The 57,671-nt window shown below is 67.0% G+C and carries 40 protein-coding genes, 1 tRNA gene, 1 pseudogene and 2 riboswitches (2 of these 44 only partly in view); of the genes and pseudogenes, 18 read left to right on the forward strand and 24 right to left on the reverse strand.

Annotated features, from left to right (window positions below):
• Positions 1–840, reverse strand: partial view of a TonB-dependent receptor gene (locus tag G5B46_RS06295; protein WP_165257059.1) — the start only. The gene continues 2,424 nt to the left of window position 1, outside the view; 840 of the gene's 3,264 nt are visible here — the first part of the coding sequence; its start codon is at positions 838–840; its stop codon lies beyond the left edge, outside the window.
• Positions 841–1,148: 308 nt separating this feature from the next.
• Here G5B46_RS06295 and G5B46_RS06300 point away from each other — a divergent pair, with 308 nt between their 5' ends.
• Positions 1,149–2,666, forward strand: coding sequence for a tryptophan halogenase family protein (locus tag G5B46_RS06300; protein WP_165257061.1), 1,518 nt, complete (start codon positions 1,149–1,151; stop codon positions 2,664–2,666).
• Positions 2,663–4,177 carry a tryptophan halogenase family protein gene (locus G5B46_RS06305; RefSeq protein ID WP_165257063.1) on the forward strand — a complete coding sequence of 505 codons (1,515 nt, stop codon included), beginning with the start codon at positions 2,663–2,665 and terminating at the stop codon, positions 4,175–4,177. Before G5B46_RS06300 ends, G5B46_RS06305 begins: the two co-directional genes overlap by 4 nt.
• A gap of 238 nt (positions 4,178–4,415) precedes the next feature.
• Here G5B46_RS06305 and G5B46_RS06310 read toward each other — a convergent pair whose 3' ends face one another.
• On the reverse strand, positions 4,416–5,174 hold the full coding sequence (locus G5B46_RS06310) for a helix-turn-helix transcriptional regulator (RefSeq protein WP_165257064.1): 759 nt from the start codon (positions 5,172–5,174) through the stop codon (positions 4,416–4,418).
• Positions 5,175–5,357: 183 nt separating this feature from the next.
• On the opposite strand from G5B46_RS06310, the gene G5B46_RS06315 reads away from it, so the two are divergent.
• The 7 genes from G5B46_RS06315 (at position 5,358) to G5B46_RS24670 (ending at position 13,164) form a co-directional block, all read left to right on the forward strand.
• Positions 5,358–7,478, forward strand: a complete 2,121-nt coding sequence (locus tag G5B46_RS06315; RefSeq protein WP_165257066.1) for a marine proteobacterial sortase target protein — start codon at positions 5,358–5,360, stop codon at positions 7,476–7,478.
• The gene (locus G5B46_RS06320; RefSeq protein ID WP_346764878.1) at positions 7,475–8,137 is read left to right on the forward strand and encodes a class GN sortase; all 663 of its coding nucleotides are present in this window, start codon (positions 7,475–7,477) and stop codon (positions 8,135–8,137) included. Before G5B46_RS06315 ends, G5B46_RS06320 begins: the two co-directional genes overlap by 4 nt.
• Positions 8,138–8,255: 118 nt before the next feature.
• On the forward strand, positions 8,256–11,168 hold the full coding sequence (locus tag G5B46_RS06325; protein ID WP_165257068.1) for a TonB-dependent receptor: 2,913 nt from the start codon (positions 8,256–8,258) through the stop codon (positions 11,166–11,168).
• 118 nt (positions 11,169–11,286) lie between these two features.
• On the forward strand, positions 11,287–11,898 hold the full coding sequence (locus G5B46_RS06330; protein WP_165257070.1) for a TetR/AcrR family transcriptional regulator: 612 nt from the start codon (positions 11,287–11,289) through the stop codon (positions 11,896–11,898).
• A gap of 233 nt (positions 11,899–12,131) precedes the next feature.
• Positions 12,132–12,479 (forward strand): multidrug efflux SMR transporter, encoded by a 348-nt coding sequence (locus tag G5B46_RS06335; RefSeq protein WP_346764879.1) that lies wholly within the window; start codon positions 12,132–12,134, stop codon positions 12,477–12,479.
• Positions 12,476–13,033 carry a TetR/AcrR family transcriptional regulator gene (locus tag G5B46_RS06340; RefSeq protein WP_165257071.1) on the forward strand — a complete coding sequence of 186 codons (558 nt, stop codon included), beginning with the start codon at positions 12,476–12,478 and terminating at the stop codon, positions 13,031–13,033. Before G5B46_RS06335 ends, G5B46_RS06340 begins: the two co-directional genes overlap by 4 nt.
• Before the next feature lie 2 nt (positions 13,034–13,035).
• Positions 13,036–13,164, forward strand: coding sequence for a hypothetical protein (locus tag G5B46_RS24670; RefSeq protein WP_276611510.1), 129 nt, complete (start codon positions 13,036–13,038; stop codon positions 13,162–13,164).
• 3 nt (positions 13,165–13,167) lie between these two features.
• Here the strand turns inward: G5B46_RS24670 and G5B46_RS06345 are convergent, their stop codons facing one another.
• On the reverse strand, positions 13,168–15,177 hold the full coding sequence (locus G5B46_RS06345) for an EAL domain-containing protein (protein ID WP_240903389.1): 2,010 nt from the start codon (positions 15,175–15,177) through the stop codon (positions 13,168–13,170).
• A 341-nt stretch (positions 15,178–15,518) separates the two neighbouring features.
• Between G5B46_RS06345 and fdxA the strand changes: the two genes are divergently transcribed.
• Entirely contained in the window at positions 15,519–15,860 is a 342-nt protein-coding gene (gene fdxA / locus G5B46_RS06350; protein ID WP_058349269.1) for a ferredoxin FdxA, read from the forward strand.
• A gap of 316 nt (positions 15,861–16,176) precedes the next feature.
• The gene (locus tag G5B46_RS06355) at positions 16,177–16,680 is read left to right on the forward strand and encodes a CarD family transcriptional regulator (RefSeq protein WP_165257075.1); all 504 of its coding nucleotides are present in this window, start codon (positions 16,177–16,179) and stop codon (positions 16,678–16,680) included.
• 184 nt (positions 16,681–16,864) lie between these two features.
• Here the strand turns inward: G5B46_RS06355 and G5B46_RS06360 are convergent, their stop codons facing one another.
• Positions 16,865–17,932 carry a helix-turn-helix domain-containing protein gene (locus G5B46_RS06360; protein ID WP_165257076.1) on the reverse strand — a complete coding sequence of 356 codons (1,068 nt, stop codon included), beginning with the start codon at positions 17,930–17,932 and terminating at the stop codon, positions 16,865–16,867.
• A 151-nt stretch (positions 17,933–18,083) separates the two neighbouring features.
• Here G5B46_RS06360 and G5B46_RS06365 point away from each other — a divergent pair, with 151 nt between their 5' ends.
• Both G5B46_RS06365 and G5B46_RS06370 read left to right on the forward strand, forming a co-directional pair.
• Positions 18,084–18,500, forward strand: coding sequence for a DUF1801 domain-containing protein (locus tag G5B46_RS06365; RefSeq protein WP_165257078.1), 417 nt, complete (start codon positions 18,084–18,086; stop codon positions 18,498–18,500).
• 67 nt (positions 18,501–18,567) lie between these two features.
• Complete coding sequence (locus tag G5B46_RS06370) at positions 18,568–20,055, forward strand: S41 family peptidase (RefSeq protein WP_165257080.1); 1,488 nt, start codon at positions 18,568–18,570, stop codon at positions 20,053–20,055.
• Here the strand turns inward: G5B46_RS06370 and G5B46_RS06375 are convergent.
• From G5B46_RS06375 to G5B46_RS06400, 6 genes are all read right to left on the reverse strand, one after another.
• Positions 20,003–21,325, reverse strand: a complete 1,323-nt coding sequence (locus G5B46_RS06375) for a PepSY-associated TM helix domain-containing protein (protein WP_165257081.1) — start codon at positions 21,323–21,325, stop codon at positions 20,003–20,005. The genes G5B46_RS06370 and G5B46_RS06375 overlap by 53 nt on opposite strands.
• Positions 21,326–21,410: 85 nt before the next feature.
• Entirely contained in the window at positions 21,411–23,513 is a 2,103-nt protein-coding gene (locus tag G5B46_RS06380) for a TonB-dependent siderophore receptor (RefSeq protein ID WP_165257083.1), read from the reverse strand.
• Between the two features lie 263 nt (positions 23,514–23,776).
• Entirely contained in the window at positions 23,777–24,139 is a 363-nt protein-coding gene (locus G5B46_RS06385; RefSeq protein ID WP_165257084.1) for a DoxX family protein, read from the reverse strand.
• Positions 24,140–24,243: 104 nt separating this feature from the next.
• A complete protein-coding gene (locus tag G5B46_RS06390) occupies positions 24,244–25,167 on the reverse strand; it encodes an alpha/beta hydrolase (RefSeq protein ID WP_346764880.1) in 924 nt (307 codons plus the stop codon).
• A 69-nt stretch (positions 25,168–25,236) separates the two neighbouring features.
• Complete coding sequence (locus tag G5B46_RS06395) at positions 25,237–25,596, reverse strand: response regulator (protein ID WP_101714972.1); 360 nt, start codon at positions 25,594–25,596, stop codon at positions 25,237–25,239.
• Positions 25,593–26,744, reverse strand: coding sequence for an HWE histidine kinase domain-containing protein (locus G5B46_RS06400; protein ID WP_165257086.1), 1,152 nt, complete (start codon positions 26,742–26,744; stop codon positions 25,593–25,595). The genes G5B46_RS06395 and G5B46_RS06400 overlap by 4 nt, the downstream gene beginning before the upstream one ends.
• Before the next feature lie 274 nt (positions 26,745–27,018).
• Between G5B46_RS06400 and G5B46_RS06405 the strand changes: the two genes are divergently transcribed.
• Positions 27,019–27,095, forward strand: a tRNA-Arg gene (locus tag G5B46_RS06405).
• A 65-nt stretch (positions 27,096–27,160) separates the two neighbouring features.
• Here the strand turns inward: G5B46_RS06405 and G5B46_RS06410 are convergent.
• Both G5B46_RS06410 and G5B46_RS06415 read right to left on the reverse strand, forming a co-directional pair.
• Complete coding sequence (locus tag G5B46_RS06410; protein WP_165257087.1) at positions 27,161–28,189, reverse strand: tyrosine-type recombinase/integrase; 1,029 nt, start codon at positions 28,187–28,189, stop codon at positions 27,161–27,163.
• A 501-nt stretch (positions 28,190–28,690) separates the two neighbouring features.
• Positions 28,691–29,242: a helicase gene (locus G5B46_RS06415; protein ID WP_165257088.1), complete on the reverse strand. Its 552-nt coding sequence runs from the start codon at positions 29,240–29,242 to the stop codon at positions 28,691–28,693.
• 153 nt (positions 29,243–29,395) lie between these two features.
• Here G5B46_RS06415 and G5B46_RS06420 point away from each other — a divergent pair, with 153 nt between their 5' ends.
• Positions 29,396–29,608 carry a helix-turn-helix transcriptional regulator gene (locus tag G5B46_RS06420; RefSeq protein WP_165257577.1) on the forward strand — a complete coding sequence of 71 codons (213 nt, stop codon included), beginning with the start codon at positions 29,396–29,398 and terminating at the stop codon, positions 29,606–29,608.
• 59 nt (positions 29,609–29,667) lie between these two features.
• Here the strand turns inward: G5B46_RS06420 and G5B46_RS06425 are convergent, their stop codons facing one another.
• The 7 genes and pseudogenes from G5B46_RS06425 to G5B46_RS06450 all read right to left on the reverse strand — a co-directional run bounded on the left by G5B46_RS06425 (position 29,668) and on the right by G5B46_RS06450 (position 44,856).
• A complete protein-coding gene (locus G5B46_RS06425; RefSeq protein ID WP_240903391.1) occupies positions 29,668–31,554 on the reverse strand; it encodes a hypothetical protein in 1,887 nt (628 codons plus the stop codon).
• A gap of 584 nt (positions 31,555–32,138) precedes the next feature.
• Positions 32,139–32,918, reverse strand: coding sequence for a hypothetical protein (locus G5B46_RS06430; RefSeq protein ID WP_165257091.1), 780 nt, complete (start codon positions 32,916–32,918; stop codon positions 32,139–32,141).
• On the reverse strand, positions 32,893–34,128 hold the full coding sequence (locus G5B46_RS06435) for a DNA cytosine methyltransferase (RefSeq protein WP_165257093.1): 1,236 nt from the start codon (positions 34,126–34,128) through the stop codon (positions 32,893–32,895). Before G5B46_RS06435 ends, G5B46_RS06430 begins: the two co-directional genes overlap by 26 nt.
• Before the next feature lie 443 nt (positions 34,129–34,571).
• A pseudogene (locus G5B46_RS24295) lies at positions 34,572–34,670 on the reverse strand (transposase); the annotation flags it as partial.
• Positions 34,671–34,773: 103 nt separating this feature from the next.
• Positions 34,774–36,282: a hypothetical protein gene (locus G5B46_RS06440; protein ID WP_165257094.1), complete on the reverse strand. Its 1,509-nt coding sequence runs from the start codon at positions 36,280–36,282 to the stop codon at positions 34,774–34,776.
• 1 nt (position 36,283) lies between these two features.
• The gene (locus G5B46_RS06445; RefSeq protein ID WP_165257096.1) at positions 36,284–41,275 is read right to left on the reverse strand and encodes an AAA domain-containing protein; all 4,992 of its coding nucleotides are present in this window, start codon (positions 41,273–41,275) and stop codon (positions 36,284–36,286) included.
• Between the two features lie 245 nt (positions 41,276–41,520).
• Positions 41,521–44,856 (reverse strand): TM0106 family RecB-like putative nuclease, encoded by a 3,336-nt coding sequence (locus G5B46_RS06450; protein ID WP_205691509.1) that lies wholly within the window; start codon positions 44,854–44,856, stop codon positions 41,521–41,523.
• Positions 44,857–44,933: 77 nt separating this feature from the next.
• On the opposite strand from G5B46_RS06450, the gene G5B46_RS06455 reads away from it, so the two are divergent.
• Entirely contained in the window at positions 44,934–45,926 is a 993-nt protein-coding gene (locus tag G5B46_RS06455; protein WP_165257097.1) for a WYL domain-containing protein, read from the forward strand.
• Positions 45,927–45,983: 57 nt separating this feature from the next.
• On the opposite strand, the gene G5B46_RS06460 is transcribed toward G5B46_RS06455, so the two are convergent.
• The 5 genes from G5B46_RS06460 to G5B46_RS06480 form a co-directional block, all read right to left on the reverse strand.
• Complete coding sequence (locus G5B46_RS06460) at positions 45,984–46,247, reverse strand: DUF3892 domain-containing protein (protein WP_125158179.1); 264 nt, start codon at positions 46,245–46,247, stop codon at positions 45,984–45,986.
• 636 nt (positions 46,248–46,883) lie between these two features.
• Complete coding sequence (locus G5B46_RS06465; RefSeq protein ID WP_165257098.1) at positions 46,884–49,787, reverse strand: TonB-dependent receptor; 2,904 nt, start codon at positions 49,785–49,787, stop codon at positions 46,884–46,886.
• A gap of 196 nt (positions 49,788–49,983) precedes the next feature.
• A complete protein-coding gene (locus G5B46_RS06470; protein WP_165257100.1) occupies positions 49,984–51,945 on the reverse strand; it encodes a prolyl oligopeptidase family serine peptidase in 1,962 nt (653 codons plus the stop codon).
• 158 nt (positions 51,946–52,103) lie between these two features.
• Complete coding sequence (locus tag G5B46_RS06475) at positions 52,104–54,812, reverse strand: TonB-dependent receptor (RefSeq protein WP_165257101.1); 2,709 nt, start codon at positions 54,810–54,812, stop codon at positions 52,104–52,106.
• A 136-nt stretch (positions 54,813–54,948) separates the two neighbouring features.
• A riboswitch (glycine riboswitch) is annotated at positions 54,949–55,040 on the reverse strand.
• Positions 55,041–55,043: 3 nt separating this feature from the next.
• A riboswitch (glycine riboswitch) is annotated at positions 55,044–55,132 on the reverse strand.
• Between the two features lie 266 nt (positions 55,133–55,398).
• Positions 55,399–56,475, reverse strand: a complete 1,077-nt coding sequence (locus tag G5B46_RS06480; protein WP_165257102.1) for an ABC transporter substrate-binding protein — start codon at positions 56,473–56,475, stop codon at positions 55,399–55,401.
• 54 nt (positions 56,476–56,529) lie between these two features.
• Between G5B46_RS06480 and G5B46_RS06485 the strand changes: the two genes are divergently transcribed.
• Positions 56,530–57,192, forward strand: a complete 663-nt coding sequence (locus G5B46_RS06485) for a response regulator transcription factor (RefSeq protein WP_165257104.1) — start codon at positions 56,530–56,532, stop codon at positions 57,190–57,192.
• Positions 57,189–57,671, forward strand: the start of a protein-coding gene (locus tag G5B46_RS06490) for a sensor histidine kinase (RefSeq protein ID WP_165257105.1). 882 nt of this gene lie beyond the right edge of the window; only the first 483 of its 1,365 coding nucleotides appear in the window; the start codon lies at positions 57,189–57,191; its stop codon lies off the right edge, out of view. The genes G5B46_RS06485 and G5B46_RS06490 overlap by 4 nt, the downstream gene beginning before the upstream one ends.

Consider the following 57,671-nt stretch of genomic DNA (forward strand, 5'->3'; position numbering starts at 1 on the left):
CACGCCCTTCGAGCCATTGCCGCAGTCGGCGCTCGAGACGCCCAGGTTGGTGCGGCAGCCGAAGTTCGACACCTGGATGGCGTCGCTGCGGCTGGCCAGCTGCGAGTTCACGAAGCTGGCCAGGATGCCGACCTCGCCGAAATTGGTGTCGAAGCGGTCGCTGTAGAGGAACGAATAGGTCGGCTTCCATTCCTTGACCATGTCGCCGTAGCTGGCCTCGGCCGACATCGACAGGATGCGCTTGTTGCTGTCGAACGGCAGGCGGGTGCGCAGGTTCACCGTGCCCGAGATGCCGCCCTCGATCATGTCGGCCGAGGGGCTCTTGAACACGTCGACGCCGCCCATCAGCTCGGACGGAACGTCGGCGAAGCTGAGGATGCGGCCGTTGTTGGCGGTGAAGGTGTCGCGGCCGTTCAGTTCCGAACGCACGAAGTTCAGGCCGCGGACCACCACGCCCGAGCCTTCGGTCGAGAAGTGGTCGGGGTCGACGCCGGCGGCGAAGCGGTTGATCGACACGCCGGGCACGCGCTGCAGGGCTTCGGTCACCGAACGGTCCGGCAGGGCCCCGATGTCCTCGGCGGTGATCGAGTCGCCGATGATCTCGGACGACTGCTTCAGCTGCTGGCTGCTCTTGAGGCTCTGGCGGATGCTGGTGACGACCACCTCGTCGACCGTGTCCTCGGTGGTCTTGCCGCTGGCCGCGGCGGTCTGGGCCAGGGCCGACGCCCCGAACACCAGGCTGATCGCCAGGGCCGACGCCCCGCACTTCAGGCCGAATTTCAGGTTGTCGCCGAGAGTCTGGCGCCCACGCGTCGCGGACGCTCCGTTGACGGAGCTCATTCTGTTATTCCTCCCCAGTCTCGGTAACGCGGTAGCGCTACCATTGGTCATATGTCGAGACCATTATTGGTCTGATGATATGGCAAAGGTCGACCACGTCAAGGGCGTTGAAATAACCCCGTAACGCCAGTCGCGACACCATTCATCACTTTGTTTTTGAACGACTTTTCTAGAAAGAAAGACGCCCGGACGATTTTTCGTCCGCGGAAAACGTGACAAAGACGGACAGCGCAGTCAATTTACAACCCGCTTGAAACGGCGCTCAAAGCCGTGCGGACATAAGATCTTCTGGGGCGGGAAAGCGTATCATGTCAGACCAACGCGTAAGGTCCGTCGTCGTCGTGGGCGGCGGCACGGCCGGCTGGATGACGGCGGCGGCGCTCGCCAAGACGCTCAGCGCCCAGGGCCTGAAGATCACCCTCGTCGAATCCGAGGCCATCGGCACGGTCGGCGTCGGCGAGGCCACCATCCCGCCGATCCTGACCTTCAACACCATGCTCGGCCTGGACGAGCGCGAGTTCATGCGCGCCACCAAGGCCAGCTTCAAGCTGGGCATCGAGTTCGTCGACTGGGGCGCGATCGGCGAGATGTACCACCACCCGTTCGGGACCTTCGGCCTCGACCTGGAGGGCATCAAGTTCCACCAGGTGTGGCGCAAGTTCGCCGCCTCGGCCGGTCCGATCGGCGACTACAACCTCACCGAGGCGGCCGCCCGCCGCTGGCGCTTCGCCCTGCCCGACCCCGACCCGTCCAAGGTGATGTCGAGCCTGCGCTACGCCTATCACTTCGACGCCGGCCTCTACGCCCGCTTCCTGCGCGGCTTTTCCGAGCAGCGCGGCGTCGTCCGTATCGAAGGCCGCATCGGCCAGGTCGCCCAGAACGCCGAGACCGGCTTCGTCGAGGCCGTGGTGCTGGAGGACGGCCGCCGCGTCGAGGGCGACTTCTTCGTCGACTGCACGGGCTTTCGCGGCCTCGTCATCGGCCAGGCCCTCAAGGTCCCCTACCAGGACTGGAGCCGCTGGCTGCCCAACAACCGCGCCGTGGCCATCGGCTGCGAACTGGGCGGCGACGGCCTCACCCCGTTCACCCGCGCCACCGCCCGCGAAGGCGGCTGGCAGTGGCGCATCCCGCTGCAGCACCGCATCGGCAACGGCTACGTCTATTCCAGCCATCACGTCGACGACGACCGCGCGCTGGACACCCTGCTGGCCAACCTCGACGGGGCCCCGACCGACGAGCCGAACTTCCTGCGCTTCACGCCCGGCCGCCGCGAACGCGCCTGGGAGAAGAACGTCTGCTCCATCGGCCTGTCGGCGGGCTTCATCGAACCGCTGGAAAGCACCAGCATCCACATGATCCAGGCCGGCATCACCAAGCTGCTGGCCCTGTTCCCGGGCGGCGGCGTCGATCCGCTGGAGATCGACGAATACAACCGCCTGACCGCCGAGCAGGTCGACCGCATCCGCGACTTCGTGATCCTGCACTTCCACGCCACCCGCCGCGACGACACCGACTACTGGCGCTACCTGTCGACCATGACCGTGCCCGACAGCCTGGCCCGGCGCATGGAGTTGTTCGCCCATCGCGGCCGCTGGTTCCCGTCCGAGTACGACCTCTTCCACGAACCCAACTGGCTGGCCGTGCTGCTGGGTCAGGGGATCGTTCCGGAGGAATGGGATCCGCTGGTCGACAGCCTGCCGGGCGACCAGGTGCGTCAGCGCCTTTCCCACCTGTCGGGCCTGATCGGCCGCACCGCCGAGGCCATGCCCAGCCACGCCGAATTCGTCGCCCGCTACTGCGGCGCCCAGCAAGGAGTCGCCGCGTGACCAACGACCGCATCCGCCATGTCGTCATCGTCGGCGGCGGCACCGCCGGCTGGATGACCGCCGCCGCTCTCGGCCGCTTCCTCAAGGACGGCGTCACCAAGGTGACGGTGATCGAGAGCGAGGCCATCGGCACCGTCGGGGTCGGCGAGTCGACCATCCCCCAGATCAACATGTTCAACCGCATGCTGGGCCTAGACGAGGACGACTTCCTGCGCCGCACCAAGGCCACCTACAAGCTGGCTATCGAGTTCCGCGACTGGAAGCAGATCGGCCACACCTACCACCACCCGTTCGGCCCCTACGGCGTCGACATGGAGGGGGTGTCGTTCCACGCCTACTGGCTGCGCTACCAGGCCATGGGCGAGGCGGCCGATCTTTCGGAATACTCCCTGCAGTCGCTGGCCGCCGCGCAGGCGAAGTTCCAGCGCCCCACGGGCCAGAAAAACTCGCCGCTGGGCGACATCGCCTACGCCTTCCACTTCGACGCCGGCCTCTACGCCCGCTTCCTGCGCGACTACGCCGAAGCCCGCAGCGTGCGCCGCATCGAGGGCAGGATCGTCGACGTGACCTTGCGCGGAACCGACGGCTTCGTGCAGTCGGTGACCCTGGAGAACCGGACGGTCGTCGAGGGCGACCTCTTCATCGACTGCTCGGGCTTCCGCGGCCTCTTGATCGAGGGCGCTATGAAAAGCGGCTTCGAGGACTGGTCGCACTGGCTGCTCAACGACCGCGCCGTGGCCGTGCCTTGCGCCTCGGGCGGCTCGACCGATCCGGTGACCCGCGCCACCGCGCGCCCGGCCGGCTGGCAATGGCGCATCCCGCTGCAGCATCGCATCGGCAACGGCTACGCCTTCTCCAGCGAGCACATCAGCGAGGACGAGGCCACGGCCTACCTGCTGGCCAATCTCGACGGCGAGGCCCTGGCCACGCCCTGGACGCTGAAGTTCAAGGCCGGCCGCCGCAAGAAGAGCTGGAACAAGAACGTCGTGGCCATCGGCCTGTCGGCGGGCTTCATGGAGCCGCTGGAAAGCCAGAGCATCCACCTGATCCAGGTGGGGATCTCGCGCCTGCTGGCCATGTTCCCCGACCGGCGTTTCCAGCAGCCCGACATCGACCGCTACAACCGGGTGATGACCTTCGAGTACGAGAAGATCCGCGACTTTCTGATCCTGCACTACAAGGCCACGCAGCGCTCGGACACGCCCTACTGGGACTATCTGCGCGAGATGCCGATCCCCGACTACCTGGCCGACAAGATCGCCGTCTTCGAGAGCCACGGCCGGATCTTCCGCGAGAACGAGGAGCTGTTCAACGACACCTCCTGGTTCGCCGTCATGGTCGGCCAGGGGCTCACGCCCAAGGGCTGGGACCCGATGGCCGACGTCATGAGCGAGGATCTGCTTCGCGCGCGCATGAACGAGATCCGCGCGGTCATCGCCCGCTCGGCCGACAGCATGCCGGATCACATGACGTTCGTCGCGGACCGGGTGGCGAGGGCGCAGGCGGCGTAGACCCCCCCACGCCCCCCAAAAATCCGTCCCTACCCGCGAAGCCGGGACCCAAGCGGCGCCTGCGGATCTCCCGCGACCTCGCACTTTCCTGAAATGCAGCTTGGATCCCCGCCTTCGCGGGGATGCGCGGTGCAAAAACGGTCGAATTTCTGGAACTTGATCCGCCCTGGGTCCCGGATAAGCCCTGCGGGCTTTCCGGGATGACGAGCGTGCGGGGAGCGCGCCCGCCCCCTGCCCTCTACCCCGCGAAGAACCGTGCGAAGCCCTTGTCGGTGACCCGGGCCAGGGCCGCGCGATAGTCGCCATAGGCGGCCGCCTCCGGCCCGACGCGGCCAAAGGCGGGCTGCGCCACCCGGCGCAGCGGCACGAAGGCGATGGGCGCGGCCGCGGGCGTCAGGTGGCTGCCCTGCCCCACCTGCAGGGTGGTCAGCATGCCGTACATCTCGCCGCCGATCGCCGGCCGGCCCAGAATGATCAGCCGAAACTGCCCCTGCTCGTTGGTGATCAGGTAGGTGTGGCCCGACTGGTTCGACAGCGACACCGCGCCCCGCTGGGTGAATTCTGCGTCCTGCCGCGCGGCCTCGCGGAAGACGAGGCTTGAGGCGCTCTCGTCCCAGACGATCTCGGTGCGATAGGCGTAGACGGCGGCCGGATCCTCGAACGACGGCCGCAAGGTCAGGTACTCGCCCTCCAGCCAAGTCACGGCCGGCCGCGAATAGGCGCCCAGCGCCTCGGGCGCCAGGCCCGCGACGGCGGCCGGAGCCTGCCGGACGGGCGCGCGTAGCGGCTGCTCCAGCGCCTCCTCCAGCCGGATGGTGGTGGCCAGGGTGAACGGCCGGCGGCCGCTGAGGGCCTTTTCCAGGGTCGAGATGCTGATCCGGGCCCGATCGGCCAGTTGCTGGCGCGACATCCGGCGACGCGCCAGGGCCTCGCGCACGCTGGCGGCGATGGCCAGGCTCTGCTCGTCGGGCAGCTCGGCTTCCGGCGCCAGGGTCATCGGGAAGGCCTCACGAATCCGCACATTTCCGCACACTGCGGCGCCGAACCGGGCGCGGCAAGCCTGCCTGCGGACAAGCTGCACGGATCCCTCACGAAGAATGCAAATCCCGCCGCTCGCGACGGCGCCGGCCTGTGACCACAAGGAAGATCACCTGCTTTCGAGCCCCAAGGAGATCCTTCCATGTCCGCTCATGACGTCGGCGCGCCCAAGCCCCGCGTCGCCTCCGGCGCCCGCCCCCGCCGCTGGTTCGCCATCCTCTGCGAAGCCTTCGCCCTGGGGCTGCTGCTGCTCGTGGCGCTGGCCGGAACCGGCCGCGCCGCCGAGCGGGCGGGCGGCCTGATCATGCGCGCCAAGGGCGGCGACCAAGTGGTCGAGGCCGTGCGCCTGGGAACCGACATCGACATGACGGTCAGCGGCCTGACCGTGCGCGGCCGCGTCACCCAGGCCTTCCGCAACGACACCAGCCACTGGGTCGAGGCCGTCTATGTCTATCCGCTGCCGCAGGACGGCGCGGTCGACACCCTGAAGATGGTGGTCGGCAAGAACGTCATCGTCGGCGAGATCAAGAAGCGCGCCGAGGCCCAGGCCATCTATGACGCCGCCAAGGCGCAGGGAAAGAAGGCGGCCCTGGTCGAGCAGAACCGCCCCAACATGTTCACCAACGCCGTGGCCAACGTCGCGCCCGGCGAGACGGTGCTGGTGCAGATCGAATACCAGGCCCCCGTCGCCGTCTCGGCCGGCGAATATTCGCTGCGCCTGCCGCTGGTCGTCGCCCCGCGCTACGCCTCGCCCGGAACCGCGCCGAGCCCCGAAAGCCGCGCCACGATCGTCGACCCCAAGGTCGCCGGCGCGATCAATCCCGTCACCGTGACCGTGCATCTGCGCGCCGGCTTCCCGCTGGGCGCGGTGACCAGCGCCAGCCACGCCGTCGACGTCCGCGACGAGAAGGGCGGCAAGGTCATCACCCTGGCCAAGGGCCAGGCTCCGGCCGACCGCGACTTCGTCCTCACCTGGAAGCCCGTGCCGATGGCCGCGCCCGGCGTCGCCATGTTCCGCGAGAAGGTCGCCGGCGCCCACTACGTGCTGGCCCAGGTCACCCCGCCGATCGCCGCCCGCGCCGCGCCGCCGCCGGCCCGCGACATCATCTTCGTCATCGACAATTCCGGCTCGATGGGCGGGGAGTCGATGCGCCAGGCCAAGGCCGGCCTGCTGTACGGCCTTTCCAACCTCAAGCCCGCCGACCGCTTCAACGTCGTGCGCTTCGACGACACCCTGACCGTGCTGTTCGAGGGCAGCGTCGCCGCCGACACGGCCAATCTGGCCAAGGCCCGCAAGTTCGTCTCGGGCCTGGAAGCCACCGGCGGCACCGAGATGGTCCCGGCCATGGCCGCCGCTCTGCGCGACGAGAATGGGCGCGCCGACAGCCGCGTGCGCCAGGTGGTGTTCATGACCGACGGCGCGATCAGCGACGAACAGGGCCTGTTCGACGCCATCACCGCTGGCCGCGGCCGCTCGAAGGTGTTCATGGTCGGGATCGGCTCGGCCCCCAACACCTACCTGATGGGCCGCGCCGCCGAACTGGGCCGCGGGACCTTCACCCACATCGGATCGACCGACGAGGTCGAGACGGCCATGCGCACCCTGTTCGACAAGCTGGAAAGCCCGGTGGCCACCAATCTCGTCGCCCGCTTCGAGGGCACGGGTTCGGACGCCGCCCCCGCCGTGCTGCCCGACCTCTATCGCGGCGAGCCGGTCACCCTGGCCGCGCGCGTCGACGACCTGGACGGCGTCGTGACGATCGGCGGCTTCATCGACGGCCGCCCCTGGGAGACCCGCGTGCGCCTGCGCGACGCCGAAGCCGGCAAGGGGATCTCCAAGCTGTGGGCCCGCCGCAAGATCACCGACGCCGAGGTCGCCCGCACCCTGGCGCAGATCACCGAGGACGAGGCCGACGCGCGGGTTCTGAAGCTGGGCCTCGACCATGGCCTGGTGACCAGCCAGACCAGCCTGGTGGCGGTCGACAAGACCCCCGCCCGCCCGGCCAGCGCCCCGCTGCTGCGCAGCGACCTGCCGCTGAACCTGCCGGCCGGCTGGGACTTCGACGCCCTGTTCAACCGCAAGGCCTCGACCGGAACCGGCGACGCCCCGGCCGATCCCGAGCAGCAGATCGCGCAGTTGGACCTGCCGCAGACGGCCACCGACGCGCCGATGCTGATCCTGGCGGGCCTTGGCCTGATGGCCCTCGCCCTGGTCCTGGGGGCCGGCGGCTGGGCCCTGGGCCGGCGAAGGACCGCGGCGTGAGCCGGCTGGCGATGATCGTGGGAGCCGCCCGTCGGCGGCTCCCCTTCCTGCTTCCGGCCCTGGCGGCCGGGAGCCTGGGCCTTGTGCTCTGCGGCCAGGGCCTATGGATCCACGCCAAGGCGGCCGTGGCCCAGGTGCTCTTGGAGCGGGCCTTCGACCAGAGCCTTCGCCAGGGCGGCGCGCCGGTGCGCCCCTGGCGCTGGGCCGACACCTGGCCGACGGCGCGCATCGCCTTCCCGCGCCAGGGCGAGCGGGTCATCGCCCTGGACGGCGCCAGCGGCCAGGCCCTGGCCTTCGGTCCCGGCCACGTGGCCGGCACGCCCAAGGCCGGCGACCGGGGAACCGCCGTCTACGCCGCCCATCGCGACACCCACTTCGCCGTCCTGGCCAAGGTCCAGCCGGGCGACCCGATCCTGGTCGAGCGCGCCGACGGCAAGGTCGCGCGCTTCGAGGTGACCGGCGCCAGGGTCGTGCGCTGGGACGCGTCGGGCGTCGATCCCCGCGCTCCGGGACGGGGCTTGGCCCTGGCCACCTGCTGGCCGCTGGACGCGAAGGTCAGCGGCCCGATGCGCTACGTGGTCTGGGCCCGCCCCGTCGAGACAAGCTTGACCTTGTCCGACCTAACCGATCGCAAAGGTATGACCACCTTGACACGATAGGCCTTACCTCGTAGCCGTTCACTCCTGTGACCGCTACCACCCGTATCGCCGCGCAACGGCGGACGGCGGCGGTCGTGAGGAAAAGCGCAAGAGCCACAAGCGCCAGGGGAGTGAAGAGATGTCGTCCAGCCACCGCACGCGCGGAATCCGCCAGGTCCTGATCGGGGCCACTTGCCTGACCACCGCGCTCGTCGCCCTGCCCGCCCTGGCCCAGACGGCACCCGCGCCGCAGACCGCCGAGCCCGAAGCCGTCGAAGAAGTCGTCGTCACCGGCTATCGCAAGAGCCTGGCCGACGCGACCAACGCCAAACGCGAAAGCGTCGCCTTCACCGACTCCGTCTTCGCCGAGGACATCGGCAAGTTCCCCGACCTCAACATCGCCGAGTCCCTCAACCGCATCCCCGGCGTGCAGCTGACCCGCGAGATCAACGGCGAGGGCCTGAACGTCACGATCCGCGGCCTGGGCACCAACTTCACCAAGATCCTGCTGAACGGTTCGCAGATCGCGGTGGCCTCGTCGGGCCGCACCGACAGCCAGAACCAGAACCGCGAGGTCGACCTCGACCTCTTCCCCACCGAGCTCTTCACCCGGCTCGACGTGCACAAGACCCCGACCGCCGGCATGGTCGAGGGCGGCGTCGCGGGCGTGGTCAACATGCGCAGCGCCCGCCCCTTCGACTACAAGGGAGGCGGCCAGCTGATCTATTCGCTGCAGGCCGGCAAGAACAACCAGGCCGACGACATCAGCCCGCGTGGCTCGCTGATCGCCTCCAAGACCTGGGAGACCCCGATCGGCGATTTCGGCCTCTTGGGCGGCGTCGCCATCGCCCGCACCAAAAGCACCACCACCGGCTTCGAGAGCGTCGGCTGGTCGAACGCCAACATGACCTGCACGGGCTGCAACGTGACCGGCGGCAACAACTTCAACTGGGCCTCGACCGTGCCGGCTGGCGTCAACTCCAACGGCCTGACGCCGGGCCAGGCGATCGACAACGCCCTGCTGGCCTCGCTGAACCCCGGCACGACCCTGCAGCAGCTTTCGGACGCCCAGCTTCCGCGCCTGGGCCGCGACAGCTGGAGCTCGGGCGAGCGCGACCGCGACTCCTACGTCCTGTCGGCCGAGTGGCGCCCCAACGACCAGCTGAACGTCTATTTCGACACCCTCTATTCCAAGGGCAGCCGCTCGTTCGAGCGCATCGACATGAACTGGGTCGTGCGCAACTCCAACTTCATGGTCCCGGTGGGCGTGAAGGTGAACGGCGAGGGCGTGGTCACCGAAGGCACCTTCCTCAATTCGCAGTTCTTCCTCGAGTACCGTCCCTACGAGGAGGACGTCGAGGTCCTGAACCTCAATCCCGGCTTCACCTGGCGCCCCAACGACTGGATCAAGCTGGACGGCCAGGTGAACTGGAGCCGCAGCGTCTTCTTCCGCGAGGCGCCGACGGTGCTGTTCAACACCCCGCTGAACTCGGGCCTGAACGTCACCTACGCCAACGGCGGCGGCGACTATCCGTCGATCAAGGCCAACAAGGACCTCAACGACCCGTCGCTGGGCTGGGTGTGGGCCGGCGGCCGCGTCAACGTGCAGGCCGAAAAGCGCGTGACCCAGACCAAGGGCGCCCACTTCGACCTGACCCTGGGCGACGACAAGGGGGCCAACTTCAAGTTCGGCGTCGCCTATGACGACGTCGGCCGCACCATCACCGCGCTCGACAACTCCGCCCGCTGGCAGGCCTTCACCTGCGGCGGCGGCGGGGTGACGCCGCAGAGCCCGGTTCCCGCGCCGGTCCCGGCCTGCGACGGCCGCGCCGGCTCGGCCATCCCGCAGGCCAACCTCGCCAGCTACATCAAGCAGGGTCCGCTGGGCTTCATCACCCTCGACAAGGACCGGTTCTTCGCCGACAGCAACTATCAGGCCTTCCTCGACAGCGCCCCGTTCTCGGCGGCCGCCGCCACCGGCGCGGCCTCGGGCCTGATCCGCGAGAAGACCACCGGCGCCTATGTCGAGGTCAACGGCGCGACCCAGGTGCTGGACCGCGACCTGCGCTTCAACCTCGGCGCCCGCTACTACTCCACCGACCAGACGATCGAGGGCCCGCAGACGGTCAACGGCGTGCTGTCGTTCCTGTCGCGCACCACCAACTACGACGGCCTGCTGCCGTCGTTCAACGTGGCCTGGAACCTGCGCGAGGACCTGATCGTCCGCGCCTCGGCCTCGCGCACCGTCACCCGTCCCAACCCCAGCGCCATGCTGCCGGGCACCACCTTCTCGGACCCCTCCGCGCAGCAGGCCAACCAGGGCAATCCGAACCTGCAGCCCTACACGTCCAACAACTTCGACATCGGCGGCGAGTGGTACACCGGCGGCGCCGGCTACATCGGCGTGGCCCTGTTCCGCAAGGAGCTGACCGGCTTCACCGTCAACGGGACCAACACCATCCCGTTCAGCCAGCTGGGCGTGCCCTTCGACCAGCTGACCAACCTGCAGCAGCAGGCCATCAACAACCGCGGCGGCCCCGACGCGGCGACGGTCACCGTGCAGCAGCAGGTCAACGCCGACGGCGTGCTGACCATCCTTGGCCAGGAAGTCACCTGGGTGCAGCCGCTGGACTTCCTGCTCGACGGCGCCGGCTTCACCGCCAACGCCACCCACGTCGAGCAAAACGCGCGCGGCAACGGCGCCCCGGCCCAGGCCGTCGGCATCTCGCCGTGGACCTACAACGTCACCGGCTACTACGAGAAGCACGGCGCCACCGTGCGCCTGTCCTACGTCTGGAACGACGCCCAGATCTCGTCGGGCCCGGGCCAGAACGGCATCCCGGTCGCCACCATCAACACCGACGCCCGCGGGCAATGGGACCTGTCGGCCAGCTACCAGTTCGACAACCTGCCGACCCAGCCGCGCGTCAGCCTCGACGTCATCAACATCACCGAGGAGGCTCAGCGCAGCCCGTTCCAGTGGGACAGCGCCGCCTACACCTACTACCAGCCCGGCCGTCAGATCATGCTCGGGATCCGCGGCAAGTTCTGATCCCCATCCCCGCTTCGCGCGGACAACCTTCCCAGTACCGCGCGGCTCGGCGGCGCATCCTCCCCGGATGCGCCGCTTTTTTTGACCATCGTTCGCAAATGCGCTCTAGGGTGCGCCCATGGACTTCGAGCCCGGCCCGCCTCCCGAGACCCTTTCCGAACCGCCCGCCAAGCGCCGTGGCCCTGGCCGGCCACGCGACCCCGAAGTGGAGCGCCGCCTCAAGCGCGCCTCGTTGGAGGTGCTGGCCCAGCATGGCATGTCGGGCCTGACCCTGGAGAAGATCTGCGACAAGGCCGGCGCCCCCCGCGCCACCTTCTATCGCCGCTGGGCCACGCCGATGCAGGCGGTGGGCGAGGCCTTCAACGAGGCCTTCCTGTTCGAGAGCCTGCCCGACACCGGCGACGTGGTCAGCGACCTCGTCGCTCTGGGCCAGGCGATGGTCGACCTCTACAACGACCCCGTCGTCGGCCCGTGCATGAGCTTCCTGATCGCCGAGAGCCGGGTGCGGCCCGAATTGTTCCAGAACGGACAGGAAGACTTCCAGCGCCGCCGGGCCCACAACCGCCAGGTCGTCGAACGCGCCATCGCCCGCGGCGACATCGCCGCCGACACCGACGCCGACCTGGTGATCGACGTCCTCAGCGGCCTGGCCATGAACAACCAGGCCACCCGCCGCCCGCTGACCCCGCAGATGCTGGAGTTCGTGGTGCGGCGGTTGCTCTCCCTATGATCCCTCTCCCCTTGCGGGAGAGGGTGGCCTCCCGCAGGGAGGTCGGGTGAGGGGTCGCACAGACCTTCAACGCCGCGCCAGCCTGACCGCTGTCGCGGCGTTCTTCATTTGAGAAACCCCTCATCCGTCGACTTTGTCGACACCTTCTCCCGCAAGGGGAGAAGGATCACTTGCACACTTGAAAACAAACCAACCAGACGGTATCTTACAAACCTCCCTAGCCGAGGTCTTCCGTGTCCGTCCCCGCTTCCGCCTACGCCATGCTCGCCGGCGCCATCGCCGCCGAAGTCGCCGGCACCACCTTCCTGCAGAAGTCCGAGCAGTTCACGAAACTGCTGCCCAGCCTGGCCACGGCCGGGCTCTACGCCCTGGCCTTCTTCCTGCTGTCGATCGCGCTGAAGCACATGCCGCTGGCGGTCGCCTACGCTGTCTGGAGCGGCGTCGGGATCGTGCTGACGGCGGTGATCGGCGCCGTGCTCTTCCGCCAGATGCTGGACCTGCCGGCGATGATCGGCATCGGCCTGATCGTCAGCGGCGTGGTCGTCGCCCAACTGTTCTCGCGCACCCTGGGTCACGGATGAACGTCACCGCCTACAATCGCCCCAAGCAGCCCGAGCAGGTGCGCCGCGCCCTGCTGGAGGCCGCCGTCGCCCTAGCCGAAGAGCAGGGCCTGGGCGGGATCACCGTCCAGGCGGTGGCCGAACGCGCCGGCGTCACCAAGGGCGGACTGTTCCACCACTTCGCCAACAAGCAGGTGCTGATCGACGCCGTCTTCGACTTCATGCTGGAGCAGATGGAAGAGGCGCTGGACCGGCTGATGGCCGAAGACAGCGGTCACGGCTGCTTCACCCGCGCCTATGTGGTCTCGACCTTCGAATGCTGCGACCAGGCGCTCAGCGGCCAGGCCCTGACCATCTCGATGGTCACCGACCCGGCGCTGCGCCACCGCTGGGGCCGCTGGATCGACGAGCGCCTCGTGCGCCACGCCGACACCGATTCCGACCCGCGCCTGCGCGTCGTGCGCCTGGCCGCCGACGGCTACTGGTTCGCCCGCGTGCTGCATGAAGGCGACCACGGCAGCGAGACCCCGCAAGACCTGCAGGCCCGGCTGATCGCCATGACCCGGGAGACCTGACCATGGCCTTCCTTCGCCTGCACTGGGCGCTGCTGCCGGAGACGCCGCCCGCCGACGCCTCCGCGCCCCAGCCGGAAGCGCCGCGGGAGCCGCCGGCCGAACCGCCGCTGGAAACCCCGGCGGCGGCCTGACGCCTATCCCGCCGAAAACCCGTCGACGAAGCCCGGCACCCGTTCGGGCGGCATCGGGCGGCTGAAGTGATAGCCCTGCACCTGGTCGCAGCCATAGGCGGCCAGGGCGTCCAGCTGCTCGCGGTCCTCGACGCCCTCGGCGACGACCTTCATGCCCATGGACGAGCCCAGCGTGATCACCGCCTTCACGATGGCGGCGTCCTCGGCGTTCTGGACGAAGCCCTTGTCGATCTTCAGCCGGTCGATCGGGAACTGGCGCAGGTTGGCCAGGCTGGCGTAGCCGGTGCCGAAGTCGTCGAGCGCGATCATCACGCCGGCGGCGTGCAGCTTGCGCACCGTGTCGCTGACCACGTCCGAGGCCCAGCCCATATAGACCGTCTCGGTGACCTCGATGGTCAGTCGGTCGCACGGCACGCCCCAGCGGGCCAGGCGCTCCTGCACCTCCTCGGCCAGGCGCCCAGAGCGGAACTGGGCGGCCGAGATGTTGACCGCCACCCGGCCGAACTCGATCCCGGCGTCCAGCCAGTCGCGCATCTGCTTCAGCGCCGTCTCGAAGGCCACCTCGCCCAGCTTCAGGGAGAGGTCCTGGTCCTCGAAGGCGGCCATGAAGCGGTCGGGCGTCAGCACGCCCTGCTCGGGGTGGGCCCAGCGCATCAGCGCCTCGAACCCGGCCACCGAGCCGCTCTCCAGGTCGATCACCGGCTGGTAGTAGAGGATGAACTCGTCGGCCTCGATCGCCGCGCGCACGTCGCGCAGCAGCTCCAGCCGCTGCTCCAGGGCCGAACGCATCGACGGGTCGAACAGGATCGAGCGGTTGCGCCCCTCGTCCTTGGCCCGATAGAGCGCGATGTCGGCGTTCTTGAAGATGTGGTGCGGGTCGGCGTCGGGATCGCCGTGCAGGGCCGCGCCGATGCTGGCGCTGACCGAGAAGCTGCGCCCCCCGTGCTGGATCGGCTGGCGCAGCAGGTCCTGCAGCGACTTGATCGGCCGCAGCATGTCGCCCTCGCCGTGCAGCCCGCGCAGGATCACCGCGAACTCGTCGCCGCCCAGGCGGGCCACCGTGTCGCCCGAGCGGAAGGCGTGGCGCAGCACGTCGGCCAGGCGCCGCAGCAGGGCGTCGCCGGCGTCGTGGCCCAGGGTGTCGTTGATGTCCTTGAAGTGATCGACGTCGATCATGATCAGGCCGAAGATCTCGCCGACCATCTCCGAAGCGTCGACCGCCTCCTGGAACTTGCGCTGGAAGTAGGCGCGGTTGGGCAGGCCCGTCAGCGGGTCGCGGAAGGCCAGGTTCTCGACGGCTTCGGTCTGGCGGCGACGGTCGGTGATGTCCTTGAACAGGTTGACCAGCCGCTCGGGCTTGCCGTCGGCGCCCAGGAACCGCTTGCCGACCGAACGCACCCAGGTCTCGACCCCGTCGTCGCGGTTGAGCCGGAACTCGAACACGGCCGCCTCGCCGTCGCGGCGGGCGCGCATGATCTGGGCCATGCGCTCGCGGTCGTCCTCGTGCACGATCTCCAGCGGATCGCGGTCGAACAGGCACCACTTCTCGAGCTCGGGACAGGTGCCCGAGACATAGACCTCGCCGGTCTTCAGATCGACCTCGCGCACCATCAGGTCGTCGAGCGCCAGCGCCAGCTTCAGCCGCTGCTCGTTGCGCTCGGCCCGAAGCGCCGTCTGGGCGTAGCCGGTGACATCGCGCGCGGTGACCATGACCGCGAAGATCACGCCCTCGTCGCTGCGGCAGGCGGCGAACTCGCTGCGCCAGATGCGCTGCACGCCGTCGCTGACCTGGGCGCGGTAGCGCGAGAACGCCTCGCCCGAGGCCAGGCAGCGCTCAAGGCTCTCGACGTCCTCCAGGTTCATCAGGCAGCGGGCGAAGGCCTCGCCGGGCTGGAGATCGGGGGTCAGCGCCTCGTCGCGCCACTCGGGGCTGACGGCGACCAGCCGGCCGCTGCGGTCGATCAGGGCCGCGGCGAACGGGGCGTGCGCGACGAAGGCCTCGAACGAGGCCATTCGAAGCCGCAGTTGCGCGTGGATGTCATCGGCCGCCATGGACGGCGCGGGCTTCAGGGCCATGGAGAGCATTCTGCTGTCGGCTTCCCGACGTTGTTCTTGGACGCGTCCTCAACCGCACACTGAAACGCTCTTCCATAAGAAAAGGTATCTTTCGACGAACGCCGTTGTGCATCGTCGGAAACCAGACCCAGGGCCGATCGGCGACGATTTTGCCTGTCGTCCTGCGGGCGCCATGAGAAATCCTGCGGGCGCCGCGCACGGCGCCGCATTGACATTCGGCGCCGTCGCTCCGAAAACGCGGCCGCGTTACGTCCGTCCGAGAAAGCCGCCAAGTTCCGATGACCTACATCGTCACCGACGCCTGCATCCGCTGCAAGTTCATGGACTGCGTCGAGGTGTGCCCGGTGGATTGCTTCTACGAGGGCGAGAACACCCTCGTGATCAATCCGGACGAGTGCATCGACTGCGGCGTCTGCGAGCCGGAATGCCCGGTCGACGCCATCAAGCCGGACACCGAGGACGACGCCGACGGCAAGTGGCTGCGGATCAACTCCGAATACGCCAAGGTCTGGCCGAACATCACCGTGAAGGGCGAGCCGCCGGCCGACCGCGCCGACTTCGAGCGCGAGACCGGCAAGTTCGAGAAGTACTTCAGCGAAAAGCCCGGCAAGGGCTCCTGATCCACGCAAAATCCGGCGTTTGGCGGTCGGATTCGGGCCGCCATACCCCAGGTTGGGGTCGCAAGCCTTTCATGAGGCTGATTTTTATGCTATTGTCGCCCTCGACGTGACGGGTGCGGCCTCGCACCTGCATGTCTCGTGGAAGACGACAGCCGTTCCAACGGCTCGCCCGATCGAAGGCGAAGGGTGACTTAAGAGACACTCCAAATCCTGATCCGACTTGGCCCCGCCTCTCCGACGGTCGGGTTGCTATCGCCTTTTGGGATGTTTGGAAACGGCGTTTTGGGCGCAAGCCCAATTTTATGAGGACGAACGAATGAGCAAGAGCGGTCTGGAATTCTCGGTCGGCGATCACGTCGTCTATCCCGCCCACGGCGTGGGGACGATCCAGGGCATCGAGACCCAAGAAGTGGCCGGGATGTCGCTCGAGGTTTACGTCATCACCTTCGACCACGAGAAGATGACCCTGCGCGTTCCGACCAAGAAGGCCAAGGTCGCCGGCCTGCGTCCGCTGGCCGAAGGCGACGTCGTCAGCCAGGCCCTCACCACCCTGAAGGGCCGCGCCCGCGTGAAGCGCACCATGTGGTCGCGTCGCGCCCAGGAATACGAAGCCAAGATCAACTCGGGCGACCTCGTCTCGATCGCCGAAGTGGTCCGCGACCTGCACCGCGCCGAGAACCAGCCGGAACAGTCCTATTCGGAGCGCCAGCTCTATGAATCGGCCCTGGACCGCATGGCCCGCGAAGTCGCCGCCATCGAGCGCATCGACCGCGAAGCCGCCATCGGCATCCTGACCAAGTCGCTGGTCAAGGCGGCCTAAGGCCTCCTTCCTCCTACGACGTTTTCGAAGACGCCCCCGGTTCCGCCGGGGGCGTTTTTCGTTTGGGGGACGCCCCTTCTGGCCCAGATGCTGCTGCGCCGCCTGCGCTCGACCGATGCGCCACAGGTGCAGGTCGAGACTTCGCCTGATCCGGAGAGCGGGCCCGTCCTCACCGGCGGGGCTTTCACGCGTTCGACGCCAGACCGCCTTGGAACGCCGTGATGTTCGCCGGCATCTCGGACGGAACATCGAAGGTCGCGGCTGCGCCGGTCGTGCGAGCGGCCGGGGCCTGGGATCGGCAGGCGGACGGCGTCATGCCGAACGCCGCGCGAAAGGCGCGTCCGGCGGCGGTGTGGTTTTCGAAGCCCCAGCGCCGAAGGACCGCGGCGATCGGCTCGCGTACAAGGGACGGATCCGACAGGTCGCGAAACACGCCGGTCAGCCGCCGCCCCAGAATGTACCGCCCGACGCCGCCATAGGGCTCGAACATCCGGTAGAGTGTCGGACGGGTCACGTAGAACTGGCCGGCGAGCGCGGCCGGACCAAGGGCCGGATCGCCGAGGTCCCGGTCGATGCGTCGGCGGATGGCGCGGAACTGGCTCCTGCGCAGCTCGGCGCGGGTCGCCGCTCGGCTCTGGGTGTTGGCCCGCACGACGCCGGCCAGCAGGGCCGCGGTGGAGCGGCTCCACGCCAGACCTTGCTCCACCGTCAGCTCGGGACCACGGAGCCACATCTCGTCCAGGTGCTCACGAATGGCGACGCCGGCCTCGCTGTCACGGCGAAGAACCAGCCCATGGACGTCGCCGACGTCCGCCAGCAGCGGCGACAGCAGGTCCCGCGCGACGATGGCGGAAAGATTGTCGATCCCCTCGGTGCGCAAGGCGGCCGGGCGGGACAGGTCGAGCATACAGATGTCGCCCGGCCGAACCTCCTGGTCGGCGCCGTCCAGGGTCAGGACGAAGCCATGCCGCCGATAGTATTGGACGTGAAACTGATCGACGCCCGTCCGCGCGATGAGCTGGGGCGTCCGGACCATGACCGACGCCGGACCGCGAGATACGCCCAGCTTGATGGGCCCATAGTCATAGAGGTCGAAGTCCATGGCGTAGCCGACGCGGCCCTCGGGCGACGGCGCATCCAGCTCGAACATCATCGCCAGCAGCTCGCGGCAGGCGGCGAAACTGTCGGCGTAGTCGGCGCCGATGCGCGCGGCCAGATGCGGCAGACGATCCTGCTGAACGCCCTGCGGCATTCGTCACCCCCGTGGCCAAGCTGCGGCCCTGCTCTCTTTTAGCGCTATCCGGCCGTGGCGACTTTCGACCAGCCGTCTCAATCGCCGCCGCCGCCGATCTTGGCGCCGGCCCCGATCACAACCACTCTGGCCCGCTCACCGGAGCCCCGCCATGGCCGCAGAGCCCAAGACCCGTCCCACGACCGCCAGCGTCGACGACTTCCTCGCCGCCTCGCCGCCCGTTCGCCAGGCCGACGCGGCGGTCGTCCGCGACCTGCTGGCCGAGATCGCCGGCGCGCCGGCGGTGATGTGGGGGCCGTCGATCGTCGGCTTCGGCTCCTACTCGACCGGCGGCGCCAAGCCGATGGACTGGCCCCTGCTGGGCTTCTCGCCGCGCAAGACCGAGCTGGTGCTGTACTTCGCCTCCGACTTTCCCGAACGCGAGGCCCTGCTGGCCAGGCTCGGCAAGCACCGCAGCAGCGTCGCCTGCGTCTACGTCAAGCGCCTGGCCGACATCGACCTGGCCGTGCTGCGCCAGATCGCGCAGGCCTCGGCCGCCTGGACCCGCAGCGGCCACACAAGCTGCTGACAAGCGCCACAGTCGCGCCCCAAGGTTGAGCTCCCCTGCCCTGGACGGAAAAGGGGGGGAGGCGACGATGGCCAAGGCGGTGCTGATCGCGATCACGGCGGCCATGAGCCTGTCGGCGGCGGAGCCCTCCGCCCCGCTGTTGCGCAATCCCGGCTTCGAATCCGGCGACGACGGCGCACCGCCGGCGGGCTGGTTCGTTCCCGACGTCGTGCGCCAGGCCGGCTTCCGGTTCGAGACCAGCAGCGAGGCGCCCGCCACGGGTCCGACCTCGGGCCGGCTGTGGCGCGAGGCCGGCGTCGACGACCAGGGCCCGCCGCCTCAGGGGACGATCCTGCAGGCCCTGAACCTCGAGGGTCTTCGCGGCCATCGCATCCGCTTCTCGGCGATGCTGCGCAACGGCGAGACCAGCGGCGCAGCGGGGCTGTGGCTGGCGGTCGACGGTCCGGAAGGGCAGCCGACCACGGTCGACAACTCCATCGACCGCGTTGCGACCTCCCGCGGTTGGTCCCGCGTCTCGGTCGAGGCCTATGTGCCCGCCGACGCCCGGGGCGCCCGCGCCGGCCTGGTGCTGCGGACGGCCGGCGACGTGCGCATCGACGACGCCCGCCTTGAGGACCTCGGGCCGGCCGATCCGGTCCCGACGGGCGAGGCCAAGGCCTATCTCGACCGCGCTCTGGACCTTATGCAGCAGCACCATCTCAACAGCGCCAAGGCCGACTGGCCGGCCTTGAGGGCCCGCGCCTACGCGGCGACGGCCGGCGCGACCCGGCCCGCCCAGACCTATGCCGCCATCCGCTCGACGATCAACGCGCTGGGCGAGCGCCACACTTTCCTGAGGCCGCCGCCCGCCGCGCAGGCTCCCGGCGGCGCGCCCGTCGCGACCGCCCAGCCGCTGCCCACCGCGCGGATGGCCGGCGGCGTCGCCGTGATCGCCCTGCCCCGTCTGCACAGCCGGGGTCCCGACGGGCGAAAGCCCTACCAGGCGGCGATCCGCGACATCCTGCGCACGGCCGAAGCCGCCGGCGCCTGCGGCTGGATGATAGACCTGCGCGGCCACACCGGCGGCGACATGTACGGCGGCGTCTGGGGCCTTTCGCCCCTGCTCGGGCCCGGACCGCACGGCCGGTTCGTCGCGCCGACGTCCGCGGCCAGGCCCTGGATGGTCGATCCCGACCCCGGCCGGCCCCTGCGCAATCAGGATGCGCCCGTCGCCGTACTCTTCGGCCCCCGCACCGGCAGCGCCGGCGAGGACGTGGCCATCGCCTTCGCGGGCCGCCCCGCCACGCGCACCTTCGGCCAGCCCAGCGCGGGCTTCACCACCGCCAACACCGGCATGCCCCTGCCCGACGGCGCGGTGCTGGCCCTGACAACGGCTCTCATCGAGGACCGCACCGGCCACGTCCATGATGGACCCCTGATCCCCGACGAGACCGTCCCTCCGGACCAGGCCGAGGCGGCGGCCGCCGCCTGGCTGGCCGGCCAAGGCTGTTCGGGAGCCGTCCCTAGCCCGGCTTCTTCCGCAGCACCCGGGCCCGGCGCTTCTTCAGCCAGATGACCACGCCGGTGACGCTGAGCGCGGCGACCACCAGGCCCGTCAGCGAGATCAGGATGCGGCCGGGAACGCCCAGGATCCGACCCGAGTGCAGCGGGAACTGCGCCTGGACGAAGATGTCGGCCGCCGTGCCCTTCCAGGGCAGGCGCTCGCCCAGGTAACGGCCGTCGGCGCCGTCGTAGTAGAGGTAGGGCGGACCCACGCCGCCGGCCCCGTGATCGTCGCCCACCTTGTGGAAGGCCACGCCGTAGATGCCGTAGTGGGCCGAATAGAAGGCCCCGCCGACCGGGGCGGTGAAGCCGCGCGCCTGCGCATCGGCCCGCGCCTTGGCGATGATCGTCTCGTAGGTCTGCTTGGGCAGGATCGGGTTGTCGTGGCTGGTGGGCACGCGGGTGTCGAACGGCGTCGGCGAGACCTTCGAGATCTTCGACATCACCGGATAGAACACCTCGCTGTAGAGGTTCAGCGAGAAGGCCGTGAAGGCCACCACGAACAGCACGCCCCACAGCCACAGACCAAACGCCCGGTGGATGTCGAAGTTGATGCGGTAGGCGCTGGCCTTGGTCTTGATCTGCCAGGCCGGCTTCCAGCGGCTCCAGAAGCTCTTGGCCGGCTTGCGTCCGTTCGTCCCGCTGGCCGGCAGGGTCAGGTAGAAGCCGACGAAGCAGTCCAGCGTCCACAGGACGGCGATCACGCCCAGCAGCCAGATGCCCCAGCGGTCGATGCCCCAGAACTCGGGAATGTGCAGGGTGTAGTGCAGCACATAGAGGAACGAGACGAAGGTCTCGGTCTTGATCGGCCAGACTGCGCCCCACTCACGCCGCCCCTGCTCGACGCCCGTCGCCGGGTCGATGAACACCTGGTTGTAGCCCAGCTCGTAGTGCTTGCCGGTCTTGGGATCCTGGCGGGCGTCGACGCCGATGGCCAGCGTCTCGCCCGGCTCGGCGACCAGCGGAAAATAGGAAACGATCACCCGGGGATCGCGCGCCTCGACCGCCTTGACGATGTCCAGCGTCGGCAGCGCCGGACCGTCCGACCTGGCGTGCATCAGGTGCGGGTTGAGCACGTCGTCCAGCTCGTGGTCCCACGAGATCACCGCGCCGGTCACGCCGGAGATGAACAGGAAGCCGGCCATGATCAGACCCACCCAGCGGTGGATGAAGGTCAGGGTCGGCCGCACGGCCGCACGGACGGCCTTGGCCGCGCCAGCGGCCTTTCGCACCGGCTGCGCGGCGGGCGGCGCGTAGGGCGTGTCGAGATTGCGCGCGTCCATTCGGCCGCCTCCGGTTGCTCGGAACCAAGCAGAGCCGGCGCGGTCGGTCGCGCCGGCTCCTGGAAGGTATTTCTAAGAATGATTCTTAGAAGCGATAGTCAAGACGAACCGAGGCGTTGCGCGGGGCGGCGTAGTAGGCCTGCCCCCACATCACGCTGTTGAGGTAGGTCTCGTCGAACAGGTTCTTGATGTTCAGCGTGACCTTGACGTTGTCGGCCAGGTCGGTGCTGCCCATCAGGTCGACGACGGCGTAGGCCTTCTGGGTGACGACGAAGGTGTCGAGGCCCGAGATCTCGTCCTGCCAGCGCAGCGCCGCGCCGATCTTGGCGTTGCGCCATTCGGGGAAGCTGTAGGTGGTCGAAACCTTCAGGCTCTTGCGCGGCAGGAAGGTGCGGGCGTCATTGCCGTCCTTGTCCTCGAGCTCCAGCTGGGTCCAGCCGCCGCTGACCTGCCAGCGGTCGGTGACCATGCCGCTGATCTCCAGTTCGTAGCCCTTCGAGGTGGTGTCGACGCCGGTGTAGTAGGTGAAGCCCACCGGGCCCGGATCGCCCGCGCCGAACGTGCCGGCGGCGGTCGCCAGGTTCTGCTGCTCGACCTTGAACACCGCGGCGCTGGCGTAGAGCTTGCCGCCGAACCACTCGCTCTTGACGCCCGCCTCGAAGCTCTCGCCCTGCACCGGGTCGAGCTTGCGATTGCTGGCGTCGACCTCGGCCTGCGGATTGAAGATGTCGGTGTAGCTGCCGTACAGCGACACGTGCGGCGTCAGGTCGAAGACCAGGCCCGCATAGGGGCTGGTCTTGGAGACCGTGCGGCCCTGGTCGACGCCGTAGGACGTGCCCGAGGTCTTCTGCTCGACGGCGTTGAAGCCCACCACGCCCTTCAGGCGGTCGGTGAAGTTCAGGTGTGCGGCGCCGAACACGCGGGTCAGGCGGTCCTTGATCTGGGCGGCCGAATAGAGGTCGGTATAGGTGGTCGGCTCGGCGACGCTGCCCCAGTCATAGACCGACGGATAGGCCGGATAGGTGGTGCCCGACGAGGCGAAGTCCTCGCGCGCCTGCTCGGCGTAGCTGGCGCCGAACACCAGCTGGTGGCTGCGGCCGAACAGCGAGACCGGACCGTTGAAGGTCACGTCGGCCAGGTCCTGCTTGGACTCCGACGGGTAGTGGCCGACGAAGCCGCCGATGCCCAGGCCCGTGGTCTTGTCCGGATAGCCCGAGGCGTACAGCAGCTTGGCGTTCTGCTCGACGTCCTTGTGGGTGTAGGTGGCCTTGGCGCTCCAGTCGTTGTCGAACAGGTAGGTCGCCTCGACGAAGGCGGTCTTGTCGTTGACGTCCCAGTAGGTCCAGTCGGCCGAGGTGCTGGCCGAGCGCTTGTAGGGAATGCGCGTGCCGTCCGAGAAGCTCAGCGGCAGGGCGCCCCACAGCACGCCGTCGGCCAGGTTGTCCTGCTGCGAATAGCCGCCGGTGACGTTCAGCTTCGGCGTCAGGTCCCACGACAGCACGCCGTAATAGACGTTCCGGTTGACCTTGTAGTGGTCGAGATACGAGTCGCGGTCCTGGTTGGCGTAGATCAGGCGGCCCGACAGCGTGCCCGAGGCGTTCAGCGAGCCTGAGACGTCGGCCTCCAGGCGCTTGTCGTTCCAGGAACCGTACTGGGCCGCAGCCGAGGCCTGGAAGCCGGCGATCGGGCGCTTGCGGATGTAGTTGACCGTGGCCGAGGGATTGCCGACGCCGGTGGTCAGGCCGTTGACGCCGCGCACCACGTCCACGCGGTCGAACAGGATGGTGTCGATCTCGCCGTACTGGATGCCCCAGTTCAGCGGCAGGCCCACGCCGTCGACCTGGAAGTTGGTCACGTCGAAGCCGCGGGCGTTGAAGTAGGTGCGGTCGGTCTCGACCCGCTCGACATTGATGCCCACCACGCGGTCCAGCAGGTCGGTGACGCTGGTCAGGGCGAAGTCGCGGATCTGCTGCTGGCCAACGATGGTCATCGACTGCGGCGTCTCGCGCAGGCTGAGATCCAGGCCGGTCGCGCCGGTCGAGCGGGCGCGAGCGCCGGTCACCACCACGCCGTCCACATTGCTGTCCGCCGCCGCATCCGCCGGGGCCTCGTCGGCATGGGCCATGCCGGCCAGAACGGCCGGGCTCATGGCGGCGGCGAGGAGGAAGGCGCGCAGGGAACGGGGCATCGGGGAGGCTCACATTTCGAGAACGATAATGATTCTCAAAAGCGATTAGTCATCCGCCCCGCCCGAGTCAAACCCGCCTCGGAAGGCTCGCCGTTTTCCACTCCCGCCTGCGTCCTTTCCGCCACGGCGCGGGAAAGTTGCAGGCGGTTAGCGCTACCTATTGTGGCTGGCGAAGCGTGTCGCCCTCATGCCGAAGCCTTGCCGCAAGGGTTCGGATTGCATCGCAAGCGACACCTTTCCGAACCTTCGGCGCCGATCCGGCCTCAGGACCGCCCAGCGCGCAGCGCGCCCCAGCCGACCAGCCCCGACAGCACCAGCACCACCAGCGGCGGCGGCAGGTGCCCAAGGTCGCGGTGCAGCAGCACGGTCAGCACCGCCGCGCCCATCACGCTCGCGGCCAGGGCGGCCCCCGCCGCCCGCGTCCGTCGAAGCAGCAGCAGCCCGGCCGCCGCCAGCTCCAGCACGCCGGTCACGACGTGGAACCAGTCCGGATAGCCCCAGCGACGGTAGCTGGCGGCGATGTCGGGCGGCGCCAGAAGATTGCCGATCGCCCCGAACACGAAGAAGCCGGCCAGCAGCCAGGCGAGGATGGGAACCCAGCGCGGGCGTTGCAGCGAAAGGGGCATGGCGTCGGCTCCAGGGGCGCGGCTCCCCCGTGGGAGCGCTTGACCGACGAAGCCTCTAAAACCTCAACCATGGTTTAGGTCAACGCGAGCCGAGGGGCCCGCGGCTACTTAAGGACGTCGCCGATGAAGGCGTCGACCGCCTGGGTATAGGCGCCGGGCAGGCCCAGCGTTCGGTTGATGTCGGCATGGCTCAGCGCCTGCGGCAGCACCGGCGTCGTCACCCCCGACCGCGCCGTCAGGTCGGCGAAGGCCCTGGCCTCGTCGCACGGCTTGTCGGGCCTCTGGCTGGAACAGACCAGCAGCATGGGCATGGCCGAGCGCGTCCACTGGTCCATCGGCGAGACCCTGGCCCAGCCGGCCGGATCGGCGCCGAACGCCTCGTCGTAGAAGGCCGGGTGACGCCGCTCCATGACGGTGGAGACCTTCATGGCGGCGGAATCGAGCACCACCGTCCCGGCCCACGGCCGGCCGACCATGTCGGGCCTGGCCGACAGCAGGGCGGCCAGGTGCGCCCCCGCCGAATGGCCCATCAGCACGATCCGCTTGGGATCGCCGCCCCACTCCCCGGCCCGCGCCTGGACCAGTCGCATCGCCGCCGCCACGTCCTGCGCCTGCCCTTCCGCCATGGCCTCGGGCAGCAGGCGATAGTTGACGCTGACGAACACGTAGCCCTTGGGCAGCCAGTGCTTCAGCTTGTTCTCGATCGAGCCGCTGTTGGCCTTGTCGCCGATCTTCCAGGCTCCGCCGTGGACCATGACCAGCACCGGCGCGCCCTGCGCGCCCGGCGGAACATAGACGTCGATCGCCTGCTTGGCCGAGGCCCCGTAGCGGACCTCCAGCTTGCGGGCGCCCGGCGCGATGGCCTGCAGGTCGAGCGGCCGCGCCTCCTCCGCCTTTCTGTCCTGGAGGCGCTGGGCCATCCGCTCGCGCATGCGATCACGCAAGGGCCCCGCCTCGCCGGCAGGCGCCGCGGCCAAGGCGGCGACGAGGGCGAGGCCGACGAGGCCGAACGCGGGGGTCTTGGTCACGGGGGCTGCTCCGGCGAGACGTGTCGCCAGGACTAACGCCGTCCCGATGATTTTCCGGCGCGCGGCCCGTCAGGCAGCTTGGCCGAACCCGTGCACGGCGTCGCGCAGGTGGCCGAAATTGATCGGCTTGGACAGCACGGTGACGTCCTCGAAGCCCTTGCGCGGCAGGGCCCCGTAGCCGGTGGCGAAGACGAACGGCACGCCCTTGGCCCGCAGGGCTTCGGCCACCGGAAACACCATCTCGCCGCCGATGTTGATGTCGAGCACCGCGCCGTCCAGCGACGACTTGCCGTCGTCGAGATAGGCCAGGGCCTCGCCCACGGCGCCGAACGAGCCGGAGACCTCGCAGCCGAGGTCGGTCAGCAGGTCCTCGACCATCATGGCCACCAGCGCCTCGTCCTCGACGATCATGATCCGACGCCCGCTCATGCCGCCGCCAGCCTTTGCGACAGGGGCGCGCGGAAGGTGAAGGTCAGGCCCTCGGGCGCGAAGTCCAGCACGGCCGCGCCGCCCAGGTCGCGCGACAGGCCCCGCCGGATCAGCCGCGAGCCGAAACCCTCGTCCTTGGGCTCGGGCGGCGCCACCAGCGGGCCGCCGCGCTCGCGCCATTCCAGGGCGAAAGTGGGATGAGCCCCGCCCTCGTCCTCGATGCGCCAGGTGACGAAGACCTTCCCGGCCGGCGCCGACAGCGCGCCGTACTTGGCGGCGTTGACGATCAGTTCGTGCAGGGTCATGTGCACCGCCACCGCCGCTTCGGGCGTGATCTCGATCGGCGGCCCCTCGACCACGAAGCGGCCGTCCTCCAGCCCGCCGAACGGGCGCATGGCTGCGGCCAGGATCTCGCGCAGGTGGGCCTTGCCCCAGGCCTGCTTGGTCAGGAGTTCGTGGGCCTGCGACAGGGCCAGCAGGCGCGATTCGAAAGACTCGTTGAAGGCCTGCGGCGAGGCGGCCGTGCGCAGGGTCTGGCTGGCGATCGACTGCACCGAGGCCAGGGTGTTCTTCACCCGGTGGTCCAGCTCGCGCATCAGGAAGGTGCGCCGCTCCAGCTCCTTGTTCAGCGAGGCGTGCAGCCGGCCGCTCTCCAGCGCCGCGGCGGTGGCGCGGGCCATTACCTGCAGCTTGGCCACGATCTCCGGCGGCGGCGTGTGCTCATTGGCCCAATAGGCGCCCAGCGCCGCGATCGGGTCGCGGGTGCGCACCGGGGTCATCACCAGGCTTTTGACGAAGGTCGGGCGGTAGGCGTCGTGCGGAATGCGGTCGTCCTGGTAGATGTCGGGGATCACCACCGTCTGGCGGTTCAGCATCGACCAGCCCGAGATGCAGGCGGTCAGGGGGAAGCGCTTGCCCTTCCACAGCGGGCCGATCGCGTCCTCGTCCAGGTACCAGCAGCAGTCGTTGTCGCGCAGCACGAAGGCCACCCCGTCGGCCCCCGAGATTCGGCGCGCGGACGAGCGCACCACCGCGGCCACCTCGTCGATGGTCCGGGTGGCCGAGAGCTCCTCGATCGTTTCGACCAGGGTCAGAAGGGCGGAATCGTCTTCGCCGTCCGACAGGTCGTGCTCGGCCATATCCAACATACGAAAGGACGCTCGCGTATCCACTGGGGCCCGAGCCTAGCACGCGCGGGGAAGACAACAACAAGAGGCGTGATTACGCACGCATCTACTCACGGTTGCCGGGAAGGTTAACAGAGTCTTCCGGACGACGCACAGTCGAACCAGATCAAGGCTTTGAAGCGGCGCCTTGAGCTGTTTCCACCCCGCACCCTTGCGACAATCCGCCGCGCCGCCGCGACGGTCAGGCTTCGCACCCGGCGCAACATGCGCTATGGACCCTCTCCGCCGCGCACGCGGCCCGGTAGCTCAGCAGGATAGAGCAGCGCTTTCCTAAAGCGAAGGTCGGGGGTTCGAGTCCCTCCCGGGCCGCCACGGGCGGAAAATCCTTCACATTTTTCAAATGGTTGATCGATTTTTTGTCTAACTCGCGTGGGTGGTTAGACATTTCTGGCTTCTTGGACCTTCCGCATTGCCGCCTCTGCGCTCATGCGCTGATCTACTGCGCGCGTGTATCGCTCGATCTCCTTCAGCGACTTGTGGCCAGTTATCGCTGCAATCTGGTGAGGTGTGCAGCCTGCCTCAGCAAGGCGACGGGCAGCTGCCTTCCGAAGGCCATGCGCGCTACAGCCCGCGGGTAGACCGGCACGCTCAGCCGCAGCGGAAATCCAGTTCCCGAAGCCCTTCGCGCTAAAGGGCTCCCCATACTGCGTGGTGATCAGACTCGGATGGATGCCGCCACAGCGATCAAGCGACGCACTGAGCGCAGGGTGTATCGGGATTTCCAACCGTTCGTCAGTCTTCTGCTGCTTCAGCCAGATTATGCTTCCCCCAACCTGGCTACGCGTCATGGTGCGAACATCCGCACTCCGCTGCCCTGTGTAGAGCAGCAGATCAAAAGCTAAGCGCTCTCGCGTTCCGACAGGCCACCGCTTCTCAAATTGAGCGATCTCGCCATCTGTCCAACTGTGAAAGCCATCGGAACGATAGATCAGCTTTTTCACGCCATCGGCCGGATTGTCTGACCTCCACCCCCTCGATTGCGCGAAGCTCATGAGAACCCGAAGTACGCGCAATAGGTTGTTCGCTGCCGCCGGTTGGTCAGCCTTGAGATCCATCATCCGCGCTATGTGAGAGCTCTTAAGGTCATTGACCCGCTTGGTGCCGTGAGCGCTCCGGAACCGCTCGATCTCACCTCTGTAGGCCGTCTGTGTCGCCGATCGGAGGAGCTTCCAGCCGGATGACTGATAGTAGGCGACGATCAGGGAATTGAATGTCCCTGGGCTCGTACGATCGCTACCAATCTGGCGCGGTTGCCCCTTGAGAGCCGCAAAATACCACGACCACCAGCCGGGAGTATCGTAGACCGCTGTCGTCTGGGTTTCGTCGTGCCCCCTCTTACGAAATCGCCAACGGACCTTGCCGTGACGATCAGCATACTTGCTGACATATGGCGGGCGCTTCTTCATCCGAATTCTAGATCGAAGTCGTTCGTCGCAAGTCCAACAAGCGCGCCTTTGTCGCGATCTAGCAGCAGACGGACCTCGCCTCTGGCCCCCACTACAATTTCGGTTGGCTCAAAGCCCCCTGCCCGCGCGCCCTTGAGTAGTTTCTCCAACTGCTTAGGCGTCAGAAAACTACGATGAACTTTCCGAGGTAGCTTTCTGGAGCGAGCAGCCTCAGTCGTTCCATCACCATCAACAACCATACTCTGCCGAAAGGTCCGGCGAGACGGCGCGGACGAATGCACAAGCCTGTAGTCGGTCGGAAATGCCGAGCCCATCACCGTTTGCTCCAAGCGATGTGGGCGCTTAGCTTTCGCGCCAGTCAGAACTGCCTCAATCGCCGTTAGAGCGCGATTGACCGCAGTTCCGCCCCTTTGGGGCCATTTGTGCGACGTCAGATACACCGAGAGCGGCATTAGAGACCCTTCCTCAGGTCAGCGGCTGAACGGATGCACATCCGCTAGTTCATGCACTTCCGTCCCTACCGGCCCGCACTGACCATTCAATCCAGCCCTCCAACACGAGGGGACGATTGCAGTCCGGGCAGCGCATGGCGGCGAGATCACGGACGGCGCCGGTCAGGAGCAGGTGAGCCGGTTCGTTGTCCTCCGGATCGACCAACCGCGCTGCTGCGGCCACCTTGGCGGCGATCTCCGTCGGGTTGGCGGCGGCGACCTTGGGCAAGGCTTCGGTCAGCTCGTGCCGCTGGCGGAAGAGGTCAGGGAGCATGGCGTCGATGCGGGCCATTTCCTGGCCCTGCGGAAGCGCAAGCTGCTGCTCCTCGGTGAGATTGAGCCAGTTGTGGTTCTGAAAGACGTCGCTTTCCAGATCCGCCCAACGGTTCACGAGGCGGCAGATCCGAAGGTCGAGCGCGACGAAGGTCCCGAAGCGCACCAAGGCAGGGTCGCCGCCTGGCAGGAAATCGACAGCGCCGACGGGCAGCGCTGGCGCCGTGGCAGCGGCGCCGATCACGGCGCGGCGGGAAACCTGGGATCGATCGACCTTGTTTTTAGGCATGGGGGCGCTCCCGGCGCAGGCGCTCGGTCCGATCAGTGCTATGATCGGTGGAGTTTGAGTTCGTAGTACGCGAGTATGCGCACAGCGAACCGATAAAATCAACACTCTGTGCGCGCGGACGCTATCTTTGTGCCGATGATAACCCCTTTGCAGATGAAGCTCGCTCGAACTGCGCTCGGCTTGGGCGTTCGAGAATTGGCCGCTGCCGCAGGGATCGCCCCGTCGACCGTGCAAAGATACGAGTCAGGTAAGGGCGATATGCACTCACGCACTCTCGACAGCGTGCAACAGGTACTTGAGGAAGGCGGCATCATCTTTGTCGTTGCCGATGCCAACGGTGGCGCGGGCGTTCGCCTCAAAAAGTAAGGGCGGCGCGAACGCCGCCCTCCGCGCCAGAGCCTAAAGCGGGGCGCGAAACCTCTACCTCAGCTCCCCCACACCTGATTGAGGACCTGCGCCACCAGGGCGGCCTTATCCTGCGGCAAGAACCGGCCGTAGTGCTCGGCGATGGTGTCGGGCGTGTCCTGGATGGCGTAGCTGGCCTGCTCGTAGGAGCCGGTCTGCTTGAGGACGTGGGTAGCCAGCACGTCGCGCACATTGTGCGGCCCGTGCGGTAGCAGCCCCTCGATCGCACCTCGACCCGTGTAGGGGTTGTAGATGCCATAGCGCTGGATGATCGAGCGCCAGGCCTCATAGAACTTGTGCTGTTCGTAGGCGCCGCTGTTGCTCTTGTTCTTCACCGTCTTGACGAAGAAGGTTCGCGGATCAGGCTGGGTCTTCAGCAAGGCCTTCCGATCCAGCCGCAGCCAGACGTCTATCTCGTCGTAGAGGCCCGACAGGTCCGGCAGGATCAGGCGCAGCGGGCTCTTCCTGAAGAAGGTCGATCCGGCGTTCTTGAAGGCTACGGCGGGCACGAAGACCTCCCATCCGCCGTCCCGGTCACTCCATCGCAGCTCGCCCCTCTTGAGGGCTTCCAGCTGGCGCTCGGGCGTCGGGCTGCGGCCGCGCGGCACGACGAGGAGCTGGCGCAGGTTCTTTTGCCGAAGCCCCAGATGCAGCCCCATGCGGATCATCAGGTAGCCCCGCGTCGCCTCGGCGGCCGCGACTGGGAAGCGGCGGCGATCGGGCCGGCGCCGGCGCACCTCCTCGGAGATCTTGCGATACTCGCCTAGCGGGCTATCGGCCTCCAGGATGGTCAGGATCGGCTCGAACGGGTCGCGATGCACGCGGGCCACGCGATCGACCTCCTTGGCCCTGACGATGGCGTGGCGGTGGATGGTCTCGCACACACCATCCCAATCCTCGGTCGCCGCCACGATGTCGGCCGGAGTGATCAGGCCGGCGATGGGTCGCAGGTAGCCGGCCAGGTGCGGCGACTGGCGAAGCCACCCCGTGCCCTGGCGCGTGAGGCCGGCGACAACGGTGAGCATTTCGCTTTCCCACCGTGTGAAGAACCCGCGCTTGATCTCCCTCCAGCGCAGATACCAGTCCCAGACAGCCGGGAAGAGCAGGACCGCGAAGGTCATGCAGCGGACTGGCGCGCCGTAGCCTCGAACCTCGCCCTCTGGGCAGGCCGCCAGCGCCCCGAAGAGGAGCCCCAGGTGCTCCATCTTCTGATTGGCGGTCTCGTCGTTCCATACGCCATTACGGCCCCGGCCGCCGGTCGTCAGGGTCGCGGTCTTGAAGAGCCGCAGGTCGCGGGCTTCTGTATCGAGGATGATCGGCGCCCGCTCGGTCTGCACGGGCCTGCCAACCTCTGGCGCGCCTTCGTCGGCCAGGCGCTCCTCAAGCGGCCGGGGCTTGGGGAATGGCAGCGGCGAGGCGCCTTCCGAGAACCGGAACGAGAAGCGATGGAGGACCGCGTTGGCGTGGTAGCGGCGATAGTCGGTGGCGCCGGAGATAATCACCGTCCTCACCCAGGCCAGGATCTCCGCGCGCTTGGCCCTGGGGAGCAGGTCGAAGTTGTCGGGCAGGTGCCAAGCCAGGCGCCGGCGCTCGACTACGGAGAGCTTTTCCAGCCCGCCGCCGGTGATCATCCGCCCAGAGTGAGCGAGCTTCGAAGAGAAGTAGCCATCGGGCAGGCGATAGCGCCGCTCGATCGCCTTGAGCACGCGAAGGCCCGTGGCGCTGCGCGGCTCCTTGTCGCCGCGCTTCCACGTGTAGAGGGTCTGGGGATCGATCTTGAAGCCCTGGGCGGTGATCGCCTTGTGCAGCCGGTAGACGTTCTCCCCGTGTCGCTCGACATGGAGCTGGAAGGCCTCTGCGAAGTCGTCGGGATCTTCCCACTCGGTCCACACCGGCTCGGGATACATGACCACCGGTCGGCGCTTGTAGGGCCTTCTGGTCTTGGTTGGAGAGGCCTCGGTCTCGATCGCTTGGGCAGTAGCTGCGCCCGTGGGCGCGGTCTTGATTTTAGGTGGCATAGGTTCGCACTGACGCGCGGAGCCATTCGTCCGCCGGGTAAAGACCCCTCCCGCACGCCAACACCCTACCGGTTGGAAAAAAATTCAGCCGGAGCGTTGGCGGCTGGCCACAGGTCGGAGCCTACCCTCAGGTCGAAAGCGTGCTTTCATTGCGGCTTAAGCCGCACGCCAAGCCCCAGCCGGGCGGCGGGCGGCCGGTCAAGGGTGGCCGGTCAAGGGTGGCCGAAGGCCATCGCCGTAGGCGACGGCGCTAGCCGCCCTTGAGGGGCCGCCCGACGGCTGGCTCACCCCGGCGAAGCCGGGAAAGAACAAAGAAAATCAGCCGATTAGCTCGGGAATGGCGCCAACCTGGCGCCAGGTCCGAGGGCGTGGCGCCAAACCGCCGCGCCGAAAAACGATGTGCAGGCAATCACTTACGGCAGCCGACCCATGGGGTTGGCGCCGTAGCTTTATCTTGCCTTACAAGGCCTCGATCAGGGCGGCGAAGTCACCAGCATCTTATCGGCCAGGTGATCATTGAACGCGTCTACGAACCGGGTCAGCTCTAGGGGGTTCGGCTGCACATTGCGCTCTCCGCCAGTACCCAGAAGAAAGAACTTCTCTCCCGCTTGAGCAGCTTCCACAATGCTCAGATCCATCTCCTTTCGCAAGGCGACCTGCACGGAAAAGCAGTGCGGGTTCCCCTTGGTCATGAGTTGCTCGCGACCGTGCCAATCAAAGAATTCAGATTGAGACACTCTAATTTTCGAGTTTAGCGTAACAATAGGTAAGACGCTCTCGGAAGTAGGTAGTTTTTCGTACGCGTTTCGAGGCCATGGAGCTTCATCAAACACGAACTCACCGTCACGGACGCGATATCCGACCGCGATGTCGGAGCGTTCCGATGGCTGAGCCCAAGTTACTTCTCCACCCTGCCAAATCGGATATCGACCGAAGGGAACCTTTACCTCGGTGAAAACCTCTAACTTTGGATACGGCTCGCAAAGCTTTATGGCGAGATGAACCAAATAGTCTTGCAGCATCGCCCCAGGTAGGTTGCGGGCAAGATTGTCGCTGATGCCAAATCGGGCTTTGTTCTCTCTCTGCCCAAGCCAGTTATACTGATCCACGAACGCGACGAACGCAGCGATTGGATTGCCACCATCGTGAATATTATATTTCAGCCGAGTTGCAGCGAGAAGCTCGGCAAGCTCTAGTTTCTCTGGCGTAGATTCGCCCCGGAATTGTTCAATGTATTTTCCGAAGAATATCATTCGCGGCGCGCTTCCGGATCGGCACACTTGATTCGATTGCGCTTAGGATAGCTGCACCAATACCGCGAGCCAACAAAGGCGGCACCGCGTTACCAATCTGGGTATATTGAGGAAGGGCTCCGGTCCGCTTCTTGTTTCCCTTGCCGCCGCCGCCAGTGGCACGAGGGCCTGAGAACTCGAACGTATCATCGAAGCTTTGCAGCCGCGCCCATTCGCGTGCCGTCAGGATGCGATGCTGACGATAGTGTACGAAGTCATCGGGCAGGGTTGTCACCGTGTAGGCCGGCCGGTCAGGATCAAGCCTCACGCACCATTTCTTAGATGACTGAAGATGCCCCTCCCAGAGCCCTCTGGGGATTGAATCAAAGCCTCGGCCCGGCTCCATCATAGCGAAGCGCGCAATCACGTCGGGGGTGTGGCGGGAGGCTTCGTGGCCAACAAGGCACGCACTAGGCCGCTCGATGCCATACATTTCAAACAGGCGGCCGCGGCGGCTCTCCGTTTGGTAGCGGTTCGTAGCTGGGTGGCTTTCATGATACCCGCTCACCTCATCCCAGGATCGCAGGAAGCTGAGATCATCGAGAGCCTCCCGTGCGGTCCAGCTTCGATCCATCACGGCAGGAACTTGATCGAGTACAGGCATATCCTCGCGCGAACCGATGAAAAGCAGGCGCTCGCGCATCTGGGGCACGCCGAACTCTGAAGCATTCACTTTTATAGGACCTTCAAGATGATACTTGACGCCCTTCATCTCGCTAACAGCCCGATACATTTCACGGACGGTTTCGCCGCCGTACATCATTGCCAATCCAGGAACGTTTTCCATCACGAAATACTTTGGCCGGAGCGCGGCAATGACCTTTAGGTAGTGCCGAAAAAGATCATTTCGCGGATCATCTTTCTCTCGCGCGCCAAACAGGGAGAAACCTTGGCATGGAGGCCCCCCGACAACGAGATCAACACTCTCGTCGCCGACTGATTGGGTTAGCCTATCAAGAAAATCAGCGTCTCGAATATCACTCGTGATAAATTCATAATCCAGGCCGAGTTGGCCGGAAAATCGTCCCGTGTGCGTATGATGGGCGTTCTCGTGAATGTCGCTTGCGGCGAGAAGCTTGAACCGGCGTTCAGCCCCACCGGCAAGAAGAATGCCCTCTGTGAACCCGCCGGCACCGCAGAACAAATCGACGAATGTAATTTCGTTCCGCATGCGAGCTGAACTCCAGCGTATTTAGACTCAACGGCGGACATTGAATCAGAACCAAGCCGGAACGCCTAGGGGCTGGTTACATTGAGCGCAAGCGATTCATGGAGTCGCCTCGTCGTGACGGGGGCTGACAGTGGACGCGCGACGCGGCGCTGCGCCAATTTCGGCGGCAATGCGCTGGGCTGAACCTATCCGTGACCTCGCGCTCAGACATACTTTCTTTCAGGCGATGACCACTTCCCGCCCTTAGCAGACGCTGATGGCGTCCGCTCACCGGGGGCTGCGTCGGTAGCGATGAAGAACCCATCGCAAGGGCGTGAATCGGGAACCCTATATTGCGATCGACAGGAGTTGTCGGTTTGAGGGGGTGAGCGACCACTCATCACCCTCCCTGGACAGGGGGCGAGATCGAGTGTCGCTTCCGGCGGAGTCCCTGCCGTGGATTGCAAGGCATGCTTGCGGGTCAGCTCGCCCGCCTTGGCCCCTGCCTCGTTCTCCCGAAGGATCCCCATGATCTGCTCTTCGGTAAATCTCGCTCGCTTCATGTCCGTCCTCTCAAGGTTCGGACACTAGCGCCGAGTGGAGCAAAGTCTCAGGTGTAGGTCAGGGATATTCCGACTTGAGCCGGAGATAGCGTCGTGCGCCGGCTCAGGCGCCTTGGTCGACTTCGTTTGCGGCTTCAGGGACACCTTCGGCATCGTCGGCTCCGGTGGAGAGCAGGGTCTCCATCACGGCGGTCTCGAAGGGCTTATTCCGAAGCATCGGACCGACGCGTTCGGCCATATATGCCTGGGTGCGACCCACGACGCGCGGATCGAAACTGATGAAGCCGAGCGGTACCGGCAGACCCGTTTGCGATCCGATCGGCGCGTGGACCGTCACGCTCGCCATGACACCCGGAACGAGCAGGACCTCGAGGATTCTCGGAAAGCGCGGCACGTCGCTTACGGCGAGGGCGTCGAAGGCCCGTTCGAGATGGCTCTCGGGGCGGCCCGTGGCCAAGCCCACGGCCATGGCTGGCGGAGCGGATGGGTCGGTTTGCTTTTGCCGGAGTTGCGCCTTCAGAAGTTTGAGGAACTCCGGCAAAAGCTGAGTTGCGCCCCAATGGTGCATCATCGGCGCGAGCCATAGAAAACTCGCAGGCTTGGCCTCTTTACGCAGACCGTAGGACACGACTTCCATTGCCCTGCGAAGGTTCTTCTCTCCCAGCAAGGCACCAACAATCGGCAATGTGGGGCGATCGGAGCGAACCTCGCCGGCGCGGCTGAAGGCCTCACGGTAGTAGCGCTCGACGTTCAAGCCGTCGCGACGGGTAAATTCTTTTAAGAACTCGGGCGCCAGTTCCAACAACACGGCATAGGCCTCGCCATCTGCGCTGTGGCGGGTTGTGACGAGGCGATCGACGAACGCCGACGCAGCATCGACGGTGTTGGGGCGATCCTCGAGCTCAGGCTCGCTGCGCCAGTCCGATAGGTCCGGCTCGCCGGCATGGGGACGCATGCCGGTCGACTTGACTGAAATGCGGACCGTCGCTGGAAAGCGATCACCGGCCGAAACGTTGTCGACCGAATAGAGTGACTTCTTGTCGTCGCGCTTGCGTTCGCGACGTGCCTGGATCTCGGGGTAAAAGCGGCGAAAGGTGCCCGGAATGTGCTGGGTTGCAGAGCTTGCGATCTCGGGGCGGACAGCCAGTTCGGGGAGGCAAAACTCGAAATCCTCCAAATAACGTTTCGGTTCTGGAGCAAACGAAATCAGATCGAAGCCGACGTTTTCACGCACCGCCTCGACCTCGAAAATCTGGGGCTGATCGGAATCGGAGCGGAAGAGGGACTGGCCCGCCAAGGTCAGCCACAGTCGACCTTCTCGGCGCTGGACATAGCCCTCCCCCTCCACCTCTGAGAGGACGAAAGACATATCTCTCAGATCGAACCCGAAGAAGGCCGCCGCGCTGGCTTCATCCAAGCCGTCCGCCGACTTGAGCAGACGCAAGAGAAACTCCGCCGTCAGCGAAACTCGTCCAAGAACGGCGATCTTGTGGTCGATCTCAAACCAGCGGCAGGGCAACTGCACATCGTAGGTGGCTAGATCGAGTGGTCCGTCTTCCTCAGGCTTCATCAAGCCCGTGAGCGACAAAATGGGGCGTTTGGTTGGAGTCATTCTATGCCTCCGCCTTGGTGCGCGACTTGGCCTTGGCCGATGTGTCGCTGGCAGGCTGATCGAGGATAACGGTCGCGGGCGCCACCTTGGCGTTGCCCTCGACGAAGGCCGTCTCAACGGCTTCGGACAAGCGATGCATCCACTCGCCCTCGCGCCACCGTGATCTGGCGCCGACGATGACCAGGCGATCCATCGCGCGGCTTACGGCCACGTTGATGCGGTTCTTCTTGTTGAGAAAGCCCGGCTTAATCGTCGAAATGCCGCCGATCTTGGCCCCGTCGGTATTGTTTCTCACCAGCGAAACGATGACGATCGGGTTTTCCTTTCCCTGGTAGCTGTCGACGGTGTCGATCTTGAGGATTCGGCGAAACGCCTCGGGGAGGTTGGCCGCCTGCACCTTTTTACGAACCAGATCGCGCTGGGCGGCGTACATGCAAATTACGCCGATGACCTGAGCATGCTTGGTCTGCTCCGTGGCCCAGGCGTGGAACCCCTTGTTACCAACCCATTGTTTCAGCAAGCCGACGATCACATCCGCTTCGGCCGCATTCACCCTACTGGTGCCGCTTTCCTCGCACCGTTCCTCGCCTGCCTCACCCAGGCAATCTGTCGTGATCCAGGTCAACGGCCGTTCCAACCCGCGGGGCAATCGTTCAGGCGGAATTTCGGGCTCTGTCCGCCCGTGATTCAGCGCGTCGCCGTAGAAGGTTTTCGATACGACTTCGCCGATCGGGGGAAGCATTCGGTACTGACGATCGAGGCGGGCGCCAGCCGCCTTGCCGTAGTCGTTGGCAAACAGTCTTTCGAAGTCGCTCCGAACGACGTCTTGTTCGGAAATGCCCTCTTGCTCGGCGACCTGCGAAACTACCTCCGCGTTGTGTTGAGGTTCGAGCTGTTCGTGGTCCCCAACGAGCACGATCCAGCGTCCCGCCTGCATCGGCACGGCCAGTTCGCTAGCTGTGCATCGCGCTGCCTCATCGACGATGACAAGGTCGAACGGGGTCGCAGTCAAACCCAAGGCTGGGCGCCCCAAGCCGACGCAGGTCCCCGCCACGATCTGCCGAGTGCCGGCCAGGAAGGCCTCAAACCCGCGCTGGGCGGTGGAGACGCTGCCGATAAAGTCACGCCCCACCTGCGCCAAAGCGCGCAAACGGGCAATGAGCTCGGGTGCCGGCCGCTGATGGGCGGGCAGCTGGCCGGCGACGCTTGCGATCACCGCATCCAAGACCGAAAGCGCGCCTTCGGTGGTCACTTCGATGGGAGCCGGTAGGTCTAGGTCGTCGACTTGCGCCTGCAAGGTCGCCACGAGGCTCCGAAGGCGTTCGGGCTGAGGCTCGGCCTTGTCGCGTAGTTCGGCAACGCGCTCGGCGACAGGGCGGAGCGTCGTCTCGACATGGATCGCAATCTCCAGCACGGGGCGCGCCAGTCCGAGCGTTTTACCGGCCACCATCAGGCGCTCACGCATCTGGGCGCGGAACCGATCCTTGTAGAGCTGTTCAAGTCTGTCGGTGTGGAAAGGCATTAGGCGATCCGACACCACGCCTTCGTTGCCGACCCGTAGAATGCTCGGCGGTTCGGAGGCGTCGGCAAAGAGCTTCAGAACGGCTTCGCCGGCATTGTTCACGGCCTCATGGGATTGACTCGCCAGAAGGATGTTGCGCGCCAGGCCCTTGGTCAGGGCGTAGTGAACCAATGCGGCTATGAAGTGGGTTTTGCCGGTGCCAGGAGGGCCTTGCAGCGCTCCTAGCGGCCGGACCTCGACCAATTTTCGGAAAGCCGCCTTTTGCGTGGGGTTGAAACGATAGCGAGCTAAATCGTCTTCCTCGCACACGTAGGGCTTGGAGAACGGCAAGACCGGCGTTTGGCTTTCAAAGAGCGTCGACAGGCCTGGAACGCGCGCCAGGCCGTCCAGGACCCGGCCAACAGCTGACTCTCGACGCTTGAAACTCTGGAGTTCGAAGTGGCTGGTGAAGCGCAGCCGATCTTCCTCTCCGATCAGCCCTGACTGCCGCGCGGAAGGCAGATCGGTGGCGTCGATAACGACACGATCTGGCTTGGAGCGGGCGATGTCCAGCTCGCCGATCCGACGCCACTGCTTCTTTCGGTCAAGTCTTTCGACACCGACCTTGTCGTTACGATTGAAGTCGAACGTGCCGCTGGTCAATTCAAACGGCACGATGTGACGCTTGAGGTCCCGCGCATAGGCGCTTTCGGAGCGAGCGACGCCTTCGGTGGTCAAGGCGCTTTCGGCCTCGATCAAGCCACGCCACAAGCTGCGGACATCGACAGCCGCCAGCCGCCGCGCCGGCCTTGGGGTGTCGCTGAAGCGGTCGAACGTTGCGTCTTCGAAGGCTGGACTTGGGTCGAGTTCGCCAAGTTCGCCACCGGCTCCTTCCTCAGAGACCGGCGTTTCTGGCGCATCGTCGATCTCGCCGCTCCAGCCCTTCTCGAAATCTGGCTCATGCATCAGGGGCAGGAGATCGGCGAAATCGGCCACGTCGGAAGGCTCGACGGTTAGGTCCGCCGCATAGGCCATGAATTCATGGCGGCGCAGCCGAGAGATACGCCCCTGAGGGACGGGCAGGCGGCGACCGTGATGAGGTTGTCGCTTCCCATCGACGTAGATCTCGATCTCTTCGGAGGCCCCTCGCATGGAAAAGGCGGCACGGCCTTTCAGTTTGCGGACATAGAAGAAACCTTCGTCGGGGAGCACGGGTCCAAGCACCGCGCCAGGGATCGAGATCTTCAATGTCGGACGGGTCGACGTCTCCGTCGGTGCCAATGCGAACTCCAGCGCCTCCACCAACGGCAGTAGCGTGCCGTTCTCCGGAGTGTTTTCTCGGCAAGCCCCAATAGCACGCGCGATCGCTGCGCCCTGTGCACCGGGCAACTCGGCGTCAGCGAAGACTTCTTCGGCGATCTTGGTGACCGCGAACCGATCACGTTCCATGCGACCGCCCGCAGCCGGCGCATAGGCGGAAGATAGAATCTCGCCGTCGGCGCTGGAGGAGAAATCTACGGTGTCGACTAGCACCGGCGACGATGCCTCGCCAAGCTCGACAATGATGTTGTCCGGCTTGAGGTCGCCGTGGCTCCGACCCTGTTGGTGTAGCGCAAGGATGATCCGCGCCAGCGCAAGTACGAAGGTCACCGCGGCTTCCGGGCGGGCGGCAAACCGCTTTGCGATCAGCGACTGACTAAGATTTTCCCCTTCGACGAAACGCTGAACGATGACGAGCGCGTCCTGTAGCCAAAGAACCTTCAATACTGGGGCACAACCCGTCGGAGGCGACAGCGCCAGGTCCTGGGCCCGGGTCAAGAAATCAAGGAGACGGGGTCCTTCCTTGGTTTGGTCACCCCAAGCGGTGCTTTTCCAGAGTTTGACGACGACAGCTTCGCCATCTTGCTCGCTCTTCCAGACGTCGACCCGCTCGCTCTCACGCAAGACGGTCGTTTCCGGATAGGCCCTGGCCAGTTGCCTCTGTGAATGGATGTCGCCCCGAAAACGTTCGAGGCCTTCGATCACTTCGCGTGCCGAGGGTCTTGCCGCGCTGGCGGCGTTGAGGGCCTCAAGAGCTTCGACGGCGCTCTTGAACCGGTCATGCGGATCGAGTGACAGCCCCCTTTCGAACCAGGGATGAAGCTCCGAAAATGCGCCACCGGCATCGACGGCGGCGTTCCACTCAAAGGGCGTGTTCTCGCTTCCGCCCGCGGGCGGTTGTCCGAAGATCAACCAGTGCACCGCAGCGGCCAGGAGAAAGACGTCTCGACGCTTGGGCAGGTTTTCGCCGCCTAGGATATCTTCTGGGAGACTGGCGCTGGAGAGAAATTGGTAGCGGCTGGACCCTAGCGAAGCGACCTGCGGAAATTGAGCCGCCATCAAATGCGATAGCTTCACGGTCGATGGTGCTTCGATCCAGATGCTGTGGCCGCCGAGGTCGAGGTGCGCAGCGTCCGCCGTGTGCAACGCAGCCAGTCGAGAAGCAAGCTGACGAGCCAGCTCTAGCCGGCTTTCACGTCCAAGATCGCCAGCCTCCGCGGCGATAAATTCCGCCATGCGCTTGAGGCGAGGCCTTCTGTCGAAGATGTCCCAATATCCGACGCCGCGTTCGGGATCTTCGGCTCGGGAATGCAACACCGCATTCTCGCACGCCTCGCCCCGGTCCTTCAGAAACTCGATGACGGTGCGTTCTCGGCCGGCGATTTCGTGCCGTGCTTGCTCGCCTTGGAAACGAGCCATCGACGCCTTGCTAAAATCCCATACGCGCAGCGTGCCCAGCGATTGAGGCGCGTTCTCGTCGTGAGCGTCGTATTCGCTGAAGATCTGCTTGGGGTGTTCGAATGTCGCGTCGTCCGACGCGGCCATGAAGTTGGCGTATCGCCGACGACCCGGACGGAGTTTGCCGGTCTTGGCGTTGAAGAATTTGCTGAGTTGGTCCTTCCAGGCGGTGTCGGTCAGCGGCTTTTCAATAAAGGCCGGTTTTACGCCCCCGAAATGGCCGACGCGTGCGCCAGTGGTGGAGACGGCGGCGATGAAGTCCTCCACCAACATGACGCTGCCGATTTCCGTCTGGGAGATTCCGGTGAGGTCCGCCCGCTGGGTGATCACTACAAGGCCGATCACGCGCGGCGTCGGGCCGCCGACGTACTTCTTGACGTGCTCGGCGAGGAGATAGGCCAGATCCTTGGCGTTTTGATGGATCTTTCCGACGGGGGATTCCCCGCGGTCGTCACCGTTGTGCAGCCAATTGCCCCGGTCGCTCTCGATTTTGCCGCCCCAGTCTTTCAGGTCGACTAGGAAGATGCGGTCGTCGGCGACGATGACGACGTCGATCTCGCGGGATCGTCCCACGCCGGTCGCGAGGTCTAAGTTGGTGAAGGCGAACCAATTGGCGGGCAAGGCCCGCAACTTCTCGATACCTTTGACCTCGCGTGCGTGAACGCCTCGGCCGCAATTTGTGATGTGCATCGTCGCTCCCCGAAGCGTCAGCATGGACCAGCTCAACGGATGAGGGAAGCCCAACACCTCAGATTGTAAACTTCGCCTCCGGCCCTAGCGGCAACCATCATCGCCTGCACTGCGTCGCCAGTTCACGATAGGGACACTTTGCGTTGCGGCGCCGAAGCATCCGTGCGGCGGTTAGGGTCCCCACGCTGAGCCCCCTCACATACTGCAGCGGGAAGACCTGCAAGTTGGCCAAGCTACCGCACGACGGCTCTGCCAACGGAAAAAGACTCCTAGTTGGACTGCATGTTCTCAGGCCTGTACTCGGCCAGCATGCAGAGAGTGTTGACCAGCGACATCTCGCGAATGGTTCGGCAGGGCGTCTCCAGCAGCGCCGGGCTGGCGAACATCAGGGCCGTGACCTGGGCGCGCGAGATCGCCACGTTGATGCGGTTGAGCGAGAACAGGAACTCGATGTCGCGAGGAAGCTCGTCCCCGCTCGAGGTCGTCATCGAGATCAGGCAGATCGGCGCCTCCTGCCCCTGGAAGCGGTCCACGGTCCCCACGCCGACCGCGGGGGGAAGCGCGGCCCGCAAGGCGTTGACCTGGGCGTTGTAGGGCGCGACCACCAGGATATCGCCATGGCCGATCAGCCGCTCGCCGCCATCTCGGTCCCGGAAGGTGGCCCCCAGGAGTTCGTCGACCGTCGCGGCGATCGCGCCGATCTCCTCGGGACAGACCTGGGAACGTCCCACGTGATTGATCGGAGACAGGCGCGCGCCGACCAGCTGCCTGCCGGCGGCGTTGGCCAGCACCTGCCTTGCCGCCCCTTCGTCGCTGCGCAACCGCCCTTCATAGACAGCCTTGGAGATGAACCCGCAGACGTGCGGATGCATGCGCCGGCTCACGGGCATGAAGACCCCGCGATCGGCTGGCACGACGCGATGGCCGGCCATCAGGTATTCGAGGCAGGATTGGCCGCTCTGCCCTGGATGAAGGCCTTGCAGAGGCTGGGCCAGCTGCATGGGGTCGCCGACCAGCACCAGGTTCTGCGCCGAGCTGGACATGGCAATCAGGTTGGCCAGCGAGACCTGCCCCGCTTCGTCGACGAACAGGTGACTGAAGGCCGCCTGACCATATCGGGCAAAATGCCAGGCCGTGGCGCCGACCACGTGCGCGGCGGCGATCTCCGGCGCGTCGTTATCGTTGACCCGGGTGATGCCGGAGGCTTCCGCCTCCTCGCTATCATCCTCGGACGTCTTCTGCACGATGTTGCACCTGACACCCATCGCCCGGGCGCGCGCATCCACGGCTTCGAGCAGGTTTGAGATGGCCTTGTGGCTGTTGGAGGAGACGGCGACCCGCTGGCCGCTTTTTACCAGGTCCACGATCGCCCAGGCGCTGACATAGGTCTTGCCCGTGCCTGGCGGTCCCTGGATCGCCAGAACCGTTCGATCCATGGCGGCGATGGCGCTGCTGGTCTCTTCCGGCAGGGCTCCTTGCGGATCGACCACGCCCTGGGGCCGCGGGCCGTTGGAGAACCTGGGCGGCGAACGCTGCAGCAGTTGCTCGATGGCCGGATGTGGAGCTCCGACGATGAACCCATCCCTGACCGCGGCCAAGGCGTCGCGCAACGGGCCGTTGCTGATGGGCTTGGGTGGAATGAGGTCGAGCCGCTCGGGCAGCACGAAATTCTTGGCCGTGCTCTTGAGGGTCAGGGTGCGGGCGACAGGATCAATATCCTTGAGCTCGACCGCGACCGGCGCGTCAGCCGGCTTGACGCAGGGGCGCTTGCCCGACCGCAGCTTGGTTTCCTGTTCTGGAAAAGCATAGGTCCGCACGAAGGATCGCTTGTCTGGAACAGCAGGACCTGTCGCTTCGAGGCCCGCGATGCACTCCAGGTCCTCGATGAGGTCGTCGCTCTCTCGCCCCAAACGATCGAAGATCGACCACCAGGTCGGCTTGTCCTCGCGGGCATGAAAATCGCTCAAGTCCATCAGGAGCTGGCCAACCTCGTCGCCATAGGCCTGGAAAACCGGCTCCAGCCGCGCACGCCGTTCAGCGAGGGCGGCGTCTTCCTCAGCCACGTTCGACAGCGGTCCGGCCTCGGGCGCGGGCCCTGGTTGCCGCCAGGCCATGCCCTTGGGGCGGACCTTCTCGACAAGCCAGTCACGGAGCAACTGGGTCGATCGGCAATCGGTCTCGTTGTAGTCGCGGATCTGTTCGAGAAGGGCCGCATCGCCCTGCTCGCGCCACTGCTCGTAGACCACCACGCTGGCGCCGGCGGTCGCCACCTCGCCACCGCGCTTGTCCATGTAGAAGACCTCGAGATCCTTGATCGAATAGCCTCCCTCGGAAGCGACCAGTCCCCCCGCGACCACGCGGAAGAGATCGACGAACCGCAGCTCCCGCTGCAGCTGGTCCATGGCCGCCTCGCCAGTGCGATGCTGCGCCGTCAGGCGACGGAGCGCGGCGACCTCGTAGTGGGCGTAGTGGTAGATGTGGGCCTTGGGGTGTTTGGCAAAGTGTTCGACCAGGAAGGCCAGCAGGTCAGCGACCGCCTTGCCCTCGGCGTCGCGGTCGTGGGCCCAGAACGCCTTGAACGTCCATTGCCCACCGACCTTCAGCCAGAACCCGTGAAGATACTCCAGCCCTCCCGGAAAATAGGGATCGCCCTCGATGTCGTAGAAGACGTCGCCTTCATCCGGCTCGGGCAGAAGGCCGAAACCCCGCCCGGCCTCATAGGGCTTCAGGAGAAAGGAGGGCTCGCCGCCCGCCCGCCGCGCCGTCTGCAGGCGGGCCTGGGCCTGGAGCTTTTCCTGCGTTGGCCCAGCCAGGTTCGGAATCTTTCCGGAGAAAGCCGCCAGCGCCGCCATTGATCGAACGCCGGCATCCTCGATCTTGACCCTCTGGCCGCGGGTCGCACCCGCCACGAGCGCCAAGCTGTCGCCCTGTTCCCATTCCGTGCGGCACTTCGTACGCCAGCGGCAGAGGTTACATGCGCCAACCGGCTCGGACCGTGTCGCGGGGCGCGAAGCGACGAAGGCCTCCAGCTTGGACCGAGAAAGACGCGCATAGGCGGACAACTCCGCCAGCGACGCCGAGAACCGGCTGCCATCCCCAAGCAGCAGATGCGCCTGCTCGGGGGGCAAGCCCTGTACATCGGCCAGCAGGTCCGAATAGAGCGCCAGCTGGAGAACGTGCTTGGGGTCTGGAGAGCGCCTCAGCTTGGTGTCGACGACCTCATAGGAATAGTCGCCCAGGGCGGAGGGCCTTTCGACGCGCTCAAGGAAGTCGGAATAGCCGCCCCAGGCGCCGCCCAGGAAGGCGCCCTGGAAGATGACATCCGCCCTCTGGGCCAGGGCCTGCTGGGTAAGGGCGACCGATTGCTCCAGCGACAGTCCGTCCTTGGGGATCTCGATGATCGAACGCCCCTGTTCCCTGAGGCTGGCGAGAAAGGCCAGCTCGTGATCATCGCCCTGCTTCTGGAGCAGCTGGGCCTCGGCGCTGTCGTCGTCAGGCTCCAGATCGCCCAGTTCCAGTTGCCGCAGGTCAAGCGCGGTGGCGTGCGCGCAGCCCTTGAAGCGCATCAGGTCTGAAGCCGAGAGGCGCAGCGCGCCGTCGATCATTCGCACGAGCGTTTCTCCCTAATTCAAGCTACACCATGACGGGTGTATGCTGGACTGTCACGCATGGGGGTTGCGACTTGTCTTTCAGCAAGGCCCAGGAACTCATTCGCCTGGCAACGATGGCCGCACGCCGGACGGGGGTGACCTTGGCCGACATCGAGGCGGAATTTTCGGTGTCTCGCCGCACGGCCCAGCGGATGACGGATGCGCTCTGCGCCAGCTTTCCGCTTACCGAGCACACGACCGAGGACGACCGCCGGGCCTGCTGGCGCTTGCCCACGCGCGCCATGGCCGCGCTGCTGACGCCCACGGCCGAGGAGCTCAGCGCCCTCGCCGCCACGCGCAACACCCTTCGTGTCGAGGGCATGGAGGCCGAGGCGAGGCTGGTGCGCCAGCTTGAACTGAAGGTGCGGGCCCTGATCCCCGCCCAGACGAGCCTTCGGCTCGAGGCCGACGAGGAGGCCCTTCTCGAAGCCCTGGGCCATGCCGCAAGACCAGGTCCGCGACGGGCGGCCAACCCGTCGGTCGACGAGGCCATATCCGAAGCCTTGAAAGGCCCCTTTCTGCTGCGCATCCGCTACCGGGGACGAACCGATGAGGCGCCGCGCGATCGGACGGTGGCGCCCCACGGGCTGTTGCTGGGCGTTCGCCGCTACCTCGTGGCGCGCGACACCGCCAAGCCCGCCAGCCAGCTGCTGCACTACCGAGTGGAGGAAATCGACCAAGCCGAGGTCCTGACCGAGACGTTCGTCCCCGATCAGGGCTTCAGCATCCAGACCCACGCCCAGCAGGCGTTTGGGTCCTACATCAGCCAGGCCGAGCACGGCGAAGTGGTCTGGAAGTTCGCGCCCCACGCCGCGGCCCATGCTCGCCGCTACACGTTCCATCCGACCCAGACCCTGGAGGAAACCGCCGACGGCGGCCTGGTCGTCCGGTTTCAGGCGTCGGGACATCTGGAGATGTGCTGGCATCTTTATGCCTGGGGCGATGCGGTTGAAGTGCTCGCGCCTAGGCCGCTGCGCGAAATGGTGGAGAGCCACCGCAGGAGCGACTTTCCCGCCCTGCCCTGAAGGCGGTGGCGATCGGAACGGACACGCCATTCCGATCGCATCGCGGCGGACAAGGTCTTAGCAGTCGGGCAGGTCGTCGAGGTTGTTCTTCGTCGAACCGTCCCGCTGCGTGCGCAGGTACTTGCCGGTCGCGCCGTTGACGACCTTGATCTGGGTCGTCTGGCCGTCCGTCCACGAGACGTAGTAGTCGTGGATCTTGTTTTCGATGTCGTAGATCGCGTCGGCTTTCAGGCGCGGCGACCATGTCTGCCCCGCATTGCAGAGCTTGGTGATGTCGCCGTCCTTATCCTTGCCGGACTTGTTCACGTAACGCGTAGCCATGATCGGAAACCTCATTGGGGAGGGAGTGTTGACGCCCCCACCTTGAGCTCCAGCCAGGTCAAAAGCTGTCACGGGAACAAAGCCGGTACCGCGCCGCAGGTCTGTCGAAGACGCCCGACGCGGCCCCCTCGGCGCCGCGCATCGACTGCGGTGAAAATGTAGTTTGCGGGGGTCCTAGCGTAGCCCAGCGTCGCCGCGCCGGGTACGATTCGAACTGCTAGCGTTCCCGCAAACGATCTGTCGGTCTCGGCTACCGTAGTGAACGCATGTTTTGCCGATCTTTCACGGCCAATTTTCAGCGTTTAGCTTGCTGATTCTTATCGGCTTTCTGCGCAGCAAAATCACCCTTTCGACCGCTGGTTGCCGATCTGGTTGCCGATCCCGTCGCCTACCCCGCCTCCCTCCACCACCTGGCTAGACAAAATTGCGGCGAACGACGGCAAAGATGCCCTTGAGCGACAGGATAAACGGGCCTCCAGCGGTTAGTCAGCGGGCCGAAATTCTCCTTATTTTTCAATGACGGGCGATTTTCGGTAAGACAGAATAACCTTTTGAAATCATTCAGCTTGAACCCTTCCTCCCGGGCCGCCATGCGGGTTGTTGTCGCCCCCTCCCCGCCCACACCGACGCCCCCCCCTAGAACCTCGCGATCAGCGAGACCTCCATGCGGCGCTTCAGCGGGTCGTCTTCCGACCAGCGGTCGAAGAGGTTGCGCACGCCAAGCCGCAGTTCGGTCTCCGATGCGCCGGCGGGCCGGGGCAGTTCCCAGGCCAGGGAGAGGTCGACCGTGGCGCGTTCGGGCAGCGCTGTCGGGACGTTGGCGTCGATGTAGCGGATGGCGGCCGAGGCGGCGAAGTGGTCGGTCGTCCAGCGCGCGCCGACCGCGCCCCGCCACCTTGGCACGCCGCCGTCCGGCGTGCGCTTGTAGACGCCGGAGTCGGCGGGAAGGTTCAGGCGCAGCGTCGGCTGCCAGGTCAGGGCGGCGCTGAGGCCAAGGCGCCCGCCGGCCAGGTCCAGATCGTGCTCGGCGAGCATGTCCACCGCCTGCATCAGGCTGGAGCCGCTGTTCTCGAAGAGGTCGCGCACCTCCAGGATGCGGCCGCCCGTATAGCCCCTGGCGCGATCGGCGTCGGTCAGGGGCGCGCGGATCACCGCGCCGGGAAACCGGTCCTCGTTGAGGATATAGAAGTCGGCGCCGCGCGAGGCCTGGACGATCAGGTCGCGCCCCTCGATGCGGGTGTAGTCGACCGACAGGCGCGTGCGCGGCAGCAGCGGCGAGGCCAGCACCACGCCCGCCGAATAGGTCCGGGCCAGGTCGGGCCGAAGATCGGGAGGCGCGCCCCAGACGTAGCGGAACCAGCCTTCCGCATAGACGGGCTGGCTGGGGTTGCGCTTGGGGTCGACGACGAAGCCGGTGGACATGCTGGTCGTGGTCGAGACCATGTGCGGCTCGGGCAGTTGCCCGCCCGAGGCGTAGGCCGCGCGCAGGATCAGGCCGTTGACGGGCTCGGCCTTCACGCCGAGCAGGTAGAGGTCGGCCGACTTGTCCAGCGGCGGCGCGGGCGAGCCGTTGAAGATGCGGATGTGGCCGGCCTGGCGCCGGGCCGCGGCCTGAAGCTCCAGTCCCCGCACGCCCACCACCCCTTCCAGCGGCGCGCGCAGCTCGGCGAACAGCGAGCGCGAGCGGGCGGAGACGTGGTTGTCGGGGTGGTTGGAGAAATGCGGCAGCCCCTCCCACAGCTGCTGGGCGGTCAGCGACAGCGTCAGGTCGCGCCCGCCGATCCGGGCGACCGGGCCCGAAGCGCGCAGCGAGATGTCCTCCAGCCGCGAGGCCGCGTAGGGCGGCGCGGGCGCCCAGGCGGCCTCGTAGCGGGCGAGATCAGCCAGGAACCTGGCCTGATCGCCGAACGGGTTGGGCGCGGGCCGGCCGTCGCCGGGCGCCGCGCCGCTGGCCACCGAGGTCCAGGCCAGAAGCTCGTAACCGGTCTCGGCGCTGATCGTGGTGGTGCGGGCCCCGCCCACGGCGTAGTCGACGCCGCCGCGCCAGCGCGCCGGCAGATCGAACACCAGCCCGGCCGTGAAGCGGCGCGAGATCACCCGGCTGCGGGTGTTTCCCGAGACGAAGGGCACGGGCGCGACCAGCTCGACGGGGCTCGTTCCCGACAGCTTCGCCGCCGCGCCCTGCCCCGGCGTCAGCCAGGTCGAGAACGCCCCGGAGGCGGTGGGATAGAGGTCCAGGCTGGAGAGGTAGATGTAGTCGAGATAGGCCTCCGCCCCTCGCCACAGCCTCTGGCGGACATTGACCAGGACCGCGTCGGTGCGGCTGTCGGTCGACAGCAGGCGGTCGCGGTGGGCCGGGGCCAGGCCCGGCGCCGACTGGCCGGCGTTGCGGATCAGCACCGTCTCGATCGGCGTCGAGCCGTCGTAGTCGGCGGGAATGTAGCTCTTCAGCATCGAGACGCCGCCGACCGTGAAGGGGCCGTTGACGCCGAACAGGGTGATCCCGTTTCCCGGCGGCCGGCTGTAGGCCTGGCCGGACTTGAGCAGCGCGCCGTCCAGGGGGGCGTAGGCCTCCGCCCGATCGCCATAGGCCACGCCGTTGAAGCGCTTCTGGCCGTAGCGGACCATCACCGCCGTGCCGCCGTCGTCGGCGCCATAGCCGATCCGGGCGTCGAAGCGGCTGTAGCCGCCGTCGCCGTCCTCGCCCGCACCGGCGGTGGCCGCGACCTCGGCACCGCGATAGTCGCGGTCGAGCACCAGGTTGACCACGCCGTTGACCGCGCCCAGGCCATAGACGGCGCCGCTGCTCGACCCCAGGGTCTCGATCCGGCCGATCGCGGCCAGCGGAATGGGGCCGACATCGGCCTGCAGCAGGTAGTCGTAGTTCGGGATCGCCGGCATGCGCCGCCCATCGACCAGCAGCAGGGTCCTGGACTGGGCGTTGGGATCGCGGAAGGCGAAGTTCGAGCGCGACGGCGGCAGGCCCTGCCCCGTGCGCGGGATCGACTGGCGGCTGTCGCCGTTGCTGGTCAGCCAGGTCTGCAGGAAGTCGTCGGCCGAATGGGACTGGGCGGCGCGCAGCGTGCTGCGCTCGAACACCCGATAGGGCTGGATGTCGTCGGGATCGCGCCGCTGATCGACGTTCTGGGTGCGCACGCCCACGACCAGCAGTTCGGGCAAGGCCACCGGACCGGAGGTTTCCTCGGACGGCGCGCCGCGCCCGGCCTTCACCACATAGACGCCGGCCTCGACCCGTTCGAACCGCAGGCCCGATCCGGCCAGCAGCCGCTCCAGCGCCTCGCTGGGCGTCAGGCGTCCCCGCAGGGCCGGCGCCCGCCGGTCGCCGATCGTGTCGGAAGAGACCAGGATCTCGATCTGCGCCTGGCGGCCCAGTTCGGCCAGCGCGCGGTTCAGCGGCTGGGCGCGCACGGCCACGCTCGCCGTGCGCTCGGCCGCCCAGGCGGGCGCAACCAGCGCCCAGGCGCAGGCCGCCGTCGCCAGGGCCCGCACAAGGCCGCCATGTCCGCTTCGAAAGGTCACCCGACAACCTTGCAGAGACCCTCGCCCGCCCATCGGCGCTGGTCTTGGAGAAGTGCTCGGGCAATAGAACGAACATTGTTATTCAGGCAAGCGTTTGAACGCGCCCTGCCGCCGCCGCGCGGCAAGCGAACACGAAACAGGGCGCGGAACCCGGTTCCGCGCCCTGCCCTGTCCGTGGTCGGATCAATCGATCCGGCTATTGGCCCAGCAGCGTCTTTCGCCAGAACATGATGCTGGACCAGAAGTAGTAGTCGGCGTTTTCCTTCTTGCGGAAGACGTGGCCGTCGTTCTTGGCCAGCAGGTGCCAGGCCTGCCCGCCCTTGGCGCGGACGGCGGCGATCATCTGGTCGGCCTCGGAGGCCGGCACGCGCGGGTCGGTGCCGCCGGTGGCCACCAGCAGCGGGATGGTGATCTTGTCGACGCTGGTCAGCGGCGAGATCTTCATCAGCTGGGCGCGCTGCTTGGGATCGCGCTCGTCGCCGTACTCCACGCGGCGCAGGTCGCGCCGGTAGGACTGGGTGTTCTCCAGGAACGTGACGAAGTTGGAGATCGCGACGTAGCAGTTGGCGCCCTTCAGGCGCGGGCTGTAGTGCGTGGCCGAGGCGTAGCACATGTAGCCGCCGTAGGAGACGCCGTTGACCGCGAAGCGGTCGGCGTCCAGCGCCGGCTCCTTGGTCAGGGCGTCGAGGAAGGCCCCGATGTCCTTGACCGAGTCCTCGCGCTTGAACGGGCCGTTGTCGAGATTGACGAAGCGCTTGCCGTAGCCCGACGAGCCGCGGACGTTGGGGAAGAACAGCGCCACGCCCAACTCGTTGACCAGATAGTTGTTGCCGCCGAGGAAGTCGGGACGGGTCTGGCCTTCGGGACCGCCGTGGATGTCGACGATCAGCGGGCGCTTGCCGGGGAACTTGGCCGGGTCGGGCTGATAGAGGAAGCCCGAGACCGTCTCGCCGTCGAAGCTCTTGATCTCCACCAGGCGCGGCTCGACGTTCTTGGCCGGGTCCAGGCCGCCGGTCTCGCTGTGGGTCCACTGGGTGACCTTCAGCGTCCTGGGATCGATCGAGAAGGCGTCGCCGGCCACCTTGGCCGACGACATCGACAGGCCGATCTCGCCCCACGGCGAAATCTCGATGGCCGGACCGATGCTGTAGGGGATGACGCCGCCGGGCAGGCCCTCGACCGTGCGCACCGCGCCGCTGGCCAGATCCAGCACCCGCACGCGCGAGACCCCGGCCTCGTTGATGGCGTAGACCGCGAAGCCCCCGTCGGGCGACAGGGCGAAGTCGGAGACGTCCCAGCGCGCTTCCTTGCTGACGGGGACGAAGGCCTTGGTCTTCGCGTCCAGGCGGCCCAGGCGCAGGAAGTCGCTGTCCTTGTCCGAGGTCAGCCACACCGAGCCGTCGTGGGCGTAGTGGGGATCGACGAACGAGGCCTTGGCCTTGGGATCGGTCAGCGGGACCATCGCGCCGCTGGACAGGTCCAGCTCATAGACCATGGCCTCGTTGATCGACATGCGATTGAGCACCAGGGCCTTTTGGCCGTCGGCCGAGAAGTCGGCGATGTTCCAGCCGCCGCCGGTGACCTTGGCGACCAGGCGGTCGGTCTTGGGATCGCGCGGGTCGACCACGTAGAGGTCCATGTCCGCGCCGTTGCGGCGCGAGGAGGCGTAGCCGACCTGCTTGCCGTCGGGCGACCAGGCGCCGAACCAGTTGCGGCTCTTGCCGTCGGTCACCAGGCGCGGGCGGCCGTCGACCAGCAGGTAGAGCTGGTAGAACTCGTCGCCGCCGACGTCCTTCTGCAGCACCAGAGCATCGCCGGCCGGCGACAGGGCGGCGGCCAGGATCGGCTCGGCCTCGAAGCTCAGCTGGCGGCGGTCGGCGTCGGGCTTGGCCACCGTGTGGACCTGGTCGGTGCCGCCGAACCTGGTCTTGATCAGCATCGAGCGATCGGCGGGGTTCCAGCCCAGGAAGTTGGCGTGGCGGGCCTGCAGGTAGGGCGTGGTCGCCGAGACCAGCTCCTGCGGGATCGGCGGCAGGCCGTCGGCGACGATGGCGGCCGGAACGGCGGCCACGGGGCCGGCCGCAGGGGCCGTCTGGGCCATGGCGAGGCCGCCGCTCGCCGCCAGCAGGGCGAGCGTCAGGGGAAGGCGCGAGATCATGGGGAAATCACCAATCGAGGGGGTGAGGCGCCGCCGGCCACGGGGGACCGGCCGGCGGCGCTGGTATCGGCCGGGCCCGGAACCTTGAGGGAAGGCTCCAGGCCGCCAGGGTCGGGCGCGCCCGGCGGGGGCGACGGATGCGTCCGACCCCGGCGTTCCTAGAAGCGCATCCGCGCGCCCAGGGTCACGTAGCGGCCGATGACGTCGTAGTAGGGCGAGTAGAGCGAGCCGATCGGCGGCTCCTTGTCGAACAGGTTGGTGGCGTTGGCGTAGAGTTCGACGTTGTAGCCGTTGAACTCGGGCAGCTTGGCGCGCACGCCCAGGTCGACATAGGTGTAGGCCTTGATGTGGCCGTTCACGAGATCGACGGTGTTGTTGTAGTTGCCGGGCGAGATGTAGCGGGCCCGCAGGTTGGCCCCGAACACCGGACCCGAATAGTCCAGGCTGCTGACAACCCGGAACTCCGGCACGCCCAGGCCGAACGAGTAGCCCTGCGAGCGGACGTAGTCGATCTCGCTGACGCCGTCGTTGGTGGTCAGGTTGTTGACCCAGGTGCCGACGGTGCGCAGGCGCAGGCGGCCGTCCAGGCTGGAATGCACGCGCGAGGCGTCCATCGAGTAGGACATCTCCACGTCGACGCCGTCGGTCTTGTAGTTCGACAGGTTGACGTAGGTGGAGACGATCCGGGTGATGGCGTTGGTGGCGCTGTCGCGGGTGATCCGCGAGCACATGTCCTGGTTGCCGGCGGCGCAGCGGGTGACGATGTCCTGGGCGCCGATCGTGGTGATCACGTCGTCGATGTCGATGTTGTAGTAGTCGACCGAGACGTTGAAGCCCGGGATCTGCGGCGGCGAATAGACGAAGCCGGCCGTGAAGGTCTTGGCCGTCTCCGGCTGCAGGGCCTGATTGCCGCCGCCGTTGGTCAGCACGTAGACGCTGGAGCTGGTCACCGGGTCGACGATGGTGTTGTAGCCCGTCGTGCTGGTGGTGAAGAGCTCGGTCAGGTTGGCCGAACGAATGTCGCGCGACTGGGTGATCCGGCCCCGGAAGCCCGGGAAGAACTCGTTGGTCGCGCCCAGCTTCCACGACCAGATCGAGCCGGTGGTGTCGTAGTCGCTGATGCGGGCGGCCGCATTGACCTCCAGCTTGTTGAGTACAGGCACGTCGCGGACGACGGGCACCAGCACTTCGGCGAAGGCTTCCTTGACCGTGAAGCTGCCCGACATCGCCGAGAAGCTGAACGAGGTGAAGGCCTTGGCCGTGTCGAGGGCGCCGACCGAGCGATCGACCGACTCCTTGCGGGCCTCGCCGCCGACGGCGATCGAGACCGGACCGGCCGGCAGCTCGAAGGGCTCGCCGCGCAGGCTGAAGCCGCCGACGTCGAGCTTGGTGGTCTCGCGCATGCTGGGCGTGCCGGTGACGTAGGCGATCGCCGCGGCCGAGGGCGAGCCCTCGCCGAACAGGTTGATCGGCACGCAGTTGGTCGTCGGGTCGGTCAGGGCGATGCGGCAGACCGCCTGGCCGCTCGTCGGGCTGATCACCGAGTCCACGGCGTTGGCGTAGTTCTGGGTCAGCAGGAACCCGGGGGTGTCGATGTTGTTCTCGTTCTCCCCGTGGCTGTAGTAGGCGCTCCAGCGCCAGCCGTCGCCGAACGCGCCGTCCAGCGCGATCGTGCCCTGGGTGGCCACGCGCTCGAAGTCGATGGTCGAGTACGACAGGTCGCTGTTGAAGCGGCCCATGGTGAACTGGGTCTCGCCGGCGTTGGCCAGGGCGGTGCGCACGGCGGTCGGCAGGAAGGCGTTGTCGGCCTTGATCGTCAGGTTGCCGCGGTTGTGGTCGCCGAACCAGATGTAGTCGTTCCACATGCGCGAGTGGCGCAGCTCGGCGGTCAGCTTGACGCTGTCGGTCAGGTCGTAGGTGACGCTGGCCATGGTGGCGTAGCGGCGCTGGGGCGTGACCAGCGGCGACAGGTCGTCGTTCGAGGGGCCTTCGCCGCCGATCGAGTTGGTGCCGCTGACCGTGCCGTAGTCGAAGTCGCGCAGGCTGCCGTCGGGATTGAAGGCCTTGCCCTTCAGCACGCCCGACATGATCAGGCCGCCATAGGCCGCGTTCGAGAAGCCGACGTCGGGCGCCAGCTTGTAGCGGCCGTCGCCGTTGGGAACGGTGGCCCAGCGGCCGATGTTCGGACGGCTGTTCTTGGGAACCACGCCTTCGTTGTTGAGGAACTCGCCGCCGATGACGAAGTGGCCGCGACCGTCGGCGAAGCCCGTGCCCCAGGCGCCTTCGACACGCACCTGCTCGGCGTCGTCATAGGACGAGATGCCGCCCTCGACGCCCAGCTTCCCGCCGGTGAAGTTGCGGTCGATCATGATGTTGGCGACGCCGGCCACGGCGCCCGAGCCCCAGGCGGCCGAGGCGCCGCCGGTGACGACGTCGACGCCCTTCACCAGCACGCTGGGCACCACGTTCAGGTCGTTCTCGCCCGAGAAGCGGCGACCGTCGATCAGCACCAGGGTGCGGCTGATGCCCAGGCCCCGCAGGTCGAGCGGGGCGTTGCCGGCGCCGGTGTTGGTGCCGGTGGTCTGGGCCGAGGTGGTGGCGCGGAACTGCGGCAGGTCGTTCAGGGCCGCGGCGATGTTCGGGCGCGCGCCGACGGCCAGGTCGGCGTCGGTGACCCGGACGGTCGGCGTCGGGGCCTGGAAGCCGGCGCGGTCGATGCGCGAGGCGGTGACGACGATCTCGCCGACGCTGTCGTCGGCCTTGTCGCCCGAGGTCTGGGCCAGGGCCGCGCCGTGCAGCGCCAGCGCCGCGGGCAGGATGCTCGCGCCGATCAGCAGGGCGCGGCGGGAGTGACGTGAAAATGCCAAGTGAGATCCCCTCTCAAACATGCAGTCGACAGTCGCCCCCGCCCCGGACGCCCATGAACTGGACGGTCCAGGAGCCGCGATCCGCCAGCAGCGCACCACGCGCCGCTCGCGAAACCGCAAGGCGTTCCTCTGCCCCCGCTGTCCTGTTGGCCTGAGAGATTCGGAACGCACCGCGCCCTTGCTCCTTCGGCGAGACGCTCCTCCTGGAGGCGCGCCTGCTTTCCAGCGTCCTTGTGCTCCGCGGTCCTTTTGCCTGAGCGTTTCCGGGGCGGTTGCGCCTTCGGCGTCGGGTCGAACCTGATCTCTTCCGCAAGAGCAGGATCAGTTAGGCCGGGCGTTCCGTTGTCGGCAAAACCGGTGGAGGCGGCATGTTTTCATCGCGCGAGCCGCAATGCGCGGGCACGTTCTTCCTGACGATCAACCCAGGGGGATCGGCCATCGCCCTGCGGTTTCAACCGATCGGGGGGTCGTGACAGGTCGGTGACAGCTTCGCGGCGCGGGCGCGAGCCGTAAAAATGGGCTGAGCCCCGCCCTGGCGGATCAATTTGCACAAATACTCATCGACAATTGCCCGCGATGCGGGCGCCTAGTCGCGATCGCCCCGTGCGCGGCGCCAGCGGGCCAGCATTTCCTCGCGCCGGCCCTGGTCGAAGTTGGCCAGCAGGGCCGGTCCCACCCGGATCGGACGGCCGCCCGGCGGCGGGCGCGCGCCCAGCCCCTCGCGGATCGGCGTCAGCCGCGCCTGCGCCAGGCGCCGCTGCCCCTCCTCCGACATCAGGTAGTCGAGGAACAGGCGCGCGGCCTTGGGATGGGGCGCCGAACGGGTGATGAACGCCACCCGCGCGATCGACAGGTAGTAGTCGTCGGGCACGACGTAGCCGATATCCGGCCCCTGCCCGCGCGCCCACCAGTCGGCGTAGGAGCGGTTCATGTCATAGGCCAAGAGATGCTGGCCGGCCGTGACGCTGGCCAGGATCGGCGCGCCGGGCACGTAGAGCCCGGGATCCGAGCCCGCCAAGGCGTCGTACAGCGCCCAGGCGTCCGGATAGACCACCGTGTCGCTCGACAGGTAGAGGAAGCCCACCCCGCTCTTTTCCGGATCGTACATGGCGATCCGGCCGCGCCAGCGGGCGGGGTCGTCGCGCAGGGCCGCCAGCAGCGCCGCGTGGCTGCGCGGCACGTCCTCTTCTTTCAGCAGACGCTTGTTGTAGGCGAAGACGATCGGCTCGGCGGTGACGCCGAACCCCTGGTCGCGCCACACCGCCCAGGCCGGCAGGTGGCGGGCCTCGGGGCTGCGGTAGGTCTGGGCGTAGCCGTCGTTGATCAGCTTGACCTGGATGTCCATCGACGAGCTCCAGGCCACGTCGGCCACCGGCGCGCCGCCGTCGGTCTCGGCCATCACCCGCGCCTGCAATGGCCGGGCGGCGATCTCGACCATGGTCAGCTTGATCTTCGGAAAGCGCTTGCGGAACCCCTCGGCCACCGGGCCGTAGACGCCGGTGTTGACGTAGACGACGACCTCGCCCTCGCGCTGGGCGCCCATGACGTCCCAGGCGCTGGTCGCCTGGCCCTCGACGCGCGGCGCGCACGCCCCCGCCAGACCGGCGAGCCCCGCCGCGCCGATCAGGCCCAGCGCCCGGCGTCTCTTGACCTCGACTGTCAATCGGCGTCGGATGGCCGGCGCTCCCCTTGCTTTCGTCGTGACGCTACATCCCCGATGAAGATACTGGTTGTCGAGGATGATCCGCCTCTCCGCCGTTCGCTGACCGCCACCCTCGAGAGCGAAGGCCACGAGGCCGTCTGCGCCGAGACCGGCGAGGCCGCCCTCGCCCTGGCCTTGCCCGGCGACTTCGACGCCATGATCCTCGACATCGGCCTGCCCGACATCGACGGCTTCGAGATCCTGTCGCGCCTGCGCCGCGAGGGCTTTTCCACGCCGATCGTCGTGCTGACCGCGCGCGACGCCGTGCAGGACCGCATCGCCGGCCTCGACATGGGCGCCGACGACTATGTGCTCAAACCCTTCGACCCGTTCGAGCTGGTGGCCCGGGTGCGCGCCGTGGTCCGCCGCAAGAGCGGCTACGCCGCCCGCATCGTCACCCTGGGCACGCTGACCTGCGACTGGGAGGCCGGCGCGGCCTGGGTCGGCCAGCGGCGGCTGGACCTGCGCCCCCGCGAGTGGGCCGCGCTCAAGGCCCTGGCCATGCGCCCCGGACGGGTGGTCGACCGCGGCCAGCTGGCCGCCGAGGTGTTCCCCGACGAGCAGCCGGCCTCGCCCAACGCGCTGGAGGTGCATGTCGGCCGGCTGCGCCGCAAGCTGCAGCCCGACGGACCGCAGCTGCAGACCCTGCGCGGCGCCGGCTACCGGCTGGATCCGTGAGGCGCCGCCGCCCGCCCAGCCTCGTCGCCCGCCTGCTGATCGCCCAGGTGGCGCCGCTGGCCCTGCTGGGCGCGGCGCTGGCCCTGGCCGGCGCCCTGGCCGCCCACCAGGTGGTGGAAAAGACCTCCGACCGGCTGCTGGCCGGCTCGGTGGCCTCGATCGTCGCCCAGATCGGCGCCGAGGACGGCCGCGCCAAGGTCGCCCTGCCGCCCTGGTCGCTGGGCCTGCTCGACAGCCCCGAGCGCGACGCGGTGTTCTACGCCGTGCGGCAGGGCCCGCGCCTGGTGACCGGCTATGACGACCTGCCCCACCCGCCGGCCCCGCCGCCCAACGAGACCGACTTCGCCTATGCCCAGATGCGCGGCTATCCCGTGCGCATAGCCCAGGCCACGGTGATGGTGCCGGGCGTGGCCGAGCCCGTCGTGGTCGCCGTCGCCCAGAGCCTGGACTCCCGCCGCGCCAGCGTGCGCGAGCTGCAG

This window comes from Caulobacter sp. 602-2 (genome assembly GCF_011043625.1).
GTDB lineage: Bacteria > Pseudomonadota > Alphaproteobacteria > Caulobacterales > Caulobacteraceae > Caulobacter.

Coding starts and splice junctions, on each gene's coding strand:
- G5B46_RS06300 (WP_165257061.1), top strand. CDS start 1,149: ATGTCAGACCAACGCGTAAGGTCCGTCGTCGTCGTGGGCGGCGGCACG.
- G5B46_RS06310 (WP_165257064.1), bottom strand. CDS start 5,174: ATGACCCTGGCGCCGGAAGCCGAGCTGCCCGACGAGCAGAGCCTGGCC.
- G5B46_RS06315 (WP_165257066.1), top strand. CDS start 5,358: ATGTCCGCTCATGACGTCGGCGCGCCCAAGCCCCGCGTCGCCTCCGGC.
- G5B46_RS06325 (WP_165257068.1), top strand. CDS start 8,256: ATGTCGTCCAGCCACCGCACGCGCGGAATCCGCCAGGTCCTGATCGGG.
- G5B46_RS06330 (WP_165257070.1), top strand. CDS start 11,287: ATGGACTTCGAGCCCGGCCCGCCTCCCGAGACCCTTTCCGAACCGCCC.
- G5B46_RS06340 (WP_165257071.1), top strand. CDS start 12,476: ATGAACGTCACCGCCTACAATCGCCCCAAGCAGCCCGAGCAGGTGCGC.
- G5B46_RS24670 (WP_276611510.1), top strand. CDS start 13,036: ATGGCCTTCCTTCGCCTGCACTGGGCGCTGCTGCCGGAGACGCCGCCC.
- G5B46_RS06345 (WP_240903389.1), bottom strand. CDS start 15,177: ATGGCCTCGTTCGAGGCCTTCGTCGCGCACGCCCCGTTCGCCGCGGCC.
- fdxA (WP_058349269.1), top strand. CDS start 15,519: ATGACCTACATCGTCACCGACGCCTGCATCCGCTGCAAGTTCATGGAC.
- G5B46_RS06355 (WP_165257075.1), top strand. CDS start 16,177: ATGAGCAAGAGCGGTCTGGAATTCTCGGTCGGCGATCACGTCGTCTAT.
- G5B46_RS06360 (WP_165257076.1), bottom strand. CDS start 17,932: ATGCCGCAGGGCGTTCAGCAGGATCGTCTGCCGCATCTGGCCGCGCGC.
- G5B46_RS06365 (WP_165257078.1), top strand. CDS start 18,084: ATGGCCGCAGAGCCCAAGACCCGTCCCACGACCGCCAGCGTCGACGAC.
- G5B46_RS06370 (WP_165257080.1), top strand. CDS start 18,568: ATGGCCAAGGCGGTGCTGATCGCGATCACGGCGGCCATGAGCCTGTCG.
- G5B46_RS06375 (WP_165257081.1), bottom strand. CDS start 21,325: ATGGACGCGCGCAATCTCGACACGCCCTACGCGCCGCCCGCCGCGCAG.
- G5B46_RS06380 (WP_165257083.1), bottom strand. CDS start 23,513: ATGCCCCGTTCCCTGCGCGCCTTCCTCCTCGCCGCCGCCATGAGCCCG.
- G5B46_RS06385 (WP_165257084.1), bottom strand. CDS start 24,139: ATGCCCCTTTCGCTGCAACGCCCGCGCTGGGTTCCCATCCTCGCCTGG.
- G5B46_RS06395 (WP_101714972.1), bottom strand. CDS start 25,596: ATGAGCGGGCGTCGGATCATGATCGTCGAGGACGAGGCGCTGGTGGCC.
- G5B46_RS06400 (WP_165257086.1), bottom strand. CDS start 26,744: ATGTTGGATATGGCCGAGCACGACCTGTCGGACGGCGAAGACGATTCC.
- G5B46_RS06410 (WP_165257087.1), bottom strand. CDS start 28,189: ATGAAGAAGCGCCCGCCATATGTCAGCAAGTATGCTGATCGTCACGGC.
- G5B46_RS06415 (WP_165257088.1), bottom strand. CDS start 29,242: ATGCCTAAAAACAAGGTCGATCGATCCCAGGTTTCCCGCCGCGCCGTG.
- G5B46_RS06420 (WP_165257577.1), top strand. CDS start 29,396: ATGAAGCTCGCTCGAACTGCGCTCGGCTTGGGCGTTCGAGAATTGGCC.
- G5B46_RS06425 (WP_240903391.1), bottom strand. CDS start 31,554: ATGTATCCCGAGCCGGTGTGGACCGAGTGGGAAGATCCCGACGACTTC.
- G5B46_RS06430 (WP_165257091.1), bottom strand. CDS start 32,918: ATGATATTCTTCGGAAAATACATTGAACAATTCCGGGGCGAATCTACG.
- G5B46_RS06435 (WP_165257093.1), bottom strand. CDS start 34,128: ATGCGGAACGAAATTACATTCGTCGATTTGTTCTGCGGTGCCGGCGGG.
- G5B46_RS06440 (WP_165257094.1), bottom strand. CDS start 36,282: ATGACTCCAACCAAACGCCCCATTTTGTCGCTCACGGGCTTGATGAAG.
- G5B46_RS06445 (WP_165257096.1), bottom strand. CDS start 41,275: ATGCTGACGCTTCGGGGAGCGACGATGCACATCACAAATTGCGGCCGA.
- G5B46_RS06450 (WP_205691509.1), bottom strand. CDS start 44,856: ATGATCGACGGCGCGCTGCGCCTCTCGGCTTCAGACCTGATGCGCTTC.
- G5B46_RS06460 (WP_125158179.1), bottom strand. CDS start 46,247: ATGGCTACGCGTTACGTGAACAAGTCCGGCAAGGATAAGGACGGCGAC.
- G5B46_RS06470 (WP_165257100.1), bottom strand. CDS start 51,945: ATGATCTCGCGCCTTCCCCTGACGCTCGCCCTGCTGGCGGCGAGCGGC.
- G5B46_RS06485 (WP_165257104.1), top strand. CDS start 56,530: ATGAAGATACTGGTTGTCGAGGATGATCCGCCTCTCCGCCGTTCGCTG.